The organism is Amycolatopsis solani (assembly GCF_033441515.1).
Taxonomy (GTDB): domain Bacteria; phylum Actinomycetota; class Actinomycetes; order Mycobacteriales; family Pseudonocardiaceae; genus Amycolatopsis; species Amycolatopsis solani.
In genome coordinates, this window is sequence record NZ_JAWQJT010000002.1 from 2,668,103 (window position 1) to 2,724,698 (window position 56,596).

The 56,596-nt window shown below is 72.0% G+C and carries 54 protein-coding genes (2 of these 54 cut by a window edge); 28 read left to right on the forward strand and 26 right to left on the reverse strand.

Features of this window, described 5'->3' with window-relative positions:
• Positions 1-75, forward strand: the 3' end of a protein-coding gene (gene rpsA / locus SD460_RS32740) for a 30S ribosomal protein S1 (RefSeq protein ID WP_290057746.1). Its footprint begins 1,425 nt before the window's first position; 75 of the gene's 1,500 nt are visible here — the last part of the coding sequence; its start codon lies beyond the left edge, outside the window; the stop codon is at positions 73-75.
• A 325-nt stretch (positions 76-400) separates the two neighbouring features.
• Here rpsA and SD460_RS32745 read toward each other — a convergent pair whose 3' ends face one another.
• Positions 401-1,030: a TetR/AcrR family transcriptional regulator gene (locus SD460_RS32745; protein WP_290057745.1), complete on the reverse strand. Its 630-nt coding sequence runs from the start codon at positions 1,028-1,030 to the stop codon at positions 401-403.
• A 195-nt stretch (positions 1,031-1,225) separates the two neighbouring features.
• Here SD460_RS32745 and SD460_RS32750 point away from each other — a divergent pair, with 195 nt between their 5' ends.
• A complete protein-coding gene (locus SD460_RS32750; RefSeq protein ID WP_290057743.1) occupies positions 1,226-1,672 on the forward strand; it encodes an OsmC family protein in 447 nt (148 codons plus the stop codon).
• Between the two features lie 10 nt (positions 1,673-1,682).
• On the opposite strand, the gene SD460_RS32755 is transcribed toward SD460_RS32750, so the two are convergent.
• A complete protein-coding gene (locus SD460_RS32755; protein ID WP_290057742.1) occupies positions 1,683-1,928 on the reverse strand; it encodes a hypothetical protein in 246 nt (81 codons plus the stop codon).
• 177 nt (positions 1,929-2,105) lie between these two features.
• Between SD460_RS32755 and coaE the strand changes: the two genes are divergently transcribed.
• Positions 2,106-3,290 (forward strand): dephospho-CoA kinase, encoded by a 1,185-nt coding sequence (coaE, locus tag SD460_RS32760; RefSeq protein WP_290057741.1) that lies wholly within the window; start codon positions 2,106-2,108, stop codon positions 3,288-3,290.
• Here coaE and SD460_RS32765 read toward each other — a convergent pair.
• Both SD460_RS32765 and SD460_RS32770 read right to left on the reverse strand, forming a co-directional pair.
• Positions 3,287-4,795 (reverse strand): ArnT family glycosyltransferase, encoded by a 1,509-nt coding sequence (locus SD460_RS32765; RefSeq protein WP_290057740.1) that lies wholly within the window; start codon positions 4,793-4,795, stop codon positions 3,287-3,289. The two genes, coaE and SD460_RS32765, sit on opposite strands and share 4 nt — an antisense overlap.
• A gap of 100 nt (positions 4,796-4,895) precedes the next feature.
• Positions 4,896-5,414, reverse strand: coding sequence for a ribonuclease FAU-1 family protein (locus tag SD460_RS32770; RefSeq protein ID WP_290057738.1), 519 nt, complete (start codon positions 5,412-5,414; stop codon positions 4,896-4,898).
• A gap of 105 nt (positions 5,415-5,519) precedes the next feature.
• Here SD460_RS32770 and SD460_RS32775 point away from each other — a divergent pair, with 105 nt between their 5' ends.
• From SD460_RS32775 to SD460_RS32795, 5 genes are read left to right on the forward strand one after another with little or no spacing between them, the layout of a single operon-like run.
• Positions 5,520-7,154, forward strand: coding sequence for a DUF5685 family protein (locus SD460_RS32775; RefSeq protein ID WP_290057737.1), 1,635 nt, complete (start codon positions 5,520-5,522; stop codon positions 7,152-7,154).
• 12 nt (positions 7,155-7,166) lie between these two features.
• A complete protein-coding gene (locus SD460_RS32780; RefSeq protein WP_290057736.1) occupies positions 7,167-7,766 on the forward strand; it encodes a carboxymuconolactone decarboxylase family protein in 600 nt (199 codons plus the stop codon).
• A 46-nt stretch (positions 7,767-7,812) separates the two neighbouring features.
• Positions 7,813-9,969 carry an excinuclease ABC subunit UvrB gene (gene uvrB / locus SD460_RS32785; RefSeq protein WP_290057735.1) on the forward strand — a complete coding sequence of 719 codons (2,157 nt, stop codon included), beginning with the start codon at positions 7,813-7,815 and terminating at the stop codon, positions 9,967-9,969.
• A 40-nt stretch (positions 9,970-10,009) separates the two neighbouring features.
• Positions 10,010-10,216, forward strand: a complete 207-nt coding sequence (locus SD460_RS32790) for a hypothetical protein (protein WP_290057734.1) — start codon at positions 10,010-10,012, stop codon at positions 10,214-10,216.
• A complete protein-coding gene (locus tag SD460_RS32795) occupies positions 10,213-10,560 on the forward strand; it encodes an MmcQ/YjbR family DNA-binding protein (RefSeq protein ID WP_290057733.1) in 348 nt (115 codons plus the stop codon). The genes SD460_RS32790 and SD460_RS32795 overlap by 4 nt, the downstream gene beginning before the upstream one ends.
• On the opposite strand, the gene SD460_RS32800 is transcribed toward SD460_RS32795, so the two are convergent.
• Positions 10,557-10,949 carry a VOC family protein gene (locus tag SD460_RS32800; RefSeq protein ID WP_290057731.1) on the reverse strand — a complete coding sequence of 131 codons (393 nt, stop codon included), beginning with the start codon at positions 10,947-10,949 and terminating at the stop codon, positions 10,557-10,559. The genes SD460_RS32795 and SD460_RS32800 overlap by 4 nt on opposite strands.
• 59 nt (positions 10,950-11,008) lie before the next feature.
• Positions 11,009-12,400, reverse strand: coding sequence for a S28 family serine protease (locus tag SD460_RS32805; RefSeq protein WP_318307192.1), 1,392 nt, complete (start codon positions 12,398-12,400; stop codon positions 11,009-11,011).
• Between the two features lie 299 nt (positions 12,401-12,699).
• On the opposite strand from SD460_RS32805, the gene SD460_RS32810 reads away from it, so the two are divergent.
• The gene (locus tag SD460_RS32810; protein WP_290057729.1) at positions 12,700-13,200 is read left to right on the forward strand and encodes an SRPBCC family protein; all 501 of its coding nucleotides are present in this window, start codon (positions 12,700-12,702) and stop codon (positions 13,198-13,200) included.
• Here SD460_RS32810 and SD460_RS32815 read toward each other — a convergent pair.
• The 3 genes from SD460_RS32815 to SD460_RS32825 are packed head-to-tail and all read right to left on the reverse strand — an operon-like array spanning position 13,197 to position 17,738.
• Positions 13,197-13,937, reverse strand: a complete 741-nt coding sequence (locus SD460_RS32815; RefSeq protein ID WP_318307193.1) for an enoyl-CoA hydratase/isomerase family protein — start codon at positions 13,935-13,937, stop codon at positions 13,197-13,199. The two genes, SD460_RS32810 and SD460_RS32815, sit on opposite strands and share 4 nt — an antisense overlap.
• Positions 13,938-13,956: 19 nt before the next feature.
• Complete coding sequence (locus SD460_RS32820) at positions 13,957-14,880, reverse strand: ABC transporter permease (protein WP_290057727.1); 924 nt, start codon at positions 14,878-14,880, stop codon at positions 13,957-13,959.
• On the reverse strand, positions 14,877-17,738 hold the full coding sequence (locus SD460_RS32825) for an alpha/beta fold hydrolase (RefSeq protein WP_290057725.1): 2,862 nt from the start codon (positions 17,736-17,738) through the stop codon (positions 14,877-14,879). The genes SD460_RS32820 and SD460_RS32825 overlap by 4 nt, the downstream gene beginning before the upstream one ends.
• Positions 17,739-18,042: 304 nt before the next feature.
• Between SD460_RS32825 and SD460_RS32830 the strand changes: the two genes are divergently transcribed.
• Genes SD460_RS32830 through SD460_RS32840 form a run of 3 tightly spaced genes read left to right on the forward strand, consistent with a single transcriptional unit; the run spans position 18,043 to position 21,618 of the window.
• On the forward strand, positions 18,043-19,005 hold the full coding sequence (locus SD460_RS32830; protein WP_290057724.1) for a TerC family protein: 963 nt from the start codon (positions 18,043-18,045) through the stop codon (positions 19,003-19,005).
• A gap of 40 nt (positions 19,006-19,045) precedes the next feature.
• The gene (locus SD460_RS32835; protein ID WP_290057723.1) at positions 19,046-20,986 is read left to right on the forward strand and encodes a S9 family peptidase; all 1,941 of its coding nucleotides are present in this window, start codon (positions 19,046-19,048) and stop codon (positions 20,984-20,986) included.
• Entirely contained in the window at positions 20,968-21,618 is a 651-nt protein-coding gene (locus SD460_RS32840) for an HAD family hydrolase (RefSeq protein WP_318307194.1), read from the forward strand. Before SD460_RS32835 ends, SD460_RS32840 begins: the two co-directional genes overlap by 19 nt.
• On the opposite strand, the gene SD460_RS32845 is transcribed toward SD460_RS32840, so the two are convergent.
• The 4 genes from SD460_RS32845 to SD460_RS32860 form a co-directional block, all read right to left on the reverse strand.
• Positions 21,600-22,256, reverse strand: a complete 657-nt coding sequence (locus SD460_RS32845) for an RES family NAD+ phosphorylase (protein ID WP_290057721.1) — start codon at positions 22,254-22,256, stop codon at positions 21,600-21,602. The two genes, SD460_RS32840 and SD460_RS32845, sit on opposite strands and share 19 nt — an antisense overlap.
• A gap of 51 nt (positions 22,257-22,307) precedes the next feature.
• Complete coding sequence (locus tag SD460_RS32850; protein WP_290057720.1) at positions 22,308-22,889, reverse strand: MerR family transcriptional regulator; 582 nt, start codon at positions 22,887-22,889, stop codon at positions 22,308-22,310.
• 483 nt (positions 22,890-23,372) lie between these two features.
• Positions 23,373-24,350, reverse strand: a complete 978-nt coding sequence (locus SD460_RS32855; RefSeq protein WP_318307195.1) for a LacI family DNA-binding transcriptional regulator — start codon at positions 24,348-24,350, stop codon at positions 23,373-23,375.
• Positions 24,351-24,474: 124 nt separating this feature from the next.
• Positions 24,475-25,506, reverse strand: coding sequence for a helix-turn-helix domain-containing protein (locus tag SD460_RS32860; RefSeq protein ID WP_318307196.1), 1,032 nt, complete (start codon positions 25,504-25,506; stop codon positions 24,475-24,477).
• A 161-nt stretch (positions 25,507-25,667) separates the two neighbouring features.
• Between SD460_RS32860 and SD460_RS32865 the strand changes: the two genes are divergently transcribed.
• Positions 25,668-26,126 carry an MmpS family transport accessory protein gene (locus SD460_RS32865; protein WP_290053986.1) on the forward strand — a complete coding sequence of 153 codons (459 nt, stop codon included), beginning with the start codon at positions 25,668-25,670 and terminating at the stop codon, positions 26,124-26,126.
• A gap of 2 nt (positions 26,127-26,128) precedes the next feature.
• Here SD460_RS32865 and SD460_RS32870 read toward each other — a convergent pair whose 3' ends face one another.
• The gene (locus tag SD460_RS32870) at positions 26,129-26,815 is read right to left on the reverse strand and encodes a histidine phosphatase family protein (RefSeq protein ID WP_290053987.1); all 687 of its coding nucleotides are present in this window, start codon (positions 26,813-26,815) and stop codon (positions 26,129-26,131) included.
• A 10-nt stretch (positions 26,816-26,825) separates the two neighbouring features.
• Positions 26,826-28,709 carry a Na+/H+ antiporter gene (locus tag SD460_RS32875; protein ID WP_290053989.1) on the reverse strand — a complete coding sequence of 628 codons (1,884 nt, stop codon included), beginning with the start codon at positions 28,707-28,709 and terminating at the stop codon, positions 26,826-26,828.
• A gap of 100 nt (positions 28,710-28,809) precedes the next feature.
• On the opposite strand from SD460_RS32875, the gene SD460_RS32880 reads away from it, so the two are divergent.
• Positions 28,810-30,198 carry a carboxylesterase/lipase family protein gene (locus SD460_RS32880; RefSeq protein ID WP_290053991.1) on the forward strand — a complete coding sequence of 463 codons (1,389 nt, stop codon included), beginning with the start codon at positions 28,810-28,812 and terminating at the stop codon, positions 30,196-30,198.
• Positions 30,199-30,246: 48 nt separating this feature from the next.
• Here the strand turns inward: SD460_RS32880 and SD460_RS32885 are convergent, their stop codons facing one another.
• The 4 genes from SD460_RS32885 to rnhA form a co-directional block, all read right to left on the reverse strand.
• On the reverse strand, positions 30,247-33,318 hold the full coding sequence (locus SD460_RS32885) for a glycosyl hydrolase 2 galactose-binding domain-containing protein (RefSeq protein ID WP_290053993.1): 3,072 nt from the start codon (positions 33,316-33,318) through the stop codon (positions 30,247-30,249).
• 112 nt (positions 33,319-33,430) lie between these two features.
• Positions 33,431-34,663 carry a hypothetical protein gene (locus tag SD460_RS32890; protein WP_290053995.1) on the reverse strand — a complete coding sequence of 411 codons (1,233 nt, stop codon included), beginning with the start codon at positions 34,661-34,663 and terminating at the stop codon, positions 33,431-33,433.
• A 44-nt stretch (positions 34,664-34,707) separates the two neighbouring features.
• Positions 34,708-35,088 (reverse strand): YchJ family protein, encoded by a 381-nt coding sequence (locus SD460_RS32895; protein ID WP_290053997.1) that lies wholly within the window; start codon positions 35,086-35,088, stop codon positions 34,708-34,710.
• 32 nt (positions 35,089-35,120) lie between these two features.
• Positions 35,121-35,582, reverse strand: a complete 462-nt coding sequence (rnhA, locus tag SD460_RS32900) for a ribonuclease HI (RefSeq protein WP_290053998.1) — start codon at positions 35,580-35,582, stop codon at positions 35,121-35,123.
• 87 nt (positions 35,583-35,669) lie between these two features.
• Between rnhA and SD460_RS32905 the strand changes: the two genes are divergently transcribed.
• From SD460_RS32905 to SD460_RS32920, 4 genes are all read left to right on the forward strand, one after another.
• Positions 35,670-36,377 carry a Crp/Fnr family transcriptional regulator gene (locus SD460_RS32905; RefSeq protein WP_125312355.1) on the forward strand — a complete coding sequence of 236 codons (708 nt, stop codon included), beginning with the start codon at positions 35,670-35,672 and terminating at the stop codon, positions 36,375-36,377.
• Positions 36,378-36,852: 475 nt separating this feature from the next.
• Positions 36,853-37,818: a hypothetical protein gene (locus SD460_RS32910; RefSeq protein ID WP_290054001.1), complete on the forward strand. Its 966-nt coding sequence runs from the start codon at positions 36,853-36,855 to the stop codon at positions 37,816-37,818.
• A gap of 7 nt (positions 37,819-37,825) precedes the next feature.
• On the forward strand, positions 37,826-38,431 hold the full coding sequence (locus SD460_RS32915; RefSeq protein WP_290054003.1) for a hypothetical protein: 606 nt from the start codon (positions 37,826-37,828) through the stop codon (positions 38,429-38,431).
• 20 nt (positions 38,432-38,451) lie between these two features.
• The gene (locus SD460_RS32920; protein ID WP_318307197.1) at positions 38,452-39,234 is read left to right on the forward strand and encodes a DUF1684 domain-containing protein; all 783 of its coding nucleotides are present in this window, start codon (positions 38,452-38,454) and stop codon (positions 39,232-39,234) included.
• On the opposite strand, the gene SD460_RS32925 is transcribed toward SD460_RS32920, so the two are convergent.
• The 4 genes from SD460_RS32925 to SD460_RS32940 all read right to left on the reverse strand — a co-directional run bounded on the left by SD460_RS32925 (position 39,231) and on the right by SD460_RS32940 (position 42,590).
• Positions 39,231-39,716 (reverse strand): AMIN-like domain-containing (lipo)protein, encoded by a 486-nt coding sequence (locus tag SD460_RS32925; protein WP_290054007.1) that lies wholly within the window; start codon positions 39,714-39,716, stop codon positions 39,231-39,233. The two genes, SD460_RS32920 and SD460_RS32925, sit on opposite strands and share 4 nt — an antisense overlap.
• A gap of 120 nt (positions 39,717-39,836) precedes the next feature.
• The gene (locus SD460_RS32930; RefSeq protein ID WP_290054009.1) at positions 39,837-41,066 is read right to left on the reverse strand and encodes a hypothetical protein; all 1,230 of its coding nucleotides are present in this window, start codon (positions 41,064-41,066) and stop codon (positions 39,837-39,839) included.
• 24 nt (positions 41,067-41,090) lie between these two features.
• Positions 41,091-41,909, reverse strand: coding sequence for a restriction endonuclease (locus tag SD460_RS32935; RefSeq protein ID WP_290054011.1), 819 nt, complete (start codon positions 41,907-41,909; stop codon positions 41,091-41,093).
• A 3-nt stretch (positions 41,910-41,912) separates the two neighbouring features.
• Positions 41,913-42,590 carry an MBL fold metallo-hydrolase gene (locus SD460_RS32940; protein ID WP_290054012.1) on the reverse strand — a complete coding sequence of 226 codons (678 nt, stop codon included), beginning with the start codon at positions 42,588-42,590 and terminating at the stop codon, positions 41,913-41,915.
• Positions 42,591-42,700: 110 nt separating this feature from the next.
• On the opposite strand from SD460_RS32940, the gene SD460_RS32945 reads away from it, so the two are divergent.
• Positions 42,701-43,906 carry an acyltransferase family protein gene (locus tag SD460_RS32945; RefSeq protein ID WP_290054014.1) on the forward strand — a complete coding sequence of 402 codons (1,206 nt, stop codon included), beginning with the start codon at positions 42,701-42,703 and terminating at the stop codon, positions 43,904-43,906.
• A gap of 77 nt (positions 43,907-43,983) precedes the next feature.
• Positions 43,984-46,845 (forward strand): excinuclease ABC subunit UvrA, encoded by a 2,862-nt coding sequence (gene uvrA, locus SD460_RS32950; protein WP_290054016.1) that lies wholly within the window; start codon positions 43,984-43,986, stop codon positions 46,843-46,845.
• A 4-nt stretch (positions 46,846-46,849) separates the two neighbouring features.
• On the opposite strand, the gene SD460_RS32955 is transcribed toward uvrA, so the two are convergent.
• Entirely contained in the window at positions 46,850-47,395 is a 546-nt protein-coding gene (locus SD460_RS32955) for a fibronectin type III domain-containing protein (RefSeq protein WP_290054018.1), read from the reverse strand.
• 224 nt (positions 47,396-47,619) lie between these two features.
• On the opposite strand from SD460_RS32955, the gene SD460_RS32960 reads away from it, so the two are divergent.
• From SD460_RS32960 to SD460_RS32975, 4 genes are all read left to right on the forward strand, one after another.
• Complete coding sequence (locus tag SD460_RS32960; RefSeq protein WP_290054019.1) at positions 47,620-48,123, forward strand: hypothetical protein; 504 nt, start codon at positions 47,620-47,622, stop codon at positions 48,121-48,123.
• Positions 48,124-48,269: 146 nt separating this feature from the next.
• Positions 48,270-48,821, forward strand: coding sequence for a sigma-70 family RNA polymerase sigma factor (locus SD460_RS32965; protein WP_026469270.1), 552 nt, complete (start codon positions 48,270-48,272; stop codon positions 48,819-48,821).
• A complete protein-coding gene (locus SD460_RS32970) occupies positions 48,818-49,525 on the forward strand; it encodes an anti-sigma factor family protein (protein WP_290054020.1) in 708 nt (235 codons plus the stop codon). The genes SD460_RS32965 and SD460_RS32970 overlap by 4 nt, the downstream gene beginning before the upstream one ends.
• Entirely contained in the window at positions 49,522-49,965 is a 444-nt protein-coding gene (locus SD460_RS32975) for an SRPBCC family protein (RefSeq protein ID WP_290054021.1), read from the forward strand. Before SD460_RS32970 ends, SD460_RS32975 begins: the two co-directional genes overlap by 4 nt.
• Here SD460_RS32975 and SD460_RS32980 read toward each other — a convergent pair.
• The gene (locus SD460_RS32980; protein WP_290054022.1) at positions 49,962-51,362 is read right to left on the reverse strand and encodes an MFS transporter; all 1,401 of its coding nucleotides are present in this window, start codon (positions 51,360-51,362) and stop codon (positions 49,962-49,964) included. The two genes, SD460_RS32975 and SD460_RS32980, sit on opposite strands and share 4 nt — an antisense overlap.
• Positions 51,363-51,467: 105 nt before the next feature.
• Here SD460_RS32980 and SD460_RS32985 point away from each other — a divergent pair, with 105 nt between their 5' ends.
• Positions 51,468-51,860 (forward strand): winged helix-turn-helix transcriptional regulator, encoded by a 393-nt coding sequence (locus tag SD460_RS32985; RefSeq protein WP_290054024.1) that lies wholly within the window; start codon positions 51,468-51,470, stop codon positions 51,858-51,860.
• Between the two features lie 139 nt (positions 51,861-51,999).
• Here the strand turns inward: SD460_RS32985 and SD460_RS32990 are convergent, their stop codons facing one another.
• A complete protein-coding gene (locus tag SD460_RS32990; RefSeq protein ID WP_290054025.1) occupies positions 52,000-53,346 on the reverse strand; it encodes a cation:dicarboxylate symporter family transporter in 1,347 nt (448 codons plus the stop codon).
• Positions 53,347-53,492: 146 nt separating this feature from the next.
• Here SD460_RS32990 and SD460_RS32995 point away from each other — a divergent pair, with 146 nt between their 5' ends.
• From SD460_RS32995 to SD460_RS33005, 3 genes are all read left to right on the forward strand, one after another.
• Positions 53,493-55,067, forward strand: a complete 1,575-nt coding sequence (locus tag SD460_RS32995; protein WP_290054027.1) for a sensor histidine kinase — start codon at positions 53,493-53,495, stop codon at positions 55,065-55,067.
• Positions 55,064-55,726 (forward strand): response regulator, encoded by a 663-nt coding sequence (locus SD460_RS33000; RefSeq protein ID WP_290054029.1) that lies wholly within the window; start codon positions 55,064-55,066, stop codon positions 55,724-55,726. The genes SD460_RS32995 and SD460_RS33000 overlap by 4 nt, the downstream gene beginning before the upstream one ends.
• A gap of 373 nt (positions 55,727-56,099) precedes the next feature.
• Positions 56,100-56,596, forward strand: the 5' end (the start) of a protein-coding gene (locus tag SD460_RS33005) for a M64 family metallopeptidase (RefSeq protein WP_290054031.1). 1,294 nt of this gene lie beyond the right edge of the window; the window shows 497 of its 1,791 coding nt (coding positions 1-497); it begins with the start codon at positions 56,100-56,102; its stop codon lies off the right edge, out of view.

Genomic DNA, 56,596 nt, shown 5'->3' on the forward strand with positions numbered 1-56,596 from the left:
AAGAGCAGCGGCGGCACCCTCGCCTCCGACGAGCAGCTCGCGGCTCTCCGCGAGAAGCTCTCCGGCGGTGCGTGAGCACTAGCGCTCTGAGCTGAACCACGGAACCCCCGGTCCACTTCGGACCGGGGGTTCCGTCTTGCCTGGGGCCGACTGGCGGATCTGGGGCTGGGCGAGGAGCCGGGACCGGCGCTGGTGCGTGAGTCGGACCCGGAACCGGCCGAGAGGCCTGGGTTCGGGGCTGGGCCTGGCGCGGGCGTACCCGGAGCGAGCCTGGGGTGGGGCCCGGCGCAGGGCGGAAGTCGGAGCCGGGGCAAGAAGCCTGGAGCCGGCAGTCACCGGGTGGCGCAAGCCGCGCAGCCGGGGGTGGCGTTGCCGGCCGCCGGCTGGCGAGCGCCGCGGGTCAGCGCAGCCCGAGGCCGCGCATCATCGCGGTGACGCCCTGCCGGTACATCTCCTCGTTCGCCTCTTCGGTCGGCGGGATGAACCAGTCCACCAGCGGACTCCGTGACGCCAGCAGCAGCTGCGAACCCACCAGCCCGTGCATCGCCGTCCACAGCTGGTACGCCGCGGCCTGGGCGTTCGCGCCCGGCGGGCACACCCGCTGGACGCGCTCGACGAACATCCGGAACGTCGTCCGCAGGACGGCCGACCGCAGGGCCGGGTCCGGGTCGAAGCCGGGCACCGGGCGCTCGAACATCAGCGCGTAGCGAGCCGGGCTCTCGAGGGCGAAGCGCCGGTACTCGAGGGCCAGGTGCAGCACGTCCGCGACGCCGTCCGCGCTCGAGGGCGGCAGGGTCTCGAGCATCTCCCGCAGCGAGTCGAAAGTGCGCTCGTACAGGGCGTCGAGCAGACCCGCGCGGCCCCCGAAGCGGGCGTACACCGAGATCGTCGACGCGCCGGCCGCCTCGGCGACGCCGCGCACCGTCAGGCTCGGGACGCCCCGGTTCACCAGCACGGAAAGCGCGGCGTCGAGGAAGCGCTCGCGGCTGCCCTGGTCGGCCGGGCGCATCGGCAGGTGCCTGGTGGCCATCGGCGCACCCCCTTCACGACCGCCGGGCGCGGCCGGCGTCCGGGCGACTCACCCGCAGCAGAAGATACGATATCCCGCGCGTCTTGGGAATGCGGCGGATGTCCGGATCTGCGGTGTTCCCGTCCGTTGGACGCAGGTCCGAGCACCGCGCGGGCGGCCGGCGATCGAAGAACCACCCTGGGAGGAACTGATCCGATGGAGCGCCCCGAGCCCGGCACGGTCGTCGTCACCGCGAGCGGCGACGGCACCTACACGCAGCAGGTCACGACGGCCACCCACGCGCTGCTCGTCGACGAGCCGGTCGTGGTCGGTGGCGCGGACGCCGGCCCGAACCCGTACGAGCTGCTGCTGGCGTCGCTGGGTTCGTGCACCGCGATCACGCTGCGGATGTACGCCGACCGCAAGGGCATCCCGCTCACCCGGGCGACGGTCCGGCTGCGCCACGACCGCATCCACGCGCGCGACTGCGAGCGGTGCGAGACGGAGATCGGCCTGCTCAGCCGGATCACGCGCGAGATCGAGCTCGAAGGCGACCTCGACGACGAGCAGCGCGCCAAGCTCATGGTGATCGCGGACAAGTGCCCGGTGCACCGCACGCTGTCGTCGGAGATCGTGATCGAGACGCGCGAAACCGGCCGCTGACCGGCGGCGGTCAGGCGGCGCGGACGGTCGCGGTCGCCGCGCGCGGGACGACGGCCGGCACCCAGATGCGCTCGAGCGCGGCGGCGCGGGCTTTGCGGCGGAGGCCGGCGAAGCTGTGCTTGGCCGGGACCAGCAGGGCACTCAGCCAGGTCCGCCGGTAGTCGGTCAAGGCGTCGGCGACCGGGCGGTGGACGAGGCAGTGCACCAGCCCCGGCGTGCCGAGCCGGTGCTTCCCGACGTGCTTGCTGTCCGCCATCGTTCCTCCGCCGTGGGCGACTCTTGTCGCGCGACGGTACGCACCGGCGCAGGCGGGGGTGGGTAAGCAACACGGCGTGTCCGGATATCGGTTGAGTCACGCGTCACGATCGCGCCCGTTCGTCGGAGACGACTCCGCCGGACGGCCGGAGCGCGGTACCTGACTAGGGTGATCGGCATGTTGCGTGTGGGGTTGACGGGTGGGATCGGGGCCGGGAAGTCGACCGTGGCGAACCGGCTCGCCGAGCTCGGGGCCGTCCTCGTGGACTCGGACCGGATCGCTCGCGAGGTCGTCGAGCCCGGGACCGAGGGGCTGGCCCGGCTGGTCGAGGAGTTCGGCGACGCGATCCTCGCCGCCGACGGGTCGCTCGACCGGCCCGCGCTGGCCGCGAAGGCGTTCGCCGACGACGAGTCGCGGCGGCGGCTCAACGCGATCGTGCACCCCCTCGTCGGCGCGCGCACCGGGGAGCTGATGGCCGCCGCGCCGCCGGACGCGATCGTCGTCCACGACATCCCGCTGCTGGTCGAGAACGGTCTCGCGACGGTGTACCACCTGGTCGTCGTGGTCGACGCGCCCGTCGAGGTGCGGGTGCGCCGGCTCGTGTCGGCGCGCGGGATGGCCGAGGAGGACGCGCGGGCGCGGATCCGCGCGCAGGCGAGCACCGAGCAGCGCCGCGCCGTCGCCGACGTCTGGCTGGACAACGGCGGCGCCGAAGACGCCGTGCTCGCCGAGGTCGACGCGCTGTGGACGGACCGGCTGGTGCCGTTCGAGGCGAACGTGCGCCTGCGCCGGCCGCGGCCGCCGATGCCGCCGAAGATCGCCGAATACGACCCGACCTGGCCGGCGCAGGCCGAGCGCGTGCTCGCCCGGGTCCGCACCGCGGCGGGGGAACTCGCGCGCCGCGCCGACCACATCGGCTCGACGGCGGTCTCCGGCCTGCCCGCCAAGGACATCCTGGACCTGCAGCTGACCGTGGCCACCCTGGCCGACGCGGACACTCTGCTGGAGCTGCTCTCCGACGCGGGCTTCCCCCGGCTGGCGGGCGATTGGGGCGACGACGCCCAGGACGGCTCCGGGACCTGGCCCAAGCGCCTGCACGTCGGCGGCGACCCCCAGCGGCCGGTGAACCTGCACGTCCGGTCCACCGAGACCCCCGCGTGGCGGCTCGCGCTGCTCTTCCGCGACTTCCTGCGCGCCAACGCGGCCGAGCGCGACGACTACCGCGACGTCAAGCTGCGACTGGCCACGGCGCACGCCGCGGACCGCACGGTCGAGGCCTACGCCGACGAGAAGCAGGAGTGGGTCAACGGCGCGTTCGCCCGCGCGGAGAAGTGGGCGGCGGCCACCGGCTGGACGCCCTAAGCACGCATGTCCTTGAGCTGCGGCCAGATCTCGGCCCAGCTCGCGGTCCGGCCGGTGAGCAGCCAGACGGGCATGTGCTCGCTCGCGTTGCGCACCCCGAGGCGGTTGCCGACCTGCCCGACGATCCGCGCGTCGCCGAAGTGCTTCGCGAGCTTCGACGGGTCGTAGCCGACGTAGAGGACGTTGCCCGCGCGGTCGTCCGGACGGCCGAAGTACCAGAAGCCCCGGCTCGGGCTGTACGCCTCGGGCAGGCCCTGCTCCGGCCCGTACCGGCCGAGCGCGCCGGCCTGCCAGTAGCCGCCGGTGACGACGGCCGTGCCCGGCGGCGCGGTGCGGTGCAGCGCGGCGACGTCGTGGGCCAGGTCCGGCCAGCCGATCTCCTCGGCGGCGTACGCGGGCCGCGGCGCGCCCGGGTGGTCGACGAGCCAGTGCGCCGGCCACAGCGGCAGCGTGAAGGGCAGGCTGAACAGGGCGGACACCGCGAACACCGGCCAGGACGGCATCCACCGCCACCACCGCGACGGCGGCCGCGCTTCCAGGTGCACGGCGGCGGCCGCCCACAGCACGCCGAACGTCCCGCTCGCGTAGTAGTACCGCCCGTTCGCGACCACGAACACCGCGACGACGCCCAGCGCCGTCCAGCCGAGGAACCGGTAGGGCCGCAGTTCCCGGCTCACGAGCAGCACGGTGACGCCGTAGAGCACGCCGAGCGCGCCGATCACCCAGCCGGCACCGGCCAGGAGGTTCGGGAGGAAGGTCTCGCGGCCACCCGCCGCGTCGACCTCCGCGCCGACCGCGTCACCCATACCGAGCTGCGGCCAGCCGTTCGCGCGCTGCCACAGGAACGTGGGCACCAGCGAGACGGCGGCGATCAGCGCTCCCAGCCAGAGCTTTGGGCGGCGCAGCAGCTCACGCGGCCCGAACACGAGCACCGCCAGGCCCGCCACCAGCCAGAACGCGCCGATGAGCAGCTTGCCGTTGAGCGCCACCGCCGTCACGACGCCGAGCCAGACCAGGAGCGTGTCGTCCCGCGTGCGGACCCAGCGGACCAGCAGCCACAGCACGAGCGTCCACAGCAGCGGGTCGAGCGTCGACGTCGCGAGGTAGTGCCCGCTGCCGACGAACTGGCCGCAGATCGCGTACGCCGCCGCGGCGCGGGCCTGCGCCTTGCGCCGCCCACCGAGCTCGCGCGCGATCAGCGCGGTGACGACGACCCCGGCGGCGGTCGCCAGGATCGCCGGGAGGCGGAACACGACCAGCGAACCGGGCGCGAGCGTGTTCATGACCCAGGCGAGGGCGGGCACGAGCGGCGGCTGATCGGCGTAACCCCACGCCAGGTGCTTCGCGGCGGCGAGGAAGTACAGCTCGTCGCCGAAGTAGCCGTAGCGGCCGGCGACGAGGAGCAGAGCCGTCGCGGTGCCCGCCGCGAGCAGGAGGACCGGCCGCCGGGCGAACGGCGCGAGGTCGGCTTTCACCTGGTCAGGGGCCGTGGCAACGGCGTCCATCGTGCTCCTGCTCCTCGTCGGCGCCCGGTCTCCCGCACCCTACGTGCGCCGGGGTGGCGCCACCGCACGGGCGGCGGTGCCCGGGACGCGGCTCACAGGGCTAGGGGTGGCGCCGCCAGGTGAGCGTGATGTCCTTCGTGGACAGCCAGGCCGAGAGGTCGTAGCCGTGCGCGGCGAGCCCTTCCACCGCGGCGTAGGTCGTCTTCAGCGCGTACTCGGCGTCTTCGGTGGTGACGAGGCCGGCGGCGTGGGCTTCGAGGAGCTCATCGGAGTCGATCACCCGCAGCGACAGCTTGTCCTTGAGCACCAGGTCGACGTAGAGGTCGGTGGCGACCCAGCGCGGGCCGTCGCGGCGGACGCGGACGACGTCGAGGTAGAAGTCCTGGTCGCGCTCGTGGCCAGGGGAGAACCAGAAGTCGGTGAAGCGGAGGCCGAGCCCGGGCACCAGCCACGACTCGAGGTAGTGGAACTGCGCGCGCCCCGGCGCCGGGCGCGCGAGGTACAGGCCGAACGGCTCCTCGCGGTACTCCTCGACCTCCCGGTGGATGCCCTTCGGGTCGATGTTCACGCGCGCGGCGGGGTCGAAGACCTCCACCTTCGGGGGATGCAGTGCGGCCATGCGGTCATCCTGCCGGGCCGGTCACGAATCGCGTACTCCCGCCGGGTGCGCCACACGTTCGGGCTAAGGTGCGCCGACTGACCGGGAACCGAGGGGGAACTGGGGATGTTCGGGATCATCCGGCCGTGCCGTCACCGGCTGTCCGCCGGCCTGCACGCGGACTGGCTGGCGCACCTGTGCGGGCTCTGCCTCACGCTCCGTGACGAGCACGGCCAGTTCGCGCGGGTCGTCACCAACTACGACGGGCTGATCATCTCGGCACTGGTCGAGGCCCAGACGCCGCAGCCGGACCGCCGCCGGGAAGCGGGCCCGTGCCCCCTGCGTGGCATGCGGACGGCCTCGGTCGCCCACGGCGAAGGCGCCCAGCTCGCGGCCGCGGTGTCCCTGGTACTGGCGGCGGCGAAGGTCGGCGACCACGTCGAGGACCGCGACGGACCGTTCGGCAGGCGCCCGGTGGCGTTCGCGGCCCGCCGGGTCGCGGCCCGCTGGGCGGATCAGGGCGGCCGCACGGGCGGCCGGGTCGGCTTCGACACGGCGCTGCTGACGGCGGCGGTCGAGCGCCAGGGCGCGCTCGAGCGGTCCCTCGGCACCGGGGATTCGCCGCTCCTGGCGACCGAGCCCGCCGAGCTGGCGACGTCGGCGGCGTTCGCCAGGACGGCGGAACTGGCCGGCCGCCCGGGCAACGCGGCCCCGCTGGCGGAGGCGGGCCGCCTGTTCGGACGGGTGGCCCACCTGCTGGACGCGGTGGAGGACCACGCGACCGACGCGGCGGCGGGCGCGTGGAACCCGTTGCTGGCCACGGGTACGGGCATGGCTGAGGCCCGGCGGCTGTGCGACGACGCGGTGATCGGGGTCGAGCTGGCGCTGCGGGAGGTGGAGTTCGCCGAGGCGGGGCTGGTGCACGCGTTGCTGGTCCACGAGCTGAGGCAGGCGGTCCGCCGGGCGTTCGGCCATGGGGCGGGGCACGGTCCTGCCGTGATGCCGGACGGCGTGCTCGGTCCCGAGCCGGGGGCTGCTGAGGGGTGGCCGGTGGCCGGGGCACTGGGGTCTCCCGCTGGGTGGCCGGTCGGCGGGGCGCCGGATTCCGCCGGGCAGCAGCCGCCGCCGGGGTGGATCGGGCCGGGGCCCACGCCTCCGCAGCATCCGCACCAGCCGCCCGGGTGGATCGGGCCCGGGCCGGGTCCGCAGCACCCGCACCAGGGGCCTGGGTGGGGCGGGTCTCCGCGGCCACACGGGTTTCCCCCGCCGGGGCCGATGCCGCCGCCGGGTGCTCCCGGAGGTGGGCCGGGTGGGCCTGGTGGTCGCGGTCCGGGAGGTCCGGGCGGCCCCGGTGGTCGGGGTCCCGGAGGCCCCGGAGGCCCCGGAGGCCCGGGTGGCCCCGGAGGCCCGGGTGGCCCAGGAGGCCCAGGAGGCCCCGGTGGCCAAGGCCCGGGAGGCCCCGGTGGCCCAGGAGGGCCTGGTGGCCCAGGTGGTCCCGGAGGCCCGGACGGTCCCGGCAACCCCGAGCCCCTCAACGGCAAGGGCGGCGGTCTCTGGTACCCGAAATTCGCCGTCCCCCCGAAGAAGCGCAACTTCCTCCTCGGCTGCGCCCTGACCCCCTACATGTGCTGCACCTGCCAATTCTGCTGCCGCGATCCCTACCCTGGCCCGTGGAGCGGGAAACCGCACACGAGCGGCGGCTGCGACTGCGGTGGCTGCGACGGCTGCTGCGACTGCTGCTCCTGCTGTGACTGCGGCTGAGAGGGGAACGCGATGACCGACCCGATGGCGCAGCTCCACACCCGGGGCCGCGAGAACTTCACCGAGCTCGTCGAGGGCGGGGGAGCCCGGCTCGACGCGCTCTTCGCCACGATCCCGGCCCTCGGCGAACTGGCCGTCGGGACGGTCTACGGCCACCTCCACGACCGGCCGGCCCTCGACGCCCGGACTCGCGAAGCCGCGACGCTCGCCGCCATCGTCGCGGCCGGGATGGTGGGGCCGCCGTTGAGCGTGCACCTGCGGACCGGGCTGGCCTCGGGGCTGGCGCCGGCGGAGGTCTGCGAAGTCGTCGTCCAGACGGCCGCCTTCGCCGGGTTCCCGCGGGCCGTTTCCGCCGCCGACCAGCTGAACCGCCTCTTCGAAGGCCACGGCCTGCCGATCCCGCCGCCGCCCTCGCCTCGGGAGGTCGTGCTTGCGCACCTCGCGGCCGAGGGCGGCGTGCCCGGCGAGTTCCCGCGGGTCGAGGTGCAGGCCGTGGGTCCCGACCGCGTCCTGGTCTCCTGCTTCGGCGACGACCCCGCTCCCGGCGCGGTCCTGCACTGCACCGTGACCGACGGGAAAGTGACCTCGCTTACGGTCTACCGACCCTCCTGACCAGGGCCGACGGAAATTGTCGGTGCCGAGGCCTACTCTGGTTCCCGTGGCTTTCGCAACCGAACACCCCGTGCTCGCCCAGTCCGACTTCCGGCCCGTCTCGGAGATCCCGCGGACCGGCGGCCGGTTCGAGGTGGTCAGTGAGTACCAGCCCGCCGGTGACCAGCCGGCGGCCATCGACGAGCTCGAACGCCGGATCAACTCCGGCGAGAAGGACGTCGTGCTCCTGGGCGCCACCGGCACCGGCAAGTCGGCGACGACGGCGTGGCTGATCGAGCGTGTCCAGCGGCCGACGCTGGTCATGGCGCCGAACAAGACCCTCGCCGCGCAGCTGGCGAACGAGCTGCGCGAACTGTTCCCGCACAACGCGGTCGAATACTTCGTCAGTTACTACGACTACTACCAACCCGAGGCGTACATCGCCCAGACCGACACCTACATCGAGAAGGACTCCTCGATCAACGACGACGTCGAGCGGCTGCGGCACTCGGCGACGATGAACCTGCTGTCGCGCCGCGACGTCATCGTGGTCGCCAGTGTCTCCTGCATCTACGGCCTGGGCACGCCGCAGTCGTACCTCGACCGGTCGTCCAAGCTCGCGGTCGGCATGCAGCTCGACCGGGACGTCTTCCTCCGGGCGCTGGTCGACGTCCAGTACACGCGCAACGACATCGCGTTCGCGCGTGGCACGTTCCGCGCGCGTGGCGACACGGTCGAGATCATCCCGGCGTACGAAGAGCTGGCGATCCGGGTCGAGTTCTTCGGCGACGAGGTCGAGAAGCTCTACTACCTGCACCCGCTGACCGGGGACATCGTCAAGGAGGTCGACGAGGTCCGCATCTTCCCGGCGACGCACTACGTCGCCGGTCCGGAGCGGATGGAAAAGGCGATCCAGGGCATCGAGAAGGAGCTCGAAGAGCGGCTCGCCGACCTCGAGCGGCAGGGCAAGCTGCTGGAAGCGCAGCGGCTGCGGATGCGCACGACCTACGACATCGAGATGATGCGCCAGGTCGGCTTCTGCTCCGGCATCGAGAACTACTCGCGCCACATCGACGGCCGCGGTGCCGGGACGGCGCCGGCGACGCTGATCGACTACTTCCCGGAAGACTTCCTGCTGGTCATCGACGAGTCGCACCAGACCGTCCCGCAGATCGGCGGCATGTACGAAGGCGACATGTCCCGGAAGCGGAACCTGGTGGAGTACGGCTTCCGCCTGCCGAGCGCGGTCGACAACCGGCCGCTGACCTGGGAGGAGTTCTCCGACCGGATCGGGCAGACGGTGTACCTGTCGGCGACACCGGGGCCGTACGAGATGGGGCAGGCCGGCGGCGAGTTCGTCGAGCAGGTGATCCGGCCGACCGGCCTGGTCGACCCGAAGGTGGTCGTGAAGCCGACCGAGGGCCAGATCGACGACCTGGTGCACGAGATCCGCGAGCGGGCGGAGAAGGACGAGCGGGTCCTGGTCACCACGCTGACCAAGAAGATGTCCGAGGACCTGACCGACTACCTGCTGGAGCTGGGCATCCGGGTGCGCTACCTGCACTCGGAGGTCGATACGCTGCGCCGCGTCGAGCTGCTGCGGCAGCTGCGGGCGGGCGACTTCGACGTGCTGGTCGGCATCAACCTGCTGCGTGAGGGTCTCGACCTGCCCGAGGTGTCGCTGGTGGCGATCCTCGACGCGGACAAGGAAGGCTTCCTCCGGAGCGGGACGTCGCTGATCCAGACGATCGGGCGTGCGGCGCGAAACGTCTCGGGTGAAGTCCACATGTACGCGGACAAGATCACCGACTCGATGCGGCACGCCATCGAGGAGACGGACCGCCGCCGGGAGAAGCAGGTCGCCTACAACGAGGAGCGGGGCGTCGACCCGCAGCCGCTGCGGAAGAAGATCGCCGACATCCTCGACCGGGTGTACAGCGAGGCCGAAGACAGCGAGCAGGTCTCGGTGGGCGGCTCGGGCCGCAACTCCTCGCGCGGCAAGAAGCCGGAGCAGGGCGACCGGGTGCGCAGCTCCGGGATGCTGGTCGACAAGGACGTCTCGGCGATGCCGCGCGCCCAGCTCGCGGACCTGATCCAGCAGATGACCGACCAGATGATGCAGGCGGCCCGCGACCTCCAGTTCGAGCTGGCCGCCCGGCTGCGCGACGAGATCTCCGACCTGAAGAAGGAGCTGAGGGGCATGGACGCGGCCGGCATCAAGTAACCGCGGCCGGCGGCGAGGGGAGGCAGGGAACTCTCACACCATGGCGATGAACATCAAGGACGTGGAAACGGAGCGTCTGGCGGCGGAGGTCGCGGAGCTGACGGGGCTCCGCGGCGGTTTGCCGGATCGGCGCGCCCACGCTCGTCGAGACCACCTCGGTCCTGGTGCACAAGGAGGGGGCACGGGGGAAGGCGTTGCTGGCCGCTTACTGCAGACCGACCTCGAACTGGTGAAGCTGGAGCTGTGAACATCGACGCCGTGGTCGCGTACTGCCTCGCCAAGGCGGGCGCGGAAGAGACCTACCCCTTCGGCGACCACGTGCTCGTCGCGAAGGTCGGTGGCAAGGGCTTCGCGTTCATCGGGCAGGAAGAGCCCGGCAGCGTCGCCGTGAAGTGCGGTGCCACGAAAGAAGAAGCGGCCGAGATCCGCACGCGGCACCCGGGCGCGGTGACCGTGATGGACTACGTCGGCCGCTACGGCTGGAACCGCGTCGAACTCGGCGCCGGGGTCCCGGACGCCGAGCTCGAAGAGCTGATCGACGCCTCCTACGACTCCGTCGTCGCTCGGCTGCCGAAGGCGAAACGTCCCTAGGCGGTGGGTGCCGGGGCGTTCTCGTCCGGTTGCAGCATGCCGAAGATGTTGCCTTCGGTGTCCTTGCAGTAGGCCAGCCACCCGACCCCGGGAACCGGGTTCTTCGGCAGCGCCAGCGTCCCGCCGGCGTCGTTGACGTCGGCGAGCGACGCGTCGAGATCGGTCACGGAGATCGTGTTCACGAACCCGTGGACCGGCGCGGACGCCTCGGGCGCGGGGCCCTGACGGGGGACGAGCCCGCCGTCGATGCCGTCGCCTTCCCCGGTCGAGATCACCCAGTACGGGACCTCGCCCCAGCGTTCGAACTTCCAGCCGAACACGCTGGTGTAGAAGGCCACCGCGCGCTCGGGGTCACCCGCGTGGATCTCGAAGTGGACGGGACGACGCATGCCGCCTCCTCGGGCCGGGTTGTCAGGTGCCGTGAGGCTACGCCCGGCCCGGGCGGAAGTCACAGCGGCGGCCGCGCCGAAAGGGTGAGGTCCGTGTCGAAGTCCGGGAAGCCGGCCGGCGCGCTGCGGGCCGTCAACGCCGAGGTCGGCGGCAGGCCCGCCCAGCGGCGGACCGTCGCCGTGGCCGCCGCGGCGTCCGCCGGGGCCAGCTGGGCGATCTTCGACCCGTGGTTGCCGCCCTGGACGTAGTAGCGGTACGAGTCGCGGCTGCCGAAGCCCAGTTCGAAGGGCTCCGCGCCCCACGGGTCGTTCGAGCCGTACACGAACAGCAGCCGCGAGCCGCGGGATTTCACCCAGAAGTCGATGTCCGGCATGGCCGCGTAGTCGAAGCGGGGCAGGCGGACCGACGACGGCACGAACGTCTTCGGCTGGTCGGCGCCCGGGTAGCGGAGCAGGTCGCGGAGGTAGCCGTCGTACGCCTCGGGCGATCCCAGCTGGACCGCCGCCTGGTAGTAGTACGGGATGTAGGGCGCCAGGTCCTGGTCGGAGTAGGTGTTGAGGCTCTCCACCTTCTCGTACCAGGCGTAGACCTCCGCCGCGGGCGCGCCCGCCTTCGGGACCGTCGCGCAGTCCGCCTGCGTCTGGTACTGCCAGAACGCGAAGTACGAGTCGATCACCGAGATCTCGAGGGACTTGTCGGCCGAGCCGACGATCGAGAACGTCAGCCCGCGGGCGGCCGCGTCCGCCGCCGCGATCCGGCCCAGCTCGTCACGCCGCTTCAGCGCGTCACGCTGGATCGCCTTCAGCGCGTCGCGGCAGCCCGGGTCGTTGCCGACGCGCGAGAGGAACCGGTTGTAGACGTCGACCGGGTCGATGACGTCGTTCGGGGCGACGTACGGGATCGTCGCGTCGACGTCGTCGGGGAAGAAGCGGCGGAAGTACGTCGCCGTCATGCCGCCCTTGCTGCCGCCGGTCGCCAGCCACTTGCCCGGGTAGATCGCCTTGAACGCCTGCACCGCGCGGTGCTCGTCCGCGGCGGCCTGCCAGATCGTCAGCTGCTTCGCCCAGTTCTCCGGCTCCGGCCGCGACGGGGTGAAGTAGCGGTACTCCATCGACAGCTGGTTGCCGTTGACGATCTGGGTCGGCTCGGACCGGTTCGCGGAGCCGCTGACGTTGTAGCCGCTCGTGTAGGCGACCGTCGGGGCGGCGAAGTCGCGGTGCAGCAGGGTGAACCGCTGCTGGAACGTGCCCGCGCCGGGGTGGCGGTGGTCGGCGGGCTGGGTGTAGGTGAGCTTGAAGAACCGGAAGCCGGCCGGTGCCGGGTCCTCCGACGTGATCGTCAGGCCCGGGATCTTCTGCAGCTCGGCCTTGATGTCGGGGGCCGCCGCGGCCGCCGGGGCCAGGCCCGCCATCGCCAGCAGAACCGCGCCTGCGGTGAACAACCTGCGCATCGAGCACCTTCCCCAGCCGACCGAACCCACTGAGACAGCCGGGGCTTCACCCCGGGCCGGGGGCTCCGCCACCCGGACCCCCGCAAGACCTTCTGTGGGACCCTCACAGAACCGGCCGGGGTCGGCAATCGGCTGTCCGGGCGCAGATTCGGTCAGGACCCGACTTTCGGCGGGTACGGCCGACGCCGGGTCGGCGTCCTCCACCGTGCGGGCCGCGGGCACCGTGCGAGTTGTCCGCGTGATCGGCGCCACGTTACCGTCCGAAGCCGTAGGCACCGGCATCGAGCGAGGGGTCCGCCATGAAGGTTTCCGACTGTCCTACGACGCAGGTCGAAGTCCGCATCGACGCCGGCCCGGACGAGGTCTGGTCCTGGCTGCTCGACGTCGACCTGCCGGCCCGGTTCTCCACCGAGTTCCAGGGCGGCCGCTGGGTCGAGGGCAGCGAGCCCGGCCTCGGCGCGCGGTTCCGCGGCCGCAACTCCCACCCGGTCGCCGGGGAGTGGGAGACGGTCTCCACCATCACCGGCTACGAGCCCGGCCGGCTGTTCGCGTGGGCCGTCATGGACGTGACCAACCCTGCCGCGTCGTGGAAGTTCGAGCTCGTCCCGGACGGCGACGGCACGATCCTGCGCCAGTGGGCCCAGATCGGCCCCGGCCCGTCCAACCTGACGACCATCATCGGCTCGATGCCGGAGCACGAGGACGAAATCGTCGCGATGCGGCTCGGCGAGCTGCAGGCCAACATGCAGAAGACCGTCGAAGGCATCAAGGCCCTCGCCGAAATCGGCGTGCGCGCCTAACGCAGCACCCGGTCCACATAGGACTTGACCGCGGCCAGTGCCGCGGGTGCCTGCCACAGCCGCTCGACCTCGGGGTCGTCGGCGTGGCGGTACTCGGCGATCCGCTCGTGGAAGGGCTGCCGGATCTGGGCCTTGGTGTGCGCGAACGCCTCGGCCGGCAGCTCGCCGAGCCGGGCCGCGACGGCGAGCGCCCGCTCGAGCACCTCCTCCGGCGGAGCCAGCTCGTCGACCAGGCCGGCGGCCAGCGCGTCTTCACCGCCCCGGGTTTCGCCCGAGTAGGTGAGTGACGGCAGCGGTGCCGTGCCGTAGGCGCAGCGCAGGATTTCCAGTGCGGCCAGCGGGAACGGCACCCCGACCAGCAGTTCGGTCACGCCGATCGTGCCGCCGCCGAGCACGCGGTGGTCGCACGCGGCGGCGAGCACGGCGCCCCCGGCGATGGCGTGCCCGTTCAGCGCGGCGACCACCGGGCGCGGGCTGCCGAACACGGCCAGCAGCGCGTCCGACAGCAGCGGCAGGAACTGCGCCACGTACGAGGCACCGCCGTCGTCGATCCGCTTGAGGTCGACGCCCGCGGAGAAGACCCGCCCGGTGCCGGTGAGCACCACCGCACGGGCCTGCTCGGCCTCCTCCAGCCGCAGCACGAGCTCGCGGCACGAGTCCGTGTCGAGGGTGTTCCCGCCGCCGTGGTCGATCCGCAGCACGGCGATGTCCTGGTGGCTCTCCAGCGTGATCGGCACGGGCCCGACCGTACCGGCTTCAGCTCGTGATGTCCTTCCGCGCGAACCGCCGCCCGGCGTACAGGAAGAACACCGTCCCGTAGAGCACCGCCGACAGCAGGCCGCTCGCCAGGTTCGTCCAGTCGACGTCGGTGGAGATCAGGTCCATCCACGAGAACGCGTAGTGCGTCGGCAGGTAGTTCCGGAGCCCCTCCAGCGCGGTGATCTGGTCGAGGATCTGGGACAGGATCGCCACCAGCACCGCGCCGCCGACCGCGCCGAGCGGGGCGTCGGTCGACACGCTCAGCGCGAGCGCCAGCCCGGCCACCCAGGCCAGCTGCAGGATGATGTACACAGTGGACAGTGCGATGGCCAGCAGGCTGTCGCCGAAGGACACCGCGTCGCCGGTCGGGCTGATCGCGTCGCCCGCGCCGTACCAGAGGACGCCGACGCCGAGCGACACCAGCGGCAGCAGCACCAGCGCGAACGCCGAGAGCAGGCCGGACACGATCGCCTTCTGCCGCAGCACCCGCTGCCGCGGCACCGGCACGGCCAGCAGGTACTTCAGGCTCGACCACGACGCTTCGCTCGCGATGGTGTCGCCGAAGAACAGCGCGACGATCATCGGGAGCAGGAACGTCCCGGACACGAACAGCGCCAGCACGACGAAGTTCGGCGCGGACGCCGTGGCCAGGTCGACGAACCCGCCGCTGCGCCGGTTCGGGTTCGACTGCCCCGCCTCGAACGCGATCACCAGGATGAACGGCAGCAGGGCGACGAACCCGAGCAGGAACTGGGTGCGCCGCCGCTTGAGCTGGCGCCGCAGTTCGACGCCGAGCCGCAGCGTCCGGCGCGCCGAGTAGCCCTCGACGGCGCCGTCCGGCCCGACTCCGGCGTGCTCGGCCGACGCGACGTCGCTCAGCTCGTCGAGCGCGTGCGGATCGGTGTGGACGCCTTCACTCACGACTCTTCTCCGACCAGTTGCAGGAACGCGTCTTCCAGCCGGCGCCGGGGCCCGGCCTGCTCCACCGCGACGCCGGCGCGGACCAGCGCGGCCACGCCCTCGGCCCGCGGCAGCTCGCCGAGGTTCGCGTGCACGAGCTCGCCCTCGACGTCGACGTCGGTGACTCCGCTGAGCGCCTTGAGCGCCGCCGCGGCGGCCGCCGGGTCGTCGACGCGGAACGTCGCCTCGCCACCGGCCGCGGCCAGCTCGCCGACCTCGCCCGAGGCCACCAGCGAGCCGCGGTGCATCACCACGACGTGCGTGCAGGTCTGCTCGACCTCGGCCAGCAGGTGGCTGGAGACCACCACGGTGCGGCCGGTCGCGGCGTACCGCTTCAGCACCTCGCGCATCTGGTGGATCTGGGGCGGGTCGAGCCCGTTGGTGGGTTCGTCGAGCACCATGAGCTCCGGCAGGCCGAGCATCGCCTGCGCGATCGCCAGCCGCTGCCGCATGCCCTGGCTGTAGGTCCGCACCCGGCGTTCGACGGCCGAGCCGAGCCCGGCGATCTCCAGCGCCTCGGCGAAGTGCGCCTTGTCGGCCGGACGGCCGGTCGAGGCCCAGTACAGCTCGAGGTTCTCCCGGCCGGACAGGTGCGGCAGGAAGCCGGAGCCCTCGACGAACGAGCCGATCCGCGAGAGCACCGGCGCGCCGCCGGTGATCTTGTGCCCGAACACGCGGATGGTGCCTTCGGTCGGCGTGATCAGGCCCATCAGCATCCGCAGCGTGGTCGTCTTGCCCGCGCCGTTCGGCCCGAGCAGGCCGAGCACCTGCCCCGGCTCGACGCGGAACGAGAGGTCCTTCACCGCGACGAACCCGCCCGCGTACTGCTTGCGCAGCCCTTCGATGACCAGCGGGGTCGTGGCCAGTTCCGGGTCGATGTCGGTGGCCCGGCGGCGCCGCAGCGCCGCGAAGAGCACCACGGCCAGGCCGATCGCCAGCGTGACGCCGATGCCGACGAGCTGCCCGACCGGGGCCGGCGAACCGACCGACGTCCCGGGCACGACCGGCACGGCCAGCGCGGTCCCGCTCGCCAGCGCGATCCGGAAGACCGCGGGCGAAGCCGGGGCGGCGAACGCCTGGTCGGTGGTGCCGACGACGAGCCGCAGTGAGTGGCCGCCTTCGATCGGGCGGACGATGCCGGGCAGCGTCACGGTGACGTCGACCGGCGAGCCGTCGGCGGGCAGCCCGCTCACCCGGAACGGCGCGATCGCGTTGGCGGGCAGCACCCGCGACCCGTCCTGCCCGACGTCGTAGAGCTTCGCGAAGAGCACGGCGTCCGGCTGCGGGTGCGCCGGGTCGGCGGCGACCCGCAGCCGCACGGTCGACGACCCGCTGACGACGACCTGGCTGTCGACCGGCGCGGTCGTGAACTGCGCGGCCTGGCCCGGCGGGTCGTTGCTGAAGAGCGCACCCAGCCGTGACGTGCTGCTCGCGATGCCGTTGAGGCCGGGGATGCCGCTCACCGCCGAGGGGTTCGCCCCGGCCGGGCGCACCACCGGTTGCGCGGGGCCGGACATCGCCAGCAGCCGCCGCTCGGTCGCGGGACCGGTCAGGCCGGGGTAGGCGTCGGCGTTGACCGTGCGGACCGACGGTGTCCCGTTGGCGCGCAACGTGCCCTGGACGTCGTAGCTGAACCCGGTGCCGGGGTCGCCGCCGTTCACCGCGGTCCACAGGAAGTCGCCGATCTTGGCGCGCAGCTGCGGGCCGGGCTTGCCGCCGTCGTGGCCGCCGGTGTACCAGATCGTCTTCACCTTGCCGCCGGCCGCGGTGATCTGCCGGGCGCTGGCGTCGGACTGGTCGAGGCCGAAGAGCGTGTCGCTCTCGCCCTGCACCAGCAGGGTCGGCACGGTGATCTTGTCCGTCACGGACGCGGGGGACACGCGGCGCAGCAGGTCGACGCTGGCCTGGCTCGCCTGCCCGGTGGTGCCGAGCTCGGTGTAGGCCCGGCAGACGGCGGCGGTGAACCGGCCGCACGGGTCGGCCGGTCCGCTCGCCCGGCCCCCGCCCGCGCCCGGGGGCACAGCGGGGACGGCGGCCGCGGCTCCGGCGGCGCCGGTGGAGCCCGTGTCCGTCTCCTGGCCCGCTTCGGGGGCTTCGGCCGACGGCGATCCGCTCGACGCGGCGCCCGAGCCCGCCGAGAAGAAGATCCCGGCCCAGCTCTTCTTGAACACGCCGTCGGTGGCGAACGCGCCGGCCGACGGGGTGCCCGGCGCTGTGAGCGCGGGCGTGGCCGCGTTCGGGACCAGGCCCTGCGCGAGGTCGTTGTAGGTGATCACCGGGGCGATCGCGTCGACGCGCTTGTCCGTGCCGGCCAGCAGCAGCGACAGCGCACCGCCGTAGGAGGCGCCGGTGACCGCGACCTTCGGGTCGCCGTTCGGATCGGTCGTCACCTGGTGCTGCGCGACCAGCCGGTCGATCAGGTGACTTGCGTCGGCGACTTCGCCGTCCGGGTCGTTGAGGCCGATCTTGCCGGTGCTCTTGCCGAACCCGCGTGCGGACCACGTCATCACGACGAAGCCCTTCCGCGCGAGCTCTCGGGCGTCGTCGGCGACGCTGTTCTTGTCCCCGCCGAAGCCGTGCGCCAGCAGCACCGCGGGTGCGGGCACGGTGGCCGGGAGGTAGGTGGTCGTGTCGATCTTGACCTGCTCCGCCGAGCCGGGGGCGGCGGGCAGGTCGATCAGCGCGTCCTGCGTGGGCACCGCCGCGGGCGCGGCGGGCCGCGTGGTCCAGAAGACCGCACCGGCGGCCAGGACCACGACGACCGCGGCGAGCGCGGTGAGGCGGGCTCCGCGAGTGCGCGGGAGCGGGAATCGGGGCACGAGGAGAACCTATTTGAGGTTTGCTGAGAGTGCTCCGCGTGGTTCACAGCGATCACACGCCAGGGACCACCTGGTGGACCGAAGTGACCGAAATTACAGGACCAACACGGTGACGTGCGGTGTTCCGGCTGGCGTTCGGGTGGGGGTAACCGGCAGACTGGAACGGCTGTGAGGGGAGTATTCCTTCGCGGCGGTGTCGTCAGCACGGTGGCCCTGCGCCCCCGGCACCGTCGGCCGGTGTTTTCACCGGCGGGAGAGACCTCCGGTTAGTTGCTCATGCGCACTATCCGGAGGTTCTGGTTCCATGACTGTCCCCCTGTGGCTGTGGATCGCCACGATCGGCGGCCTGCTCGCGCTCATCGCGCTGGACCTGGTCATCGTCGATCGCAAGCCGCACGAAGTGACCACGGGGGAAGCCGCTCGCTGGGTGATCTTCTACATCTCCTGCGCGGTGCTCTTCGGTGCGGGCGTGTGGATCTTCGCCGGGCACGACCCGGGCGTCGAGTTCTTCACCGGGTACATCACCGAGTACTCGCTGAGCGTCGACAACCTGTTCATCTTCATGATCATCATGGCGTCGTTCAAGGTGCCCGCCATCCACCAGCACCGCGTGCTGCTGGTCGGCATCCTGCTCGCGCTGGGCTTCCGCAGCGTCTTCATCGCCATCGGTGCTGCGCTCATCGAGCAGTTCGTCTGGGTCTTCTTCCTCTTCGGCGCGGTGCTCGTCTGGACCGCGGTCAGCATGCTGCGCGGCAAGGGCGAGGACGAGGAGTACCACGAGAACGCCGTCACCCGGCAGGTCCGCAAGATCGCCCCGGTCACCGACGACTACCACGGCCACCACTACACGGTGAAGATCAACGGCAAACGGATGATCACGCCGATGCTCCTGGTGATCGTGGCCATCGGCTCGGCGGACCTGCTCTTCGCGGTCGACTCGATCCCGGCCATCTTCGGCATCACGCAGGAGGCGTTCCTCGTCTTCACCGCCAACGCGTTCGCGCTCATGGGCCTGCGGCAGCTGTACTTCCTGCTCGGCGGGTTGGTGACGAAGCTGGTCTACCTGACCTACGGCCTCGCGGTGATCCTCGCCTTCATCGGCGCGAAGCTGTTCCTGCACGCGCTGCACGAGTACCACGTCGTGCCGGACTGGCTGGACATCAACAACTGGATCTCCCTCGGCGTCATCATCGTCGTGCTCACCGTGACCACGGTGGCCAGCCTGGCCAAGGCTCGGCGCGACGAGCGGAAAGAGGTCGCGGCGTAAGTCGTTCGCAGCGCTAAGGGTTTCGGGTACGGTCAGGGGCGTGCGCCCTGCCGACATCGAAGCCCTCGCCGCCCCCGGCCGTCCGGCCCTGCGCGGAAACCTGCTGCTCACCGCGCTGAGTCACCCCGATCTGAAGGCGAACGCCGCCCGCAGCGCGCTGCGGCGGGTGTCGCTCGACGGCGGCGAATCCGCGTGGACGCACGGTCCGCGCGACTCCGCCCCGTCGATTTCGCCGGACGGGCGCTGGGTGGCGTTCCTCCGCGCGGGGGAGGGCAAGGGCGCCGACGGCAGCCCGCAGCTGCACGTGATGCCCGCCGACGGCGGGGAGGCGCGGCGGCTGACTTCGCTGCACCTCGGCGCCGGCGAGCCGGTGTGGGCGCCGGACTCGCGGCGGATCGCGTTCACCGCCCGGGTGCCCGAGCCCGGCCGCTACGGGACCGAGGACGCCGACGGCGAAACCCCGGAGCCGGCCGCCGAGGCCCCGCGCCGGATCACCCGCATGGACTACCGGCTCGACGACGTCGGCTTCGTGGGCGATCGCCCGCTGCGCTTGTTCGTCGTCGACGCGGCCGAGCCCGCTGAAGACCCCGAGCCGCTGACCGGCGCCGGTTACGACGCGAGCCACCCGGCCTGGACGCCCGACGGCACGCGCGTGGTCTTCACCGCGCCGCCGGAGTGGGGTGCGGCCGAGAGCGACTTCCGCGACATCTGCGCTATTTCCGCCGAGGGCGGCGAACCCGAGGTCGTCGTGCGCGGCGACGGCTACTCCGAGCGCCCGGCGTTCGGCGCGGACGGCACGTTGTTCTACTTCGGGCAGTCCTTCGAAGAGCACCGCGAAGCCGGGATGACCGGTCTCTACGCGGCGACGCCCGAGTTCGGCGCCGGCCCGGTGAAGGCCCGCCGGCTCACCGACATCGAGACGGTCGACTGCGAATCCTCGGCGGGCGCGCCGGCCCCGCGTGGCTCCGAGGTGCTGGTGGCCGTCCGCAACCGCGGCGCGGTGGAGCTGCGCGCGGTCGCCGCCGACGCCGCGGACGCGCCGTTGGCCGACCTGCCGGTGGTCTACGCCGACCGCACGGCGCTCCGGTCCTTCACGCTCGACGGTTCGGTGCTGGCCGCGGTGATCGCGACGCCGTCGAGCGCCGGTGAGGTCGTGCTCCTCGGCGGCGGCGAGCCGCGCGTGCTGACCGACTACTCGAAGCCGTTGCGCGACAAGGGCATCCGGCCGATGATCGAGCTGGAGACGACCGCGCCGGACGGCTACCCGGTGCACGGCTGGCTGGTGCTGCCGGAGGGCGAGGGCCCGCACCCGGTGCTGCGCGTGATCCACGGCGGCCCGTTCACCCAGCAGGAGTGGGCGGTGTTCGACGAGGCCCAGGTGTACGCGGCCGCGGGCTACGCGGTGGTGGTCGGCAACCCCCGCGGCTCGGCGGGCTACGGCCAGACGCACGGCCACGCGATCACGAACGGCTTCGGCACGGTCGACGTCGACGACGTCCTGGCCCTGCTGGACAAGGCGCTCGAACGCCCGGACCTGGACGCCTCCCGCGTCGGCGTAATGGGCGGGTCGTACGGCGGTTTCATGACGAGCTGGCTCGCCGCCCACCACGGCGAGCGCTTCAAGGCGGCGTGGAGCGAGCGCGCGGTCAACGCGTGGGACTCGATGGTCGGCAGCTCGGACATCGGCTACTTCTTCGTCGACGCCTACATCGGTGCTTCACCGGAAGTCCAGCGCGACCGGTCGCCGCTCTCGTACGCCGATCGCATCGAGATCCCGTTCGCCGTGGTGCATTCGGAGCACGACTGGCGCTGCCCGCTGGAGCAGGCGGAGCGGATGTTCGTGGCGCTGCGCCGCGCGGGCGCGCCGGCGGAGATGCTGCTGTTCCCGGGCGAAGGCCACGAGCTGACCCGGTCGGGCCGTCCGCGGCACCGGGTGCAGCGCTTCGAAGCGGTGTTGGAGTGGTGGGCGCGGCACCTGTGACGCGGGGGCTCGTCTGCTTCGACGTCGACGGCACCCTCGTGCCCGGCACGAGCTCGTGCGCGTGGGTGGCCGCGGCGCTGGGGCACGAAGCCGAGCTCGTCGCGGCCGAAGCGGCGTACGGCGAGGGCCGGCTGACGAACCAGGAGGCGTCGATCATCGACGCCCGCGGCTGGGCCGGGCACACCGAAGACGAGGTGCTGGCCCGGCTGGAGACGCTGCCGCTGGTGGCGGGGATCGGCGAGACGGTGGCGTGGTGCCGCGAGCACGACCTGCGCCCGATCCTCACCACGCTCGCCTGGACGCCGGTGGGACGGCTGCTCGCCCGGCGGTTCGGGTTCGCCGCCTACTGCGGCCCGGTGCCCGAAGCCGTCGGCGGCCGCTACACCGGGGAGGTCGCCGAGCACCTGGACGAGTACGGCAAGCGCGACTTCGCGCTGGCCCAGGGCTTCGCGCCCGAGCGGTGTGCCGCTGTCGGGGACAGCCGGTCCGACCTGCCGCTGTTCGCCGCCGTCGGGATGAGCATCGGCTTCAACGCGGCGCCGGACGCGCGGGCCGTCGCGACCCACCTCGTGGACGGCGACGACCTGCGGGCAGTCCTGCCGCTGCTGGAGCGTCAGTTCAACAGCGTGTAGTTCAGCTCTTCGCAGACCCGGCCCAGCGGGACGTCCAGCCCCGGGTGGTCCAGGGGGAGCAGCACGTCCGGCGCGATCGGCAGGGCCGCGCCCGCCGGCGGGTCCCACAGGCAGATCGCCGGGTCGCCGGAGTCCATCGAGGAGCGGTACCAGAGGCCGTCGAGGTCGCTGAACGCGCCGCGGATCGCGCGGGCCCACGCCTGCGTGAGCTTCTTGGGGCCGCTCGAGATCTCCTGGGACGAGCCGACCCGCGTCGGCCAGAGGCCGGTCAGGTCGAGCAGGCGCAGCGTGCGCGTCGGGCGGACCACGACCAGGCGGGGGCCGCGCGTGCGGCGATCCACCGTCGAGCTGGTCTGGAAGACCTCGGCGATCGACGTGCGGACCGTGAGGCCGAAGTAGAGGACCCCGTTCGCGGGGTCGGTGACCGGCGCGCCGCCGCGGCCGGGTGGCTGCTGGTCGAACCGGCCGTGCGGGAGCGGGCCGGTGTAGCGGAACGAGTTCCACTGCTGGGGGTGGTTGCCGTGCGCCGTGAAGATCCGCACCAGCCTGGTCGCGGGCTGGACCGTCACCACGTCGTCGGCGCGGTTCAGCTGCCGGACCAGGACGGATCGGGCGGGCGGCAGCGGTAGCCGGGCCATGGGTCGGGGGTGGTCCGTCCTTGTCGGTGATCTTGCTCGGGGAGGTCCAGCCTAGAGCGGCGAGCCGAGCGTGGCGATGAGGCGGGCGACGTGGTCCGGGTCACCCCCGGAAAGGAGCCACTGGCGCGGGGTCGCCGCGTGGTCGTTGATCACCAGATCGGGTTGCGGTGTGCTCATGAAGGCGGCGACGACGAGCGCGGGCTGGTCCTCGGGCAGCGCCTTCAGCACGACCTCGAGGCCGGGCAGCACGCCCGAGCCGGCGAACTGCCAGGCGGGGAGCTTCCAGCCGCCGTCCTTCCAGCCGGTCAGCCTGCCTTCCTTGAGGCGGTGCCGGATCCGGCTGTCGTCGACCCCGAGGGCTTTCGCGGCTTCGTTGACGCTCAGCGCCCCTTCGGCGAGCACGGCGTGGGCGGCGACGGTGCGCGCCCGGAAGTCCGGTTCGTCCTCCCGCCGCGGCGCGAGGTCGAGGCCGACGTCGGTCAGCGCGGCGCGCTGGTCGGCCGAAAAGTAGTGCGAGGGATCCGGATTCGGTGGCGACAGTCTGCGCGCCGCGTCTTCGACGAGCGTGAGGAACTCGTGCGCGTCGACTTTGAGGCCCGCCTTGGCGAGGATGTTCTCCAGCGCTACAGACATGGGATCCAGGTTAACCCGAAACAGCGCGCGTGTGCGGGTTCGTGCGGTTTCTTGCCCTGTCTGTGGGTGAATTCACCAGAGATCGACACTTACCGCACATCACCCAACACGTTGAGTAGGCAACTTCCGGCTAGTCTGACCGCATCGGGCGAGCTTGTCCAGGCTCGAGACGTCTTGACACTCCGGACTCGCGGCCCTACGTTCCGTGTGAGTAAACGATTTCCGCTCCGTGCTCACTGGAATCCGGCGGTATCCGCGCCGGTCATGGGGGACACAGGGGGTGGGGCGTGCCTGGGGGGCCCGGCACGAGCCGGCCCCCTGGGCACGTCGCTCCGCTTTGCAACCTGCTGCGCCGGACCCCTGCCGGCTCGAGCGGCCCCGGGATGTCTTGAATGAGTCATTCAGGACCTCCGGCGACCTGAATGACTCATTCAAGACATCGGACGAGCCCGCCGGTCAGCTGTGGGAGGGCCTCGGCCGTACTCAGCGGCGGGAGCTCTTCCGCTCGATCAAGCGGGCTTCGAGCGTCGTCGTGGTCGCGTCGCGGCCGCTGTCGGCGATGCGGGCCAGCAGGAGCTGGGCGGCCACCCGGCCGACCTCGTACGCCGGCTGCGCGACCACCGTGAGCGGCGGGTCGATCAGCGTCGTCCAGGGTGCGTCGTCGAACGAAACGATGCCGACGTCGCGGCCGGGGCGCAGGCCGCGTGAGGACAGGGCTTCGAGCACGCCGATCGCCATGGTGCTGTTCGCGACCAGCAGCGCGTCCGGCGGCGAGGGCTCGTCGAGCAGCTCGAGCGCGGCCAGTCGCGCGCCCTCGGCGCGGTACTCCGCGCGCCGGGACAGGACGGCCGCTTCGCTGACGACGTCGCCGTACCCGGCGAGGCGGTCGTCGGCTGTGCGGACCCCGGCGGGGCCGGTCAGGCACCCGACGCGCCGGTAGCCGCCGGCGAGCAGGTGCCGCGTGGCCTCGGCGGCGGCGTGCCGCGTGTCGACGAGCACCTGGTCACCCGCGGCGGCCGGGAGCGGCCGGTCCACCGCCACCAGCGGGGTTCCCTGGCGTCGCAGGCCTTCGACGTTCGTCGACCGCCCGGTGGGGGACAGCACCACCCCGGCGACGCGCTCCTGCAGCGCGACCTCGATGTAGCGCCGCTCCTTGTCTTCGTTCTCGTCGGAGTTGCAGAGCACGACCGAGTAGCCGGACCGCTGCGCGAGGTCCTCGACGCCGCGCGCGATGGCGGTGAAGAAGGGGTTCTCGACGTCCGAGATGATCAGCGCGAGGACGGCTGTCTCCTGCCGCCGCAGGTTCCGCGCCAGCCCATTCGGGTGATACCCGAGCTCGGCGGCCGCTTCCTGCACCCGCGCGGCCAGCGTGGGGTCCACAGTGGACTTCCCGTTGAGCGCGCGCGACACGGTCGCCGTGGAGACGCCGGCCTTGGCCGCGACGTCGCTGATGGTGGCCACTCACCCTCCCTGATCACTCGTCGAAGGGAGGATAGCGCTCCCGGTAGTCGTTTACCGTCCGCTTACCTTGCCGGGTGAAGGTCCACTTCCGGTTGCCTGCGCGGGTTACGCCGAATGGCGCCGATCACGCAACGTCCACAGTGGAGCCCAGCCGGAAGTAGGCACGCGGGGTGAGCCCGGTGAGCGCCCGGCACTCCCGGCTGAGGTGCGCCTGGTCGGAGTACCCGGCGGCCACGGCGAGCGCGGCGAGGCTGGACGAGCGAGGGGCGAGGGCGACCGCCCGCTGGAAGCGGCTCACGCGCAGGTAGGTGGCCGGCCCGTACCCGACCGCTTGGACGAATCTTCGCCGCAGCCGCCGCTCGCCGATGGAGGAGGGTTCGAGACGTGCGGCGGCGAGCTCCGGCGGGTTCGCGGTGCGGTGCCGGGCGAGGTGGGCCGCGGCTTCCGGGCCGATTCCGCCGCGGACGGGCGCGGCACCGGCCGCCGGGCGCCCATCGGCCCGGGCGAGTGCCGCCGGAGTGCCGGCTGCCGGGCTGCCGTCGGGCCGGGCGAGTGCTGCGCCGCCGGCCGCCGGGCTTCCCTCGAGCCGGGGGAGGGTCGCGGCGCCGGCTGCCGCGCTGCCGTCGGGCCAGGCGAGTGCCGGGCCGCCGGCCGCCGGGCCGCCGTCCGGCTGGGCCAAACCTGTGCCAGGCCGCCCGAGCAACGCGACCGCCTCCGCGACCCGTGCCACGCCCGCCCCCAGCCGTGCCACCAGTTCCACCACCGCCGGGTCCGGCGCCGCCGCATCCGGCAGCCGGGACGCCACCGCCTCCGCCGGGGTCACCTCGCCGGCCAGCAGCCGCTCCGCCAGTAGCTCGCCCTCGCGGCCCCACAGCTCGCCCAGCGGGACCCGGGTGTCGCACAGCTCGTCCGCCGCCACGCCGAGCACCGCGGCCGCCCGGCCGGGCGCGAACCTGACCCCGCGGAGCTCCTCGCGAGGCCGAGTCACCGAGGACCACGCCGCCGTGTCCGGGCCCGCGATGAACGCCGCGCCGTCGCCGACGACCAGGTCCAGGCAGCCGTCCGGGACGATCCGCTTCGGGGTCGCCGAAGCCGATCGCCACACGCAGCGCGCCACGCCCGCCAGTGGCGCGGGTGGTGCCGCCTCTTCGTACACCCCCCGATCATGCACCCGGGGTCCGACAAAATCCGGGCCCCGGGCACCCGTTTGGGTGAAAGTTGGACTTCTCAGCACGGGCGGCTAACGCGGAGTTAGGTCACGGCGAGATATAGGCGACGCACTCGACGGAAGTGCGCGCGACGAGAGAAGACCTCTCCATGGGTGTTCCCACCGCGACCCGTGAGCACCGGGCCCGGACGGCCGGGAGTGTCGTCGTGGTCCTGGGCGTGCTCGCCGCGGCCTTCGCGGTGACGTCGTTCGTCGTGCCGCGGTCCGCCCGCGGTCCCGCCAAGGACGCGCCGGTGGCCGCGCCGGTCGCGCCCGCCGCCGTGCGGACCGTCCACCGGACCGTCGTCTACGAGCTGCTCGGCCCGGACGGCGCCCGCAACGTCACCTACGCCGCCGCGGGCTCGGCGCTCGCGCAGCGGGCCGAGGTGACGACGCCGTGGTCGGTGACGTTCACCCGCACCGGCCCCGCCGACCGCACCGAGTTCTACAGCATCGCCGCCCAGAACCCCGGGCCCGGCGAGCTGCGCTGCCGGATCGTCGTCGACGGCGTCGTGGTCGCCGAGAAGGCCGTGGCCGAGGCCGGACGCCTCTTCAGCTGCGCCGTCTGAGCTCAGCCGAGCGGCGTCGCCAGGTGCGCGGTGTCGTTGAAGCGCCGGATGATCCACGTGTCGCCGTGCAGCACCAGGTGCGAGATCGAGCCGTTGTCCGCGCCGAGGAACGCGAACCGCTCGACCGCGCGGGAGGCCTGCGCGAACACCTCGCCGATCACGCCGCCGTGGGTGAACACCGCGACGCGCTGGTCCGGGTGCGCGGCCGCGATCCGCGTCAGCGCGCCGCGCAGGCGGGCGCCGAAGCGCTCGTCGGACTCCGCGCCCGGGATGACGTCCCAGCGCTGCTCGTCCCACAGCCGCTCGACGATCGGGTGGCCTTCGGTGGTGTACTTCCGGAAGAGGCCGTTCTCCCAGTCGCCGAGGTGGATCTCGCGCAGGTCCGGCTCGACGACCGGGGTCAGCCCCAGCTTCTCGGCCAGCGGCGCCGCGGTCTCGGCCGTGCGGCGCAGGGTCGTCACGTAGATCGCGTCGATCCGCTCGCCGGCCAGCCGGTCGCCGACGCGCCGGGCGTGGTCGCGGCCGTCGGGCGCGAGCTCCGGGTCGGCCTGGCCGTCGACCAGCTCGAACGGGTTGTCCCCGCGAGCAGGCGCCGATTCACCGTGCCGCACCAGGAAGATCTCCGTCGAGCCCGGCGGCGGGCTGAAGCGGTGCTGGCGGTACTCGATCTCCTGCTCGGGCGTGCTCATGGCCCCGACCTTAACCGAGTTGCTTGTCCACGAAGCACCATCGCCACGTCTCGCCCGGCTCGAAGCTCCGCATGACCGGATGCCGGGATTCGTGGAAGTGCTGCGTGGCGTGGCGGCGCGGCGAAGAGTCGCAGCAGGCGACGTTGCCGCACTTGAGGCACATCCGCAGGTGCACCCAGGTCGTCCCCTCGGCCACGCAGGCGGCGCAGCTGTCGGGCGAGCTCGGGTCCTTCTCGACCCACTCGTGGGCCAGGTGCTTGCACGAACCGGCCGTCGCGGCCGGGGTGCGCAGCTCGCGGCCCTCCACGTCGGGCTCGGCCTCGTCGCGGTCCAGCATGGACTCTTCGATGTCGAGCCGTTCCAGGACCTTGCGCAGGACGTCGTCGTCGGCGCTGCCGGTGTCACGGGCCGTGAGGAACTGGCGGCGCTCGACGTCGAGCAGCTCGAGCCGCAGGCGGCGGTAGGCGTCACTCGGTGTCTCGGCCAGCGCGCTCTGCCGCCCGAGCTGTTCCCACGCCGAGTCGGCGCGGTGCTGCAGCCGGTCGCGCAGGCGCTGGATGACCTCCGGCGGGTCGTCGTCCGTGCGGATCTCTTCGAGCCTGGTCAGCGCCGCGCGGGTCATGTCGTGCAGGACGGCCGCCTCCTGCAGGGCGTCCTCCGCCGGGTCCGGGCGCGGCAGGCGCAGCTTCCGGATCAGCGGCGGCAGCGTCATGCCCTGCACGGCCAGGGTGCCGGCCACGACGACGAACGCGGCGAGCACCAGCACGGCCCGCTGCGGGGTGTCGGCGGGCAGCACGAACGCCGCGGCGAGCGTGACCACGCCGCGCATGCCCGCCCAGGCGATCACGGCCGAGTAGCGCCACGGCCAGATCTTCGCGCGCGGTTTCCCCGGCAGCAGGCGCCGCTCCAGCCGCTTCACGGTGCCGATCCCGGCCATCCACAGCACGCGGGTGAGGATGGTCGCGCCGAGCACGGCGACGCAGATCCAGGTCAGCATGGCCAGGGACAGCCCGCTCTCCCCGACCTCGGCGAGGATCCGCCGCAGCTGCAGGCCGATGAGCAGGAAGACCATGTTCTCCAGCAGGAACGCGATGGTCTGCCAGTTCAGCCGGGACGCCAGCCGGGTCGAGCCGGACAGGATCTGGGGCGCCTTGTGCCCGAGGATGAGCCCGGCGATGACGACCGCGAGCACCCCGGAGCCGTGGATCGCCTCGGCCGGGATGTAGGCGATGAAGGGGACGGCGAACGACAGCGCGGTGTCGAGCACCGGCTCGTTCAGCCGGGCGCGGATGAACGCCGTGACGAACCCGACGACCAGGCCGACCACGGCGCCGCCGATGGCCGCGCGGAAGAAGTCGGCGCCGACCTGCCACAGGCTGACCGACCCGGCCAGCGCCGCGATGGCCGTGCGGAGGGCGACCAGCGCGGCGGCGTCGTTGAACAGGCTTTCGCCTTCGAGCAGCCGGATCAGCTTGCGCGGCATGCCGACCCGGCGGGCGACCACGCTGGCGGCGACCGCGTCCGGCGGCGCCACGACGGCGCCGAGCGCGATGCCGCCGGCCAGCGGGAGCCCCGGGATCACCGCCCAGGCGACCAGGCCGACGCCGATGGCGGTGAACACGACCAGCCCGACCGACATCAGCCCGATCGCCCCGCGGTTCTTCCGGAAGTCGACCAGCGACGTCTGGATGGCCGCCGAGTACAGCAGCGGCGGCAGCAGGCCGAGCAGCACGACCTCGGGGTCGAGGTGGTACTCGGGAACGCCGGGGACGTAGGAGGCGACGACGCCGACGACGATCAGGCACAGCGGAGCGGACCAGTCCAGCCGCCGCGCGAGGGCGCTGACGACGAGGACGGTCACGACCAGCGCCACTATCTCTGCCGCGATGTGCACGGGGTAATCATCACCCCCGGGTCGCGACGGGCGTCACCGGGCCAGCCCGGTGGTCACCACGCCGGAGCGCGCTCGCGGGCGAGTTCGTAGGCTGGGCCGCGTGACGACGGTGGAGATCGCGGCCGGCGCGCTGCGCGGGACCGAACACGACGGGGTCCGGACGTTCCTCGGCGTCCCCTACGCCGAGCCGCCGGTGGGGGAGCTGCGGTTCCGCGCGCCCCGGCCGGCACGGCCCTGGTCCGGGGAGCGCGACGCGACGAAGTGGGCCGCGCGGGCGCCGCAGCCGGAGCTGACCGGACGCGGCTTCACCGGCGACGAAGACTGCCTCTACGTGAACGTCTACGCGCCCGCGGCCCCTGGCTCGTACCCGGTCCTGGTCTGGATCCACGGTGGTGGCGGCGTGATGGGCGCGCCGCACCAGTTCGACGCGTCCGCGTATGCCCGCGCCGGCGTGGTCGTCGTGACCGTCGCCTACCGGCTCGGCGTCCTCGGGATGCTGCACCTGCCCGGCGTCGCCGATTCCAACCTGTCCCTGCGCGACCAGGTCGCCGCGTTGGAATGGGTGCGAGGCGACATCGCGGCGTTCGGGGGCGACCCGGGCCGGGTGACGCTCGCCGGGCAGTCCAACGGCGGCCGCACGGTCGGGACGCTGCTCGCGGTGCCCGCCACGCGCGGGCTCGTCCACCGGGCGATCGTGCAGAGCGGCACCGGCGTCGGGTCGGTCGTGCACACCCCGGCCGAAGGCGCCGCGATCGCCTCGGCGGTGCTGGCCGAGCTCGATGCCGCCCCGGGCGACCTCGCCACCCTGCCGGTGACGCGGATTCTCGAAGCGCAGCAACGGGTTTCGGCGGTGTCCGGCACCAAGGTGACCTACCGCGTGGTCGTCGGCGACGAGCTGCTGCCCGAGCGCCCGCTGGACGCCGTCCGCGAGGTCCCGCTGCTCATCGGGACGACGGCCGACGAGGAGGACCTGTTCAGCTGGCTGCAGTCGGGCGGCGCGAAGCTGCTGGGCGTCGGCTCGACGATGCTGGACGCCCCTTCGGCGGAAAAGGCTGTCGAGGCCTACGCCGAGCTGCTGCCGGACTGGCCCGCGGAGCAGGTCCGCAACCGCGCGCTGACCGCGGGCGACTGGTGGATCCCGGCGATCCGCTTCGCCGAGAAGCAGCGGGACGCCTGGATGTACCGGCTGGACTGGCGCATCGCCCCGCGCGGCCGCGGTCTCGGCGCGCCGCACGGGCTCGACCTGCCACTGGTGTTCGACGACATCCGCAACCGCAACTGGCGGTTCCTCTTCGCCGGGCGCGCGTTCCCGGCCGAGCGGATGCAGGCGATGGCCACGGGGATGTTCACGGCCTGGGTCCGGTTCATCGCGACCGGCGACCCGGGCTGGCCGCGCTACACGCCTTCGGACCGCGTCACGCGCCTCTTCGACGACGTCTCGACGACGGTGTCCGACCCGGACCGCGCCCAGCGCCTGCTCTGGGACTGACCGAGGACGGCACTTTCCCTACGAAAGTGCCGCCCTCGGACCCGGGCGCTAGACGGTGATCTTGTCGAGGTTCGGGCCGCCGTTGGCGGTCGTCGCCGTCGCCTTGATCTTGGACGTGCCCGCGGGCAGGGTGACCGGGACCGTGACCGTCTGCCAGGTGTCCCAGGTGCCGGTGCCGCCGAAGGCCACCGCGGACGCCACCTTGGTGCCGTTGACCGAGATGTCCATCGGCCGGTTCGCCGTGGTGCCGTTGGCGAACCGCAGGACGACGTTCGCGCTGCCCGCCGCGGCCGCGTTCACCGTGAACTCCACCGCGCTGCCGGTCGCGTTGTCGTAGTTGACGAACCCGGTGCCGGTGAAGCCGGCGTGGTTCGACTCCGCGACGCCGTTCGTGATCGCCGCGTCCTCGGCCTGGTAGTCGGCCGGGGTGCCGGGGGTGACCGTGCCGTCCGCCGGGATGGTCTTCGTCCCGGTGTTCCAGCCCGCGACCCGCACGGACGGCTTGGCGCCCTTGAGGTCCGCGGTCCGGTACGTCGCCGTCAGCGTGGTCGATTCGCCCGGCCAGAGGCTGACCTGGTTGTCGGTCCACCGCACGGGCAGCACCGGCGCGCCCGCCGCGCCGACCACGTGCGCGTCGACGAAGAACGCCGGCACCTTGCCGGACGCCGGGTTCGTCAGCGTCACCTTGGTCGTCGTGGTGCCGTCGCCGTTGGTGGTCGTGGTGGCGGTCGACCCCAGCGACACCTGGGCCAGGCCGTTCAGCCCGGACAGGTCCGCGTACGACGTCGTCGGCGTGTAGTACCAGTCGCTGTTGCCCCAGTCGAGCGTGTCGGCCTTGGTGGACAGCCAGTACACGTTCCGGCTGACCTCCTTGCCCGCCGAGTCGGTGAGCACCAGCTTCGCCAGGTACGTCGTCGACAGCCCGCTCACCGAGCCGATGGTCAGCGCGGTGGTCTTCGCCCCGTCACCACCCACCGAAACGGCCTTGGACTGGCTGAACTTCTCCGTGCCGTCCAGGTTGTACAACTTCACGGACGCCGTGAGACCCGAAGCCGCGTCGTGGTTGTGGTTGACCACCACCACGGACTTGGTGTCGTACGAGTACTGGATGTGCAGCGGCTCGTTCGCCTTCTTGGCCCCGAAGTAGGAGCCGTTCTGGTCGAGGTAGGCGTCGAACAGCTGCCAGTGCAGCGACGTCCAGCCGCTGTTGAGCATCCAGTAGATGATCCCGGTGGCCGGGTTCGAGGCGTCGCTGAAGTTGCGCGAGTGCGACTCGAACTCGGCGCGGACGTTCTCGTACTGCGCCAGCTGCGCCTTCCGGACGTAGTCGTCGAGGTTCGCCGGCTTGCCGTAGCGGCCGGTCAGCGCGTCGCCGAACAGCTTGAGGTTGCCGAACGTCGAGGACGAGGACCGGTGGTACTGCGTGGCCGACGGGTTCTTCCACAGCGTGTCGAGCTCGCTCGAGGACAGCATCCGCTTGAGCGTGTCCATGGTCGGGATGTCCGGCCCGGCGCTGGTTTCGGAGTTGAAGCTCCACGCGCCGCCGAGGTCGGTGTGCGCCTTGTCGTACCAGTAGTTCGGCGGCACGTAGTCGTACGGCCCGTTCATCTTCATGCCCGACGACCCGAGCTGCGGCGACGACTTCGCCGACGCGGCCGGGACCACCGGGGTGGGCCAGTCCGCGGCGTTCAGCGCGTCGAGGTAGTTCTTCTCGATCGTCGCGTCGGGCGCGAAGTCGCTGCCGATCAGGAAGGAGATGACGCTCGGGTGGTCGCGCAGGCGCTCGGCCTCCGCGGTCATCGACGCCTTCGCGACCGGGTAGTCCGCGGCCGTCCACGGGTCACCCTTCTCGTCGCCGTTGACCTGGCCTTCCCACTTGTCGCAGCACTCCCAGCCGGGCAGCGTGAGCACGCCCATCTTGTCGGCGAGGTCGAAGAACTCGTCCGGCTCGATGTGTCCTTCCAGGCGCACGGTGTTGAGCCCGAGGTCCTTGACGTAGGCGAGCTTGTCCGCCGCGTACTGCTCGTTCCAGCGCAGGAACAGGTCCGGCGAGTAGCCGCCGCCCTTGATCAGCAGCGGGCGCCCGTTGATCGTGTACGCCCGGCCGCCGCTGGAGTTCTTGTTCGCCGTCACCGTGCGGACGCCGAAGCTGGAGTGCGAGGTGTCCGATGCCGTGCCGCCGACGTTCGCCGCCAGATCGAGGTCGTAGAGCGGTTGCCCTCCCATCCCGGCCGGCCACCAGACCTGCGGGTTGTCGATCCCGACCACGCCGAACGTGACGGTCTTCTTCTCCTTCGCCGCCAGGGAAACCGTCTGGCTGATGGCCTTGCCGGCGACCGTGCCGGACACCGTCGTGCTCACCGCGCTCGCCGAATCGTTGCGGACGTCGGCCTTCACCGTCAGGTCGGCGTGGCTCAGCCCGGTCAGCTTCGTGACGACGTGGCCGCCGCGCAGCGCCACCGGGCCGCTGCGCCGGACGAGGACGTCCCGCACGATGCCCATGTTCTGGTCCGGCGGGGTCTGCGCCCAGTCGATCCAGCCCATCGACAGATCCTTGTTCGGGTCGTTCGGGTAGACCTTGAACGCGATGCTGTTCGTGCCCGCCTTCACCTGCGCGGTGATGTCCAGGTCGTGCCGGGTGTAGGCGCCGTTGACCTGGGACTTGTCCGCGATCCGCGTCCCGTTGACCCAGACGTCGGCCTTGGACAGCACGCCGCTGAAGTCGAGGTAGGTGCGCTGGGTGGTGTCGGTGACCGTGAGGTCGGTGCGGTACCACCAGGGGACCTGGAAGTCCGCGGCCGGCACGTTCTTCATGTTGGTCGAATAGAACGGGTCAGCGTACTTGCCGTTGGCCAGCAGACCGGCGTAGACGGTCGCGCGCGGGCCGACCGGGTACCAGCCGCTCGTGTTGTAACCGGGTTTCGAGACCGCGGAGTCGTCGCTCACCTGCGCCGACGTCTGGATGAGGAAGCCCGGGACCGCGGTGGCCGGGGCGGCGGCGGTGACCGCCGCCCGCACCTGCTCCTGCCCGGTCGCCGCCGGGACGGTCGCCCCGCTCACCCCGACGGCCAGCGTGGCCGCCACGAGTAGGGTGCGGGTTCTTTTCTGCCGATAGCTCACTAGCGCGCCTCCTAGGCACCGCGGCGGCGAGGGACAGGTTTCGTTAGTAAAGTTCCCTAACAATTGCGGACGATCGTAGCGGGCCGATCACGCGGAGAACAGGGGCGTTTCGTCAGACCCGGGCGGCCTGCCACGCCGCGGCGGCGCGCAGGGCCAGCAGGAGCGGCAGGGAACCGTCTTCCCAGAGCCGTTGAGGAAGTGCCTCGCTGAGCGGGACACCGGCGGAGAGCGCGGCGCCGACCGCTGGGAGGTCGACGTCGAAGAGCGTCAGGCCGGCGCTGTAGAGCCGTTCGCCGCTGACCGGGCGGCGCCGGGCGACCTCCGTGCTGTCGACGGCCAGCTCGGTCAGCCCGAAGAACTCCGGCTTGGCGCCGCGCTCCATCCAGCGGGCGAACCCGACGACCTTCGTCTCGCGGACGTCCACGGGGGCGAGCCCGCTTTCCTCGCACAATTCGCGTTCCATCCCGGCGCGGACGGCGGTGTGGAGGGCGCGGCGCGCGCCACCGTCCGGCGTGCGCAGGTCCCGGGGTTCGAGCGAGCCGCTGCCCGACGGCGCGAGCAGCAGCCCGCTCACGGCGTTGAGCGCCGACTGCCGGACGGTGACGAGCTTGCCGTCGGTGGTGAAGGCGACGGTGGAGACGCCGACGTGGTCGGCCAGCGAGCTGCCGCTCAGCTCGCGCAGCGCACCGGCCGAGTCGGTGAGCTCGGCCTTGCGCAGGTCGTACTCCTCACCGGTTTCGGTGCGTGTGATGCGCAGCGTGCCGAGTTCGTTCGAGCAGACGGCGTCGAAGAACCGGGCGCGGTGCAACCGGATCGGCGCCGGCCGCGCACCGGCGGCCGGCAGCGGGTCGCCGCGCAGGCCGACGACGGGGCCGTTGAACAGGAGCCGGCCGCGGGCCCGCAGCGGGAGGACGTGCGGCGCGGTCGCCTTCAGCGACGGCGGCAGGCGGTACGGCTCTTCCGCGACCTCGATGGTGTGCCGCTCTTCCCAGAGGGCGCGGTCGATCGCGGCGCTGACCAGCGCTGTCCCGCGGGCGGGCACGGCGAGGTAGGCGGCTTCGGGGTAGGCGGGCGGCGGCGGGAGTTCGGCGGTGGGGAAGGGCGCGGCGATGGCGGTGAACTCGAACCCGGCCCACCGGCGGCGCAGCAGCCGCACGTCCCGCGTGAAGGTGGCTACGCCGAGCGCGAGCGCCACGACCGAAAGCACCACGCCGATGGCGCTCGGCAGGATGGTGACGACCCCGAGCAGCACCCCGAGCCCGGACGCGGCGAGCGGCCATTCCCGGGCGCCGAGGAAGCCGAGGTAGTCCGCCCTGGCCCGGGCGCGGCGCGTCAGTTTTCCCATCGCCGCACTGTTTAGCACGACGACGGCGGTGCGCGGGACGGGTTTCAGGCTTCGGCGTCGAGGTAGACCCAGTGGCCGTCGTCACGCCGGAAGCGGCTGTTCTCCTCCAGGAAGCCGTCCCGGCCCCGGTGGCGGTAGTGCGCCCGGAACTCGACGGTGCCTTCGGTGTGCAGCAGGCCCCCACCGGTGCGGCCGAGGATCTCGAGCCGCGTCCACTGCTGGCTTTCGTCGAGACTGAGGTGCCGGGGCCGGGTGCCGGGGTGCCAGGTCCGGAGCAGGTAGGCGGTGTCGCCGACGGCGAAGGCGCTGAACCGCGACCGCATCAGCAGTTCGGCCGTCGGCGCGGCGAGCGCGCCACCGTGGAACCGGCCGCAGCAGGCGGCGTAGGACTCGGCGAGACCACACGGGCACGGGACGGGAGGCACCGGGGAATTGTGCCACGACCGTCCACTCGGGACTAACCGGCGTTGACCGGTTTCCCGGACTCCCGCGCCTCCTGCGCCCCGCGGACCGCGAGCCGGTCGGCGCGTTCGTTCTCCGGGTGGCCCGCGTGGCCCTTCACCCACAGCCACTCGACCTGGTGCCCGCCGATCGCCGCGTCGAGGCGCTGCCACAGGTCCGCGTTCTTCACCGGCTCGCGCGCCGCCGTCTGCCAGCCGTTGTTCTTCCAGCGGGGCAGCCACTGCGTGATGCCGTTGCGCACGTACGTGCTGTCGGTGAACACGCGCACCTGCGACGGCCGCGTCAGGGTTTCCAACGCCCGGATCGGGGCGGTCAGCTCCATCCGGTTGTTCGTCGTCGGCGTGGCCTCGCCGCCGTACAGCTCGCGCTCGTGCTTGCCGTAGCGCAGCACCGCGCCCCAGCCGCCCGGTCCGGGGTTTCCGCTGCACGCGCCGTCGGTGTAGATCTCCACGTCCACGCGGCGACCCTATCGGTTGCGGTGCTCGCCGAACGCCGCCACGCCGGGTTACGGTGGGCATCCGGAGCGGAGCGGGAGTTCGGGGCGATGAACGGGCACGACGACACGGCGGATGGCGCGCTCCTGGCCTACCTCGCCGACGCCGATCGCGAGTACCTGCTCGCCCGGGGCACCCGGCGGCGGTTCCGCGCGAACGACGTCGTGCTCATGGAGGGCGACCCCTCCGATCACGTCCACGTGCTGGTTTCCGGCTGGGTGCGGGTGTCCGCGATCGTCGAGGACGGCCGCGAGGTGCTCTTCGGCCTGCGCGGCCCGGGTGAGGTGCTCGGCGACCTCGCGGCCGTGACCGGGCGCCCGCGCACGGCCTCGGTCCGCGCGATCGAACCCTGCACCGTCTTCCAGCTGACCGGGGCGCAGTTCATCGACGTCCTGCACGCCCGGCCCGAGATCGCCATCGCGACGATCAAGACCGTCGCCGCCCGGCTCCGCAACGCCGAGTCCGCCCGGGTCGACTCGGCGGCCCTCGACGTCACCCGGCGGGTCGCGGTGCACCTGCTGCGGCTGGCCGAAGAACACGGACGGTCGGTCCCCGAGGGCGTGGTCATCGAGGCCGCGTTGTCGCAGACCGACATCGCCGCGCAGGTCGGCGCCGCCCGGCGGACCGTCGCCCGGGCGCTGCGCGTGCTGCGCGAGCGGGGGATCGTCGAGACCGGCCGCCGCCGGATCCTCATCCGCAAGCTGCGCGTGCTGCAGGCCTTCGCCCGTTCTGAGCCAAACGGCACACAAGGGCAGTGACAGCGGGCATCTGACGACCGCCGCGACCCGGCGATCCTGGAACCCGGCCGGGAAAAGAATGCGATGCCACCGGCCGGATTTCATTTTCGAGCGAGGTCCGGGAGTGCTCGTCGTGAACGTCACCGCAAGTTTTCGCCCCTGGTGAAATCGGTCTCCGCCGCGTTCGTGGCCGGTGCTGTCGCGGGTTTTCCCCGCGAACGCCGGAAACGCGGGGAGCCTGCCACGACTCCGCGCCGCTCTCCACCTCGGCCTTGGTGCTGCGATGAGGAGGTGTGTGATGGAAAGCCACTCGATCTGGGCCCTGATCTTCGGGGCCGGCTGACCCACGGAGGGAACCCGGCCGGCCGGCACGCGGGGGGCCGGCCGGCCGGGCATTCCGCGAATGCGCGTGTCCGGGATTTGTCACGTCACCCCCGCCCTCGGCCGCTGGTAATGTGAACAGCTCTTTCCACCGGCGGCGCGGAAGTGAGGTGGGATGACGTCGGAGAACGCGTTCCCGTTCGTGCGCGAACTGAACGAACTGCGCCGCGGCCGCGGGCTCGACGCGGCCGACCTGCACCAGCGGATCGGCCCCTGCCTGCGAGCGGCCTGCGAGATCGCCGACGACGACCCGCCCGCCGACGCCCGGCACAAGGTCGTGCTGCGGCTGACCGAGCTGTGCGGCCGGCTGCCCGCGGACCTGCGGCTGGCCGCGCTGGCGGCGCTCGGCCTGCACGAGGAGGCGGCGGGCGAGTTCCTCGACCGGCGGATCTCGTGGCTGGCCAGCGTCCTCGACCGTGACCCGCGCACCGCGCGCCGCCGGATCGACCTCGCGTTCCGGCGGCTCGACGAGCTGCTCGGCGCGTCCCCGCGCGAGCGTGACCTGCACCCGCTGGCCGGCTGGTACGTCGAGTCGATGAAGGCGATGCTCCGGCTCGACCGCGATCCGCCGGACCTGCAGGAGGAACGCCGGATCGTTGCGGAGGTCGACGAGCTCGACGAGCTGGTGCTGTCGTTCAGCGTGCCCGCCGAGCCGGGCATCGACCCGGTGCCCGCCATCGCCGCCGACGTGCTGTTCGGCGGCGAAATCGTCGAATCGCGCCAGGTTTCGGCGAGCCACGCCCAGTTCGTCATGCGGCTGCCGAGCCCGCTGCGGCTCGGGCAGCGGCACGAATACGGCATCCGCTTCGCCCCGCAGCGCACTTCGCTGCGGCCGTACTACGTGATGACGCCGTTGCGGCGCTGCGAGAAGTTCTCGGTACGGGTGCGGTTCGACCGCGAGGTCCCGCCGTCCCGGGTGTGGCGGCTCAACGGCGTGCCCGGCCGCGTGATCGACGACGGCACCGACTCCGGCGACGCGCTGACGGTCAACAGCCTCGGCGAGGTCGGGCTCGAGTTCCACGACCTGCACCAGGGGCTGAGCTACGGACTGCAGTGGTCGGCCGATCCCGGAGGGGATTGAGCGGGCCGTGCGCACCGATCCGGTGACCGCGACCGTCGTCCGGCTCGGGATCGTCGCACCGAGCCGGGGGCGGACGGCTCGCGCGGTGCACCTCGGCGTCACCCTCGACGCGGTGCTGGACGAGGTGTTCGAAGCCGTCCCGGTGCCCTACCGCACGCCGACCTGGTTCCGCCGGGCGGAAGGCGACGCCACGACGTTGATCATCCCGCCGACGGTGCCGCACGGCTGGGTCGCGCGGGAGCTCGTGGCGCTGCTGGACGGCGCGCTGCGGCGCCGCAACCGCCACCTCAACGAGTTCGGCAGGCTCCGGCTGCGGATGGCGGCCGACCACGGCGACGTCGTGCTGCGCCCGCCCTACTTCGGCGGCGCCGCGGTGGCGCTGGCGACCTGGCTGTGCGCGGCCGAGGTGCTCAAGGCCGCGATCGCGGCGGCGCCGGAGCTGGACCTGCTGCTGATCGTCTCCGATCGCTTCCACACCGCGCTGCCCGGCGACCCGGGTTTCCGGCGGGTCGTCGTGCCGGCCGGCGGCGAGCGAGAAATCGCCTGGCTGGGCCCGGGTCCGGATACTGGGACGCGGAATACCGCGGGCGGCGGTGGGTTGGCACCGTCGTAGCCGATGGGAAGGGGCCCGCGATGAGCACGTTCACGCAGGAGTGGCAGGACTGGAAGACCCGGCGCGAGGCCGACCTGGCCGCCCCGCACGGCTGGCTGGCGCTGGTGTCGCTGGACTGGCTGACCGAGTCCCCGCGCGAGTACCCCGGCATCCCGGGCCGCTGGTGGCAGGACGCGGAAGCGGCGTACGTCGACCCGGCCGGCGCTTCGCTGACGCACGAGGGCGCGCCGATCACCGAGGTGCGGCGGTTCGAGCTGGTCAACAGCGGCGCGGGCACCCGCGTGCTGGCGGGCGACGTGGAGATCGAGGTGGCCCGCCGGTCCGGGTACCTGATCCGCGTGCACGACCCGAAGGCCGAGGTGCTGCGGGAGTTCCACGGCATCCCGGCGTACGAGCCGTCGCCGTCGTGGGTGCTGGACGGCCGGTTCGAGCCCTTCGACGAGCCGCGGCCGACGACCGTGGGCGCGGTCGTGGAAGGCCTCAGCCACGTCTACACGGCGCCGGGCGTGGTCCGGTTTTCCCGCGACGGGGAGTCGCACACGCTGACGGCGTTCAACGGCAAGGACGGCGGCCTCAGCATCCTGTTCACCGACGGCACGAGCGGCGTGACGACGTACGCGGCGAACCGCTCGCTGCCGGTCGGCGCGCCGGCAGCGGACGGTTCGGTGACGCTGGACTTCAACCGCGCGGTGAACCTCCCGTGCGCGTTCACCGACTTCGCGACCTGCCCCCTCCCGCCGGCGGGCAACAACCTGCCGTTCGCGGTCGAGGCGGGGGAGAAGATCCCGTACGAACGCGGTTAGGAGGCCACGTCGATCACGACGCGGTTGGGCGCGGTGAGCGTGAAGACGTTCACCGCGCTCCGAGCCCGCACCCCGAGCCCGACGGACAGGTGCGCCTCGAAGTCCCCGGTGACGGCGACGGCCATGACGTTGCGCAGGTTCCGCGTCCGGAACTTCTGCGGCCCGGTGTAGGTCGGGTTCCCGGCAGCGTTGTGCGCGGCGGCGGGCGTGGCGGTGACGTTGATGAAGTATTCGCCGGTGAGCCAGACGATCTCCCCGGACGGGTCGGCGGTGAGCTCGTCGACGAGCTGGTAGCTGACGGCGGGCGCGGGACCGGCACCGAGGTCGAGCACGATCCGGTCGAAACCGGTGTTCAGCCCGGTCCGGATGTTCGTCATGACCGGGATGACGGGATCAGCGGCTTGCGCCGGACTTGCGGCCGCAATGGTTCCGGCGAGAAGCAGCGTGACGGCGGCGAGCGCGCGCTGTGTGGGTCTGGACATGGTGGGCCTCCTGGCGGAGAGAACCGGGTGGAAGTCCCAGCGCTGGGTGCGAAGGGGACGTCCGGTTCGTCCGGGGAGTTGCCCGAAGTCCGGGATCGTTACCCGGTTGCTCCGAACGTGTCAGCGGCGGACCAGGGAGAAGATCGTCCCGTCGGCCGTCGCGGAGAGCACCTCGGGTGATTCGGGCACCCGACGCCGGCTTCCCGGCTCGAGCCGGTCGGCGAACGCTCGTTGCGCCGCCACCACATCGCCGGCGAGCCCGTCGCTGAGCTGGTCGTCGACCGACTCGTCGATGCCGTACCTGACGGTGAGCCGTTCGCCGCCGAAACGGAACTCGAGGCTGGTGCCGCGCGCGGTGCCGATCGGGGTCTCGAACGTCACCCGGTCTCGCGGCTGTCGTTCGATCCGGTTCCGCATCACGTCGGGGGCCCACCGCCGGATCGCGTCGACGTTGCCGCCGAAGTCGGCGAGCACGGCCCAGGAGGCTCGGACGGCGGCGTTGGCGATCTCGGCCGCCGAGACGTCCTCGCGGTCGGATTCCAAGCGGAAGCCCCGGCCGCGATCGATCGTCTCGATGTCCAAGGCGTAGGACGGTTCGTCGTCGTCGCCCGGGTCCACCGCCAGGTACGAGGTGCGGCTTTCCCCGGTGATCACGGCGGTGGCCAGACCCGGTGGCACCCGGCCGCCGACGGTGACCCCGTCGAGCTGGCCGACGGCACGAGCGAGCTGGGCCACCGCGTTGCCGGCGTTCTTCGTCCCCTTGCATTCGAGCACCCGCAGGACGTATCGGCTGCTGTCGTGCCGGTCGGCACCGATGAGGAGGTAGTCGGCGCGCCGGGTGCCGATGTGCTGGACCGCCGCGCTCGGCCCGAAGACGAAGCGGGCGTCCAAGGCCACGTCGATGTCGACCACTGAGCGCAGCGTCGCGGCGCTGGTGCCGTCGAACCAGCGCGCTGCCAAAGCGGCGCCGAAGCCGATCCCCATCTCTTCGGAGGTGACTCGCCGCTGGTTGCCGGAAATGCGGCATCCCGCCGGGCTCAGCGCGAGGTTCGGCGACCGGGAGTGGGAGTAGTCGTGGGCGAAGAAGCCCAGGTACCGCAGCAGGCCCCACCACAGGTACTGGTCGAGCACGTCGTCCTGGTACCGCGGCCGCGTCACGTAGGAGAGCCAGTGCAGGGCTTCGATCGGACGAAGGGTGATGCCGTCCGCCAGGCCGGCCGCGGGGGAGAGAGCCTTGCGAGGCGCGCTGAACTCCTTGCGCTTCCGGATCTGCCGGATCAGGGCGTCGTCGCTTTGCCCCGGCAGGTGCACCGGCGTATCGACCACGGTGAACGCGTCTTCGAGGTTCACTCCGTTCTCCCCCTTCGCCGTGCGCTACCCGGCCGCTCCGACCGGCTCCCGCGTCAGGTGCTCGAGCCGCAGCGGCCAGTCCCAGCCGAGGTGCTCGTCCAGCAGGCCCACCAGCTTCGCCCCGGCCACAAGCGTCACCCGGTCCGACTTCCCCGCCAGCTCCTCGGCCGCCCGCGTGAACGTGCTCGCCGTCACGACCACGCACTCGCCCGTCGCCGCGAGCACCGACCGCACCACGTCGACGCCGACCCGTAGGGGCCGGCACTCGACCGCCTGACCGGGGTACAACGACCCGGCCAGCCGGGACAACTCCCGCCCACCCAGCCCGCCAAGTAGTTCGCGTCGCGCCTCCACCGAACCGGGCAGGCCGATGTACCGCGCCCGGATGAGCGCCTCGGCGTCGTCGGTCGCGTGCGCCACCGCCGGCGGCATCGCTCCCGCGTGCGCCACCAGGTACGCCTCCGTCGCCTGCAACGCCGAATGCGGGTGGTCCGGCAGCAGGTCGAGCACCCACCGGATCCCGGCCCACGGCGGCTGGTCGGAACGGTTCGCGTAGAACGCCTCGATCCGCCGGAAGTGGGGATCGCCGCCCGTGGTGCCCGTGGCCCGCGCCGAGGCCAGCCGCGAGTGGTCGGCGGGCGTTGCGCAGGACGGCATCAGCAGATGCCGGAGGACCAGGTCGAACTCGGCGTCCGGGCGTTCGCCCGCGGTCGCGACGAACTCGTCCCGGGCCGCTTCGTCCGGGAAGCTCCAGACCCGCTTGAGCACCGTGCTGGCCGCGCTGTCCGCGTACGCGCGCAGCTCGGCCAGCCAGGTCTCCAGCGTGGGCGAATCATCTCTCATGGGTCACCAGCCGCGCTCGCGCCACTCCTCCAGCTTCGCCCGCTCCGCGCCCAGCGTCGAGTCGTCGCCGTGGCCCGGGTAGAACCACGTCTCGTCCGGCAGCTCGTCGAAGATCCGCGACGACACGTCGTCCAGCAGGGACGCGAAGTCCTCCGGCGACGTCGTCCGGCCCACGCCGCCCGGGAACAGCGAATCTCCCGTGAACAGGTGGGGGTGGCCGGCCGGGTCGCGGTACAGCAGGGCGATCGACCCCGGGGTGTGGCCGCGCAGGTGGATCACCGAAAGGGTGACCTGCCCCACGGACAGCGTGTCGCCGTGCTCGACGAGGAAGTCCGGCGGGACCGGCAACGGCGAAGCGTCCAGCGGGTGGGCCGCCGTGTTGGCGCCGTTCGCCCCCGCCACCGCGCCCAGTGCCTGCCAGTGGTCCTGGTGCTGGTGGGTCGTCACCACCGTCTTCAGCGCCGGGCGGTCCGGACCGTGGCCGATCAGGTCCGAGATCCGCTCCGGGTCGTTCGCCGCGTCGATGAGCAGGGCTTCGTTGTCCGCCCGGCACACCAGCAGGTACGTGTTGTTGTCCATCGGGCCGACGGACAGCTTGGTGATGGTCAGCTCGTCCAGCGTCCGCCGGGTGGCGTCGCCGCCCGGGTCGACGTGCCCGGTGTAGGTGTCCACGGTGTTCACCGTGCACACGGTAGTCGTTTCGCTCCAACCGGTTCCACCCGCACAAGCGCGCGCCCGCCACGCCACGTAGGCTCACGGCGACCCCCAGCCAGCCCGACCTCAGGACGACCGTGCCCACCTCCCCGACGCCGCGCCGGATCAGCTGGGACCTCCTCCGCGTCGTCGCCGTCCTCGCGGTGATCCTCGGGCACGTCACCCACCAGGGCGCCCTGCTCCACCCCGAGCTCACGGGGTACCCCTTCCGGGTGACAGCGCAGTTCGGTGCGGCGATCCTCCTGGTGATCTCCGCCTTCTTCGTTTGCGCGAGCCTCCGCAAGGGCAATCCGGGCCGGTGGTTGTGGAACCGCATCGCGCGCCTCGTGCCGGCCTACCTGGTCGCCGTCCTGCTGACCTACGTCGTGACGCGGTGGGCCGCCATCTCCTTCAGCGGCCTGCCCTACCCGCCCGGGGTGACCGGGTTCCTGTTCGGCGTGCCGCAGGGCCCGCCGTCGAACCCCTCGCCCTGGTACATCCCGACCGGCCTGGACCTGGTCACCAACCTCGGCATGGTGCAGGAGTGGGGCATCCGCTCGGGCGCGTTCTACTACCTCGACGGCTCCTACTGGACGCTGCCCGTCCAGCTCATGGCCTTCACCGGCGCGGCACTGCTGTGGCCGCGGTCGTGGCGCACCCACCGGCTGACCGTCGCCCTGCTCTGGGCGCTGATCCTGGTGCCGCTCGCGCTGCGCTTCCTGGTCTTCCCGCCGGGGACGGCGAGCCCGGTCGCCGAGACGTTCTTCTACGGGCTGGGCCTGCACCGGCTGCACGTCTTCGCCATCGGCGTCGCCATCTGGCTGTGGTCGCGGCGCCGGCTCCGGACGTGGCACATCGCACTCTTCTTCGCCGCCGCCGTGGCCGCGCAGGACCTGCAGGTCTTCCCGTTCCACGTCGCGCTGCCGCAGGACGCGCTGCGCTGGCCGTCCACGATCGGGTTCGCCGTGCTCCTGCTGCTGGTGTGCCTGGCCGCCCGCGGCCCGGACTGGCGGTTCCCCGGGCTGGCGCGGATCGCCCCGGCCGTCACCTGGCTCGCGGGCATCTCGTATGGTCTTTACCTGGTGCACCAGGAACTGGGCTACATCCTGGCCCGCGCCCTGCTCGACCTCGGCCTCCCCGGCTGGCTGCGGCTCCCCGTGGTCGTCGGCGCCGCCGTCCTGGCCGGCTGGGCGGTCACCGCGGGGGTCGAACGCCCGGCCCACCGGTGGCTCACCAGACGTCGAAAGCCCGAAGAACCGCAGGTCAAGGACGCGGAACCCGTTTTTGTCGGTGGTGGCTCGTAGCATGGATCGCGGCCACCCGTGCAGCCTGACACCGGGTCGGCGACCGCAGCTGAAGAAGACATTGAGAGGACCCTGGCGTGGCTGATCGCCTCGTTGTTCGCGGTGCCCGCGAGCACAACCTCCGCGGCGTGGATCTCGACCTGCCCCGCGACAGCCTGATCGTGTTCACCGGCCTGTCCGGGTCGGGGAAGTCGAGCCTCGCCTTCGACACCATCTTCGCCGAGGGGCAGCGGCGCTACGTCGAGTCGCTCTCGGCGTACGCCCGGCAGTTCCTCGGGCAGATGGACAAGCCCGACGTCGACTTCATCGAGGGCCTTTCGCCCGCGGTGTCGATCGACCAGAAGTCCACGTCGCGCAACCCGCGTTCGACCGTCGGCACGATCACCGAGGTCTACGACTACCTGCGCCTGCTCTACGCCCGCGCCGGCAAGGCGCACTGCCCCAAGTGCGGCGAGCCGATCAGCAAGCAGACCCCGCAGCAGATCGTCGACCAGGTGCTGGAGATGGACGAAGGCGTCCGCTTCCAGGTGCTCGCGCCGGTGGTGCGCGGGCGCAAGGGCGAGTACGTCGACCTGTTCGAGAACCTGCAGCAGCAGGGCTACGCGCGCGTGGTCGTGGACGGCACGGTGCACTCGCTCACCGACCCGCCGAAGCTGAAGAAGCAGGAGAAGCACCAGATCGGCGTGGTGATCGACCGGCTGAGCGTGAAGTCCAGCTCGCGCCAGCGGCTCACCGACTCGGTCGAGACGGCGCTGCGCCTGGCCGACGGGCTGATCGAGCTCGAGTTCGTCGACCTGCCGGAGAACGACCCGCACCGCATCCGCGGCTTCTCCGAGAACCTCGCCTGCCCCAACGGCCACCCGCTGGCGATCGAGGACCTCGAGCCGCGCTCGTTCTCCTTCAACTCGCCCTACGGCGCCTGCCCGGAGTGCACCGGCATCGGCATCCGCAAGGAGGTCGACCCGGAGCTCGTGGTGCCGGACGACGAGCTGTCGCTGGCCGAGGGCGCGATCGCGCCGTGGTCCGGCGGGCAGAGCGCGGACTACTTCATCCGCCTGCTCGAGTCGCTGTCGGAGACCATCGGCTTCCGGATGGACACGCCGTGGCGGCGCCTGCCCGCGCGCGCCCAGAAGGCGGTCCTGCACGGCGTCGACGAGCAGGTCCACGTCCGCTACAAGAACCGCTACGGCCGCCAGCGGTCGTACTACGCGGCCTTCGAGGGCGTCATCCCGTTCCTGGAGCGGCGCCAGGAGCAGACCGAGTCCGAGTACATGCGCGAGCGGTACGAGGGCTACATGCGCGAGGTGCCGTGCCCGGCCTGCCAGGGCACGCGGCTCAAGCCGGAGATCCTCGCCGTCACCCTGCAGCACAAGACCCGCGGCGACATGTCCATCGCCGAGGTCTGCGCGCTGTCCATCGCGGAGGCGTCGCAGTTCCTCGACGAGCTGGAGCTGGGGCAGCGCGAGTCGATGATCGCCGGCGCGGTGCTCAAGGAGATCCAGGCCCGCCTGCGCTTCCTGCTCGACGTCGGCCTGACGTACCTCTCGCTCGACCGCGCGTCGGCCACTCTTTCGGGTGGTGAAGCGCAGCGCATCCGGCTGGCCACGCAGATCGGCTCCGGTCTGGTGGGCGTGCTGTACGTGCTCGACGAGCCGTCGATCGGTCTGCACCAGCGCGACAACCACCGGCTGATCGAGACGCTGACCCGGCTGCGGAACCTGGGCAACACGCTGATCGTCGTGGAGCACGACGAAGACACGATCCGCTCGAGCGACTGGGTGGTCGACATCGGCCCGGGCGCGGGCGAGCACGGCGGCCACATCGTCCACAGTGGACCGTACAAGAAGCTGCTGAAGAGCAAGGAATCGCTGACCGGGCAGTACCTGTCCGGCCGGCGGCAGATCGAGGTGCCGGCGATCCGGCGCCCGATCGACAAGAAGCGGCAGCTGACCGTCGTGGGCGCGCGCGAGCACAACCTGCGCGGGCTCGACGTCTCGTTCCCGCTCGGCTGCCTGGTCTCGGTCACCGGCGTGTCCGGCTCGGGCAAGTCGACCCTGGTCAACGACATCCTCGCGACGGTGCTGGCCAACAAGCTCAACGGCGCCCGCCAGGTGCCGGGCCGGCACACCCGGGTCAACGGCCTCGGCAACGTCGACAAGCTGGTGCGCGTCGACCAGTCGCCGATCGGGCGGACCCCGCGGTCCAACCCGGCGACGTACACGGGCGTCTGGGACCACGTGCGCAAGCTGTTCGCCGCGACCACCGAGGCGAAGGTCCGCGGCTACCAGCAGGGCCGGTTCTCGTTCAACGTCAAGGGCGGCCGCTGCGAGGCGTGCGCCGGCGACGGCACGATCAAGATCGAGATGAACTTCCTGCCGGACGTCTACGTCCCCTGCGAGGTCTGCAAGGGCGCGCGGTACAACCGGGAAACCCTCGAGGTGCACTACAAGGGCAAGACCGTCTCGGACGTGCTCGACATGCCCATCGAGGAGGCCGCGGAGTTCTTCGAGCCGATCAAGGCCATCCACCGCCACCTGCAGACGCTGGTGGACGTCGGCCTCGGCTACGTCCGGCTCGGCCAGCCCGCGCCGACGCTGTCGGGCGGCGAGGCGCAGCGCGTCAAGCTGGCCAGCGAGCTGCAGAAGCGCTCGACCGGCAAGACGGTCTACATCCTCGACGAGCCGACCACCGGCCTGCACTTCGAGGACATCAACAAGCTGATCGGCGTGATCAACGGCTTGGTCGACAAGGGCAACTCGGTGATCGTGATCGAGCACAACCTCGACGTGATCAAGACGTCCGACTGGATCATCGACATGGGCCCCGAAGGCGGCAACGGCGGCGGCACGGTGATCGCCGAGGGCACACCGGAGCACGTGGCCGGGGTCGAAGGCAGCTACACGGGCGAGTTCCTCCGGACGGTCCTCACGCCCGAGTGACGGCTCACCGCTCCTCCCCGGTGGTCTGGTGCACCACCGGGAGGGGCGGGCCGTAGTACAGCGTCCGGAGCCGGTAGGCCGAGCCGGCCTCTCCCGGCAGCAGCGACAGCGCGCACGTCGTCACGTCCGGCTCGGTCACCTCGACCGGGTCGTAGTCCGGCGCGCCCGGCCGCCGGATCTCCAGCAGGAAGCCGGCTTCGTCGCTCGAGCGGTCGGCCCACGTGAACGTCACCGTGTCGCCCGACGCCGCCGCGTGCAGGTCCGTCGAGACCGGCCCGGTGAACGGCCGCACCCGGTAGTAGAACGGCGTCTCCGGGATGAGGTCCGGGTGGTGGTAGCTCGTCGTGTGGGCGGGGAGGAAGCGCAGCGTCGTCCACGGCCCGGCCGGGTCGTTCGCGTACTCGACGCGGTGCCCGGCGTCGTCGTCCGGCCAGCTGAGCACCACGTCGGTGGGTGACGTCAGCGAAGCCGTGAACGCGGGCGCCGCCGAGCAGCCCGCGGCCGGCAAAGCGGCCAGCAAGGCGATCAGCACGAGGGGTTTCGCGGACACGGCGGCTCCCGGGACGAGCGGGGCGGCGGTGCGAACCCGCTCAGCTTAGGAACCGCGCCCGCCCGCCGACAAGATCGTGCCGATCACCGGGACGCACCAATCCGCTCGCGCCGTGGCGCCGAAACGCGCGCGATCCCGGCTGAACCGTTCTTCGCGACCGTCCGTGTTACCCCATGTCGAGGTCCGCCGGACGGCGGTGCCGCCCTCACCGAGGAGAGAACGTCATGAACCGTACCCGGCCCGTCGTCGCCAGCGCCGTCGCGCTCGTCGCCGTCGCCACGTTGTCCGCTTGCGGCGAGATGGCCGACGGCGCCCAAGGGCCGCAGCACGGGGAGCCGGGGCACAAGATGCTCGCGGTCGCGACGGTCAACGGGGTCGGTGCCGTGGTCACCGACGCCGACGGCAAGACGCTCTACCGGTTCGACAAGGACCTCTCGCAGCCGCCGACGTCCAACTGCGACGGCGAGTGCGCGACCGCGTGGCCGCCGATGCTCGCCGGGGTGGCGACGCCGATGCTCAAGGGCATCCAGGACACCCAGGTCGGCACGACGACCCGCAAGGACGGCAGCAAGCAGATCACGCTCAACGGCTGGCCGCTCTACGAGTTCTCGGGCGACAAGGCCGCGGGCGATCTGAACGGCCAGGGGGCCAACGGCACGTGGTTCGCGGTCGCCCCGGACGGCAGCAAGATCACCGCGGGCGGCAAGGCCGGCGGATCCGGGTACTGACCACCGACGGAATTCCGGGCAGAACGAGGAAGGACGGGCAGCCGATGAACACCATGGTCGCGCTGCGCTCGGCGCACGCACCGCCGGTGGCCCTGCGGGTTGCAGTACTGTCCTCGCCGACTCAGAACACCGTCGGGAGGACGAGGGTGGCCATAGGAGGCAGGCGGCCTAAGAAGGCCAAGGGCGAGGACTTGATTCGGCAGCTGTACGCCGAACACGGGCGGAGCCTGCTGGCCTACGCGACGAGGCTGACCGGTGATCGGGCGGCGGCCGAGGACGTGGTCCAGGAGACGTTGGTCCGAGCGTGGAAACACGCGGACGACTTGCAGAACGACGGGAAGGGCTCGGTGCGCGGCTGGTTGCTGACCGTCGCGCGCAACCTGGTCACCGACCGGGCCCGCGCCCGGGCGGCGCGGCCCCAAGAGGTGGCCGAACCGGCCGAAGGCGTGCCGACACCGGCCGTCGAGCGGGATCACGCCCAGGGCGTGGTCGACTCGATGACGGTGCTCGGCGCGATGGACGGCCTATCGAACGAGCACCGAGAGGTCCTGGTGGAGATCTACTACCGGGGACGGACGGTGGCCGAAGCGGCGAGAACACTCGGCGTCGCACCGGGTACCGTGAAATCAAGGTCGTACTACGCACTGAGAGCACTGAGAGCAGCGATGATTTCGAGCGGAACGGAGGTGGCGCGATGAACTCGGTCGACGAGAGTCACACGCAGCTCGGCGCGTACGCCCTCGGCGCGCTCGATCCCGGGGAGGCGGCCGACTTCGAGCGGCGGCACCTGCAGACCTGCGCGCAGTGCCGGTTCGACCTGAACGAGCTCGTGGCGTTGCGCGAGTCGCTCGACGAGGTACCGCCCGAGGCGTTCCTCGACGGGCCGCCCGAAGGCGGGGACCTGCTGCTGCAGAAGACCCTGCGCCGGGTGCGCGACGAGGAACAGGCGGCACCGGCCACCCGTTCGACGTCGAGGCGGGGCTTGGCCCTCGTCGCGGCGGCGGTGCTGGTGGTGGCCGCGCTCGGCGGCGGGATCCTGGTCGGACGGCAGACGGCGGAGCCGCCGCCACAGGCGCTTCCCGGGCCGGAAGTGCCCGGCACGAAGACCATCGAAGCCCGGGATCCGACGACCGGGGTGCAGCTGACCGCGTCGGTGAGCCCGTTCCAGGGCTGGGTTCGGACGAACGTCAGTGTGAAGGGCGTCCGAGCCGGCGAGAAGTGCCTGCTCCAAGTGGTCACCAAGGACGGCAAGGCGGTGACCGCCGGCAGCTGGCAGGTGTCGGAGAAGTGGGAGAGCCAGGGCTTCTCGCTCGACGGGTCCGCGCTGGTCGCGCCCGACGACGTCAAGTCGGTCGACATCGTCACGGTGGACGGCCGGAAGCTGGTCTCGGCCCCGGTGTGACGGGCGCGAGCTACCGGTTCCGCAGCACGTGGCTGCTGCCGGGAACCGTGCCCGAGCGGGTGTTCGGCGTGGTCACCGACCTCGCCGGCTACCCGCGGTGGTGGTCGGACGTCCGCGCGGTGCGCCGCGTGGACGACGACACCGCCGAACTGGTCTGCCGGTCCCGGCTGCCGTTCCGGCTCGTCGTCCGGATGCACCGGGACCACCAGGACGAGCGCACGGGCCTGATGCGGGTCAGGCTCAGCGGCGACCTCGACGGGGTACTGGCCGGTGCGGTCCGCGCGGCGGGCGCGGGCACACTGCTGGAGATCACCCAGGACGTCCAGGCCCGCAAGGAGTTGCTGCGGCGCTTCGACGCGGTGGCCCGGCCGCTGTTCCGCGCGAACCACGCGCTGATGATGCGGCGGGGCCACCGCGGACTTTCCACCTACCTGGCCTAGCCGGCCACGCAGGCCTCGGTCTCGGGGACGGTGCTCTTCCGGCGGGCCAGCACCGCCGCCCCCAGCGCGACCGCGGCCAGCAGGAAGCCCGCGCTCACCCCGTACGCCAGCCGGAACCCGGCCGCCAGCGCCTCGCGGTGATCGCCGCCCAGGCTCGCCGTGCGGGACGCCGCCACCGAGGCGAGCACCGCCGTCCCGATCGCCGCCCCCACCTGCTGGGTCGTGGTGATCAGGCCCGACGCCACCCCCGCGTCCGCCGCCGGGACGTCCGCCATCGCCAGGCCCATCAGCGCCGGGATGGCCACGCCGGCGCCGAAGCCCATCACCAGCAACGGCGGCAGCACGTCGGTGAAGTAGGAGCCCGACACCCGCGTCAGCAGCACCAAGCCGACGATCACCAGCCCGAGCCCGGCCAGCAGCACCGCCCGCGGCCCGAACCGCGCGGCGAGCTTGTCCGCGACGCCGAGCGAGGCCACCGCGATCACCAGCGGCACCGGGAGGAACGCGATCCCGGTGCGCAGCGCGTCGAGTCCCAGCACCTGCTGCAGGTACAGCGCCGTGACGAACTGGAAGCCCAGCATGCCGGCGACCATCAGCACCATCACCAGGTTCGCGCCGGTCACCGCGCGGATCCGGAACAGCCGCAGCGGCAGCAGCGGCGTCCGCGCCTTCGCCTGCCGCACCACGAACGCGGCCAGCAACCCGAGCGCCGCCACCAGCGCCGGCCACACCGCGGACGAAATCGCGTACACGCCCAGCATCACGGCCCCGGTGACCAGCACCGCGCCGAGCACGTCCAGGCCGGCCCGCACCCCCGTCCCGCGGTCCGGCGAAACCACCCGGACGGCCAGCAGCAGCGCCACCATACCGATCGGCAGGTTGACGTAGAACGTCCAGTGCCAGCTCAGCGCCTGCGTCAGCGCGCCGCCCGCGATGAGCCCGATCGACGCGCCCGCGGCCTGCGTGAAGCTGTAGACGCCGATCGCGCGAGCCCGGGCCCGCGGCTCGGGGTACATCGTGACGATCATCCCGAGCACCACGGCCGACGCGAGCGCTCCGCCCACGCCCTGGGCGAACCGCGAGCCGACGAGCACGCCCGCGTCTTCCGAGAGCCCGGCGGCCAGGGACGCGACGGTGAACAGCGCCAGCCCGCCGAGGAAGACGCGGCGGCGGCCGAGCAGGTCGCCGAGCCGGCCGGAGATCAGGAGCAGGCCGCCGAACGCGACCAGGTAGGCGGTGACCACCCAGGCCAGGCCGGCGGGGGTGAACCCGAGGTCGGCCTGGATGGCGGGCAGCGCCACCGCGACGATGCTGCTGTCGAGCACGACCATCAGCGACGCGGTGCACAGCACCGCCAGCGCGAGGCCGCGGGAGCGGGTGGGGTGGTTCTCGGCCATGTGTGGCCCCTCCAGATGAGCGTTGTCCCTGGTCAGTGCCAGGGCACTTCTTGTAACAGTGCTCATCATGTGTGACCATGGGGGCGCGCGTAAGGAGGCACTTCCATGTCCCAGGGGAACATCGGTGTACCTGTCCAGGTCACGGAGATCGACCCGGAAAAACTCGATGTCTGCACGGTGCTGGAGGTCATCAACCGGATCAGCGGGAAATGGGCGATCGGCATCCTCTTGGAAGCCATTCGCGGGCCCGTGCGGTTCACCGAGCTGGAACGCGCGGTCAACGGGATCAGCCGCCGCATGCTGACGCTGACCCTGCGCAACCTCGAGCGCGACGGCCTCCTGGAGCGCACGATCTACCCGACCGTCCCGCCGCGCGTGGAGTACGAAGCCACGCCGATGGCGAAGGAGCTGTACCAGTCGCTGAGCGGCCTGCTCGGCTGGGCGGAGCGGCACCGCGAGGACATCGCCGCCGCCCGCGTCGCCTACGACGTGGCCTGAGGCCGCCCAAAGCGGCACTTTCCCTATGAAAGTTCCGCTCTTGACGTGGAACGGGCCGCGGTGCGAGGTCGGGGGGACTCGCACCGCGGCCCGCGGTGGCTCGTGCTCAGCGGGGGCATGAGCACGAACGTCGGTGGTGCTACTTCGCCGCGACTTCCGCGGGTTCCGGTTCCCGCTCTTCGTCCACCATCGTGGCTTCGTCGAAGGGTGCCTGCCCGGCGAACACGCGCTGGGCCTGTTCGCGGTCGAACTCCTTCGTCCAGTTTCCGATGAGGACGGTCGCGACGGCGTTGCCGGCGAAGTTCGTCAGCGCGCGGGCCTCCGACATGAACCGGTCGATGCCGAGGATGAAGCCGACGCCGTTGACCAGTTCCGGCCGGTGCGACTGCAGGCCGCTCGCCAGGGTCGCGATGCCGGAACCGCTGACGCCCGCGGCGCCCTTCGACGCGATGATCATGAAGACCAGCAGGCCGATCTGCGCGCCGATGGACAGCGGCTCGTCCTGCGCCGCGGCGATGAACAGCGTCGCCATGGTCAGGTAGATCGCGGTGCCGTCGAGGTTGAACGAGTAGCCGGTGGGCACGGTGATGCCGACGACGGACTTGTCGACGCCGAGGTGCTCCATCTTCGCGATCAGCCGCGGCAGCGCCGACTCCGACGACGACGTCGACAGGATCAGCAGGAACTCGCGGCCGAGGTAGCGCAGCAGCTTCAGGATGTTGACGCGGGCGCCGAACCACAGCACCAGCCCGAGAACCACGAACACGAACACCAGGCAGGTCGCGTAGAACCCGATCATGATCACGGCCAGGCTCTTCAGCGCGGCCCAGCCGGTCGCGCCGACCACTGCGGCGATGGCGCCGAACGCGCCGATCGGGGCGGCCCACATGATCATCGCCAGGATCCGGAAGACCAGCTTCTGGAGGTGCTCGACGCCACGCAGGATCGGCGCGCCCTTCGGGCCCAGCTTCTGCAGCGCGAACCCGACGAGCAGCGCGACCAGCAGCGTCTGCAGCACTTCGCCTTCGGTGAAGGCGGAGACGAGCGTCTTCGGGATGATGCCGAGCAGGAAGTCGACCGGGCCCTCGGCGCCGGTGGCGGACTTCTGGACGCTCTTCACGTCGGCCGGGTTGAGGTGCAGCCCGGTGCCCGGGTGCAGCAGGTTGCCGACGACCAGGCCGATGGCGAGCGCGAAGGTCGACATCACGATGAAGTAGACCAGTGCCATCACACCGACCTTGCCGACCTTGGCCGCCTTCGCGACCGAGCCGACGCCGATGACGATGGTGCAGAAGATGATGGGGGAGATCATCATCTTGATCAGGTTGACGAAGCCGTCGCCGAGGGGCTTGAGGCCCTTGGCGAAGCCCGGGAAGAGGAAGCCCACCAGGATCCCGAGCAGGACCGCGACGATCACGGCCAGGTACAGGTAGTGGGTCTTGTCCCGCTTGCGCGGGGTCTCCTCCGTGGTCGGTGGGGTCGGCACCGTTGCCTCCAGCTCAGGGGTGTTCCAGGTTGCGGCACACTGTAGGCGCACTTCGGTGACCCGGCTCACTTGTGTTCATTGAGTTCGCGACCGTCCCGTTCGGACACCGGGTGCGCGTGTGCTGGTATGAGGAGGTGCCCCCGACGATGCGGTCCCGCTGGAGCCTGGCCCGCCAGCTGCTCGTGCTGCAGCTGGTGGTGCTCTGCGTGCTCGCCGGCGCCGGCATCACCTTCGCCTACCTCGACGCCTCCCGCGCGGTCGACGAGAACGCGCGCGACCAGGTCCGCGCGGTCGCTTCGACGGTCGCGGACGCGCCGACCGTCGCCGGTGCGGTGGCGACCGCGGACCCGAGCGCGACGCTGCAGCCGTTCGCGGTGCGGGTGCAGGCCGACACCGGCGTCGACTTCATCACGATCATGAGCCCGGCCGGGATCCGCTACACCCACCCGAACCCGGCGCTGATCGGCCAGCACTACATCGGGACGATCGACAAGGCGCAGCGGGGCGAGGTGCTGACCGAGACCTACACCGGCTCGCTCGGCCCGTCGGTGCGCACGGTCGTGCCGGTGTTCGGCACCGGCCACCGGGTGATCGCGCTGGTCGCGGTCGGCATCACGGTCGCGGCGATCTCGGCCGAACTGCGGGAGCGGCTGTGGCCGCTGTTCGGCGTGGCGGGTGCGGTCCTGCTGGTCGGCGCGCTCGGCGGCTGGCTCATCAGCGCGCGGCTGCGGCGCCAGACCCGGGGTGTCGCGCCGGACGAGCTGAGCAACCTCTTCGAGTACCACGAAGCCGTGCTGCACTCGGTCCGCGAAGGCGTGCTGCTCGTCGGCCGCGACGGGCGGATCGGGCTCTGCAACGACGGCGCGCGCACGCTCCTCGGTCTCGACGCCGATCCCGTCGGACGCGAACTCTCCGCGCTGGGCCTGCCGGACGAACTCGCCGAGGCCTTCAGCTCTTCGGAAAACCGCGCGGAAGAACTGCACCTGACCGACGCCCGCGTCCTGCTGGTCAGCACGACCGCCGTCCGCTCGGGCGGCCGCGCGCAGGGCACCGTCGTCGTCCTGCGCGACCACACCGAACTGCAGACGCTGACCGGGGAGCTGACCACCGCGCGCGGCCTCGCGGAGGCGTTGCGGTCGCAGGCGCACGAGGCGGCGAACCGGCTGCACACGGTCGTTTCCCTGGTGGAGATCGGAAAGCCCGAGCAGGCGGTGGAGTTCGCGACGGCCGAGCTCGCGCTGGCGCAGGAGCTGACCGACCGGGTCGTCGGCGCCGTCGCCGAGCCGGTGCTCGCCGCGCTGCTGCTGGGCAAGGCGGCCGAGGCGAGCGAGCGCGGGGTCGAGCTGACCGTCACGCCGGACACCGTGATCGACGACGTCTCGCTCGGGGTCGCCGCCCGCGACCTGGTGACCATCCTCGGCAACCTGATCGACAACGGCATCGATGCGGCGGTGCGCGGCAGCGGGCACCCGAAGGTCGTCGTCACGGCCCGCTCCGAGGACGACGGCTTGCTGCTGCGCGTGGCCGACACCGGGCCCGGCGTCCCCGAAGACGCCGACGTGTTCCGCCGCGGCTGGTCGACGAAGGCGGAGGACGGCCACGGCCTCGGGCTGGCGCTGGTCGGGCAGGCGGTGCGCCGCTACGGCGGTACGGTCGACGTCGGACGGGACGGGGGCGCGGTGTTCACCGTGCGGCTGCCGCGGCAGGAGGCGGACCGGTGATCCGGGTGCTGGTGGTGGAGGACGAGCCGGTGGCGGCCGAAGCGCACCGCGTGTACGTCGAACGGCTCCCCGGCTTTTCGGTGGCCGGCGTGGTGCATTCCGGCGGCGACGCCCTCCGGTTCTGCGAACGCGAGCCGGTCGACCTGGTGCTGCTGGACTTCTACCTCCCCGACACGCACGGCCTGGCGGTCTGCCGTTCCCTGCGCGCGGCCGGCCTCCCGATCGACGTCATCGCGGTGACGTCGGCGCGGGACCTCGGACTGGTGAAGGCGGCGGTGTCGGTCGGGGTGGTGCAGTACCTGCTCAAGCCGTTCACGTTCGCGACCCTGCGCGAGAAGCTGGAGCGCTACTCGGAGTTCCGCGACGCGTCCGGCGAGGTGACCGGCCAGGCCGAGATCGACCGCGCACTGGGCGCGTTGCGCACGACCGAGCAGCCGCCGCTGCCGAAGGGGATGAGCGTCCAGACCCTCGAAGCTATCCGGGACGCGCTTTCCGGCGCAGCGGAAGGCCTCTCGGCGGGCGCGGCGGCTTCGGCGATCGGTGCTTCGCGCGTGACGGCCCGCCGGTACCTGGAGTACCTGGCGGACAACGGGATGGCCCACCGCGAGCCCCACTACGGCCAGGTCGGGCGACCGGAGGTCTGGTACCGGCTGGTTTGAGCTACAGCCGGTCGAGCAGGAGCCGGGCGAGGGTCGCGTAGACGTCGGTTCGGGTGGGGGACAGGTCCAGCTCCGCGAGCCGCGTCTGGCCGTGGCCCGGGAAGACGTTGACCACCAGTTGGTTCGCCAGGCGGGGATCGCCTTGGTTGGCGTAGTCGCAGCGGTAGGTCGTGTACCCGCCGCTCTGGTCGGGTTGCGCCTCCGCGGCGTAGAGGTAGGAAGCGTCCCCCCGTCGCGCCGCTGAGGTCGGTCACGCCCAGGAACGGGCACGCGGAGCTGACCACGCCCGGTGAGTGCGGCGGTGGCGGCTGCGGTTTGTATAACGACCTATACGGCGAGCCTCCGACTTCCGGCGGTTCCGGCGGCGCACCCCGTGCGGTACACCGGGACGATCACCGACCAGGGGAGTGCCGCCATGCGGATGTGGGCCGGATTCTTCGCCGCGCTGCTGATCGCCGCCGGAGCCGCTGCTCCGGCCCAAGCCGAAGAGCCGGCCGGTGCCGTCACCGACGTCCAGGTGACCGGGCCTGTCTCGCAGCGGTTCAACCTCGTCGTCCTCGGTGACGGGTACACCGCCGCCGAACAGCCCAAGTTCTTCGCCGACGTCCAGCGGCACGTCAGCACCCTCTGGTCGCTCGAGCCGTTCAAGTCCTACCGCAGCTACTTCAACGTCTACGCGGTGTCGATCGCGTCGCCCGAGTCCGGTGTGGACTGCGACCCCTCGCTCGACGCGCCGAAGAAGAACACCCCGCTGAACATGGGTTTCTGGGGCGGCTGCAACCCGCAGAGCGTGCAGCGCCTGCTCACCGTCGACGACGCGGCGGCGCAGCGGTACGCCGACCTCGTGCCCGGCACGTCCCCGGCGAACCG

Bases quoted from the DNA above. Each gene is read 5' to 3' on its own strand.
- SD460_RS32805 (WP_318307192.1), bottom strand. From the start codon at position 12,400: ATGCGCAGGTTGTTCACCGCAGGCGCGGTTCTGCTGGCGATGGCGGGC.
- SD460_RS32890 (WP_290053995.1), bottom strand. From the start codon at position 34,663: ATGGGAAAACTGACGCGCCGCGCCCGGGCCAGGGCGGACTACCTCGGC.
- SD460_RS32750 (WP_290057743.1), top strand. From the start codon at position 1,226: ATGGAGCGCCCCGAGCCCGGCACGGTCGTCGTCACCGCGAGCGGCGAC.
- SD460_RS32870 (WP_290053987.1), bottom strand. From the start codon at position 26,815: ATGAGCACGCCCGAGCAGGAGATCGAGTACCGCCAGCACCGCTTCAGC.
- SD460_RS32755 (WP_290057742.1), bottom strand. From the start codon at position 1,928: ATGGCGGACAGCAAGCACGTCGGGAAGCACCGGCTCGGCACGCCGGGG.
- SD460_RS32800 (WP_290057731.1), bottom strand. From the start codon at position 10,949: ATGCGTCGTCCCGTCCACTTCGAGATCCACGCGGGTGACCCCGAGCGC.
- SD460_RS32905 (WP_125312355.1), top strand. From the start codon at position 35,670: ATGAACGGGCACGACGACACGGCGGATGGCGCGCTCCTGGCCTACCTC.
- SD460_RS32920 (WP_318307197.1), top strand. From the start codon at position 38,452: ATGAGCACGTTCACGCAGGAGTGGCAGGACTGGAAGACCCGGCGCGAG.
- SD460_RS32935 (WP_290054011.1), bottom strand. From the start codon at position 41,909: ATGAGAGATGATTCGCCCACGCTGGAGACCTGGCTGGCCGAGCTGCGC.
- SD460_RS32985 (WP_290054024.1), top strand. From the start codon at position 51,468: ATGTCCCAGGGGAACATCGGTGTACCTGTCCAGGTCACGGAGATCGAC.
- coaE (WP_290057741.1), top strand. From the start codon at position 2,106: ATGTTGCGTGTGGGGTTGACGGGTGGGATCGGGGCCGGGAAGTCGACC.
- SD460_RS32925 (WP_290054007.1), bottom strand. From the start codon at position 39,716: ATGTCCAGACCCACACAGCGCGCGCTCGCCGCCGTCACGCTGCTTCTC.
- SD460_RS32970 (WP_290054020.1), top strand. From the start codon at position 48,818: ATGAACTCGGTCGACGAGAGTCACACGCAGCTCGGCGCGTACGCCCTC.
- SD460_RS32765 (WP_290057740.1), bottom strand. From the start codon at position 4,795: ATGGACGCCGTTGCCACGGCCCCTGACCAGGTGAAAGCCGACCTCGCG.
- SD460_RS32790 (WP_290057734.1), top strand. From the start codon at position 10,010: ATGGCGATGAACATCAAGGACGTGGAAACGGAGCGTCTGGCGGCGGAG.
- SD460_RS32745 (WP_290057745.1), bottom strand. From the start codon at position 1,030: ATGGCCACCAGGCACCTGCCGATGCGCCCGGCCGACCAGGGCAGCCGC.
- SD460_RS32775 (WP_290057737.1), top strand. From the start codon at position 5,520: ATGTTCGGGATCATCCGGCCGTGCCGTCACCGGCTGTCCGCCGGCCTG.
- SD460_RS32770 (WP_290057738.1), bottom strand. From the start codon at position 5,414: ATGGCCGCACTGCATCCCCCGAAGGTGGAGGTCTTCGACCCCGCCGCG.
- SD460_RS32810 (WP_290057729.1), top strand. From the start codon at position 12,700: ATGAAGGTTTCCGACTGTCCTACGACGCAGGTCGAAGTCCGCATCGAC.
- SD460_RS32995 (WP_290054027.1), top strand. From the start codon at position 53,493: ATGCGGTCCCGCTGGAGCCTGGCCCGCCAGCTGCTCGTGCTGCAGCTG.
- SD460_RS32830 (WP_290057724.1), top strand. From the start codon at position 18,043: ATGACTGTCCCCCTGTGGCTGTGGATCGCCACGATCGGCGGCCTGCTC.
- SD460_RS32780 (WP_290057736.1), top strand. From the start codon at position 7,167: ATGACCGACCCGATGGCGCAGCTCCACACCCGGGGCCGCGAGAACTTC.
- SD460_RS32910 (WP_290054001.1), top strand. From the start codon at position 36,853: ATGACGTCGGAGAACGCGTTCCCGTTCGTGCGCGAACTGAACGAACTG.
- SD460_RS32980 (WP_290054022.1), bottom strand. From the start codon at position 51,362: ATGGCCGAGAACCACCCCACCCGCTCCCGCGGCCTCGCGCTGGCGGTG.
- SD460_RS32865 (WP_290053986.1), top strand. From the start codon at position 25,668: ATGGGTGTTCCCACCGCGACCCGTGAGCACCGGGCCCGGACGGCCGGG.
- SD460_RS32850 (WP_290057720.1), bottom strand. From the start codon at position 22,889: ATGTCTGTAGCGCTGGAGAACATCCTCGCCAAGGCGGGCCTCAAAGTC.
- SD460_RS32960 (WP_290054019.1), top strand. From the start codon at position 47,620: ATGAACCGTACCCGGCCCGTCGTCGCCAGCGCCGTCGCGCTCGTCGCC.
- SD460_RS32845 (WP_290057721.1), bottom strand. From the start codon at position 22,256: ATGGCCCGGCTACCGCTGCCGCCCGCCCGATCCGTCCTGGTCCGGCAG.